Raw genomic sequence first — 57,671 nt, 5'->3', positions numbered from 1 at the left:
TGTCCAAGCTAACGTTACACTATTTGCTGTTTTACCAGAAACAGTCACATTTTTCACAGCGGCTGGGGCTTCTGTATCGCCTGGATTCGGGGTAGTACCAAGCAATTCTGTTGCCAGTTTATCCAGTAGTTTCGCGCCTGTACATGTATATTTCGAGCTCGTGCGGCAGTCGGAGCTCAATTCCCAAAACATAGCACCGCCCATACCCTTTGCTTTAATATAGTTTGTTTTATGCCCAAAAGATTCAATGTCATCATAGCTGATGAACACTCCTGTAGTCGGATTGTATAAAAATGGAACTTTCGCTGTATCATTCCAGTAACGAGTAAAGCCGTTCTTATTTACATAGTTGGCGACCAAATCACCATAATCAAATACACCGCTTGCACCGGATGACCAATCATCCCATGTTCCCATCGGTACAATTGAGCCATCATACCCAGGTGTAGCTGTTTGATACTCACCATTATTGCCGTTCGCAACTCCCTTCCAGCCGCGCCCGTAAAACGGCATACCCAGTACAAGCTTACTCATCGGTACACCGGCTTGTTGGTAACGGGTCACAGATTCATCAACTGTAAAACCCTTATCTTTTTGCGGATCATTCACGGTGGCATACAAAGGCGCATTATGATTAGTTTGCGTTTCCCATCCCCCATGGAAATCGTATGTCATAATGTTAATCCAATCAACAATAGCAGCTATTTGAGACAGCTCTGTATTTTTCACATATTGTGCGCTCGCACCGGAAGCAATTGTCAGCAAATAGGTTTTACCATCTTCCACCCCAGCCTTGTTCAATTCATTACGAATATCTTGTAGCAACAGCGTATAGTTTTGCTTATCTGCAGGTCGATACGAATTGCCGGACAAACCGCCTTCTACTGGATACTCCCAGTCAAGGTCGACGCCGTCAAATCCGTATGTACGAATGAATTCGACAGCGGATTTGGCAAAAACTTGCCGCGTCTGCGGGTCAGCTGCGACATCTGAAAAACGGTTGCTCCACGTCCAACCACCTACAGAAATCAACGTTTTTAAGTGAGGATACTTTTTCTTTAAATCTAGCAATTTACCAAAATTCCCGCATTTAGCTTGCTCACACTCGGCCCAAGTTTTCCCCGCATACGATTTGCTGACATCGGCCCACGGCTCTCCCAGCACAATAGTGCCATTTGGTACTTGCTTGTTTTGCAGAGGCACTGCTGCATCTGTACAAGACCACGTGTTGCGGTTTGGACTGTCGGGTGATGGATTACCGTGTCTGCCATCCCAGCAAATATCAGCGAATGCATAATTGATGTGAGTCAGCTTTGTACCGTCAATATCTTCTACTTGAAAGTTACGCCCATAAATGCCCCATGATGTGAAATAGCCAACAATCTTATGATTTTGCGCTGCCTCCACCTGCACAGCTGGTGGTGCCGTCCAACCACCTATAAACACGGCCAGCAAGCATACTGCAGTCAGCAAAAGCGAAAAATAAGATGATTGTTTTTTTCGTTTCATATCCCTTTCCCCTTTCTAGCGTTTTTATAAATGGGCTCTGTTAAAACCTGAGTACTTGTTAATGAGAATGAAGGATAAGGCTCCTGCGGAAAGCGAGCCCCCGTAACGGAAATCAGCAGTGAGCTTTAACAGAGCCATAGATTAATAGCTATATAGCTATTAATTTCTACCATTTGTAATAACATATAAAATTTGTTATTACAAAAAATTCTACTTGTTATAACATTTTGTGTAAACCCTTTCTTATCGACAAATTCAACGAAAAAGCTGCCTCCTTTTTGGAGACAGCTTTTGTGTTTACAGTGTTGTACTGCTGTAGCTTACATATAGTACAAAAAAGGAAATTCCTGTTACCAGGATAACATAAGGCATATCAATCGTTTTCTCCGCACTACCAGATTTGCCAAGTAGGTATTTACAAACAGTCCAGGCAAGCAGATAAATAGCAATCCAAAGCAGCGTTGTCACGAAAAAAGATAACGAGTACGTATACCGCATATAATTCGAGGTTGCGATACTTAATAGCATGAGCACACCTTGCAAAAGCTTCAAGATCGACATATTGAGTCTCCTTTTTTATTCGTCTCATAATGTAATTCCAACTAACCACATAAAATCCTGCTCCAAAAGATAGAAAAAAGCCCATCAAAGTGATGGACTTCCCATTTTATATATTGGACTTTTTTCGAAAGCACATAACAATTGTAACGATTCCGCTGCTCAAAAACATATGCCTAAATAAATGCCGTTCATGACTTGTTCAAATGCTAGTCCTAATGCACGGCTTAGCAACTGAGGCGCAAAAAAGAATACGATACCGATAATACCAACTAAGAGTCCCGGCAAAAAGCGATTTTGAAATCGCTTTTTCCATGATATAAATACTAATACAATCGTAAAAACAACGGGAATTCCCCAAAACAAAACGATGTCTCCCAGGCTAGCACCTCCTTCTAATCAGTTCTTTATGATGCTTGCCAACCTTCTATCATTTTATCCGTACACCTTTGTACGGTCGCCAGACAACTCTTCTATTTGTATGAAGGATACATGTGCTTCATATCCTTCTTCTTGCGGACTGCAGGCATAAACACCGGCCAGAATTGGCTTGTCTGCGTCTGCAAACAAATACGCCATACGTAGCTGCTTCCACACCTCACCGTCCTCCGAGTAATCCACGTAAAAATCGTTTTCAATACGTGAAATACGAAAATATAGCTCAGCTGTATCGTCCTGCATTTCTTGCGTGGACCAATCAGAATACCCATGGTTCGTTACGACAGCACCAAGCTTGTTCGGTGCGGCCGGAATATATTCAACCGATGCTTTAATCCATGTATCTGTTGAAAAACGAACCATTACACCCACTTGGTCATACCGGTGGAGAGGCTTAGGACGAACCTTCGTTGTTAACCTGAAATTCCCTCGGAGCTCACAGTGTAAGAAGTGTCCGTTATCCGCCTCAAAACCGTAATGTGTCTTTTGCCAAAAATCGCTTCCCTTCTCTGTTTCTATTATTAATGTATTGCTTTCAATACGATAGGCTTTTGGCGGTGAGAACCAACGTAATCTCACATCCATGTGGCTTTTGAAGTCTTCAAAAAGAATCATACCTTTGCCTCCTTTATAAACAAACGATAACATATATGTGCCATCACTTGCGACGCAGACGCATAAAAACTAGAGAAGCGAGTAAGAGTAGCCCCAAGCAAATCAGATAGCTATTACTGAATAAAAAGGCTGCTTTATCTTGTACAAGTAGGTTCACACTAATGCGATGGGACGGAGCATCTAGGATTTTCCCCATGATAGCGCCGATTAATGCACTTGCTATAAAATTCAGCATGGAGAAAACACCCATACCCGCTCCAGCTTGTTCACGCGCAAGCGCGCCAGATACCAAACTTGCCATCGCTGTTTGTCCGAAGGTAAAGCCAATGTTAGCCAAAATAAGAAATGCAAGAATGAACCATTTGCTTTGTCCAGAAGCCGTCGACAATCCCATATACGCAAGCATCAGCATACCAAAGGCTGTTACAACTGTTACAGTGCTTCCCTTTCTATCTGTTAATGTGCCGCCAACTCTACCGAGAAGAGCTGCCGCTAAAGCACCAGGAAACATCATAAAACCGATTTCAGCAGGCGGTAAGTTATTTAAACGTGCAAGCATGATGGGAGTAATAAATGTTACGCCAAATACAGCACCAGAGAACAAAAAGCTAACTAGCAACGCCTTACCGTACTGTTTATTCATGAATAGTCCCATATTTAAAAACGGATATGCGGTTCGTTTAGAACGCCATACAAATACAATTCCCGCAAGCAAGGCGATAATAAGCATCACGGTGTTGCTATTTGTAATGGCAAGCATTACAGCTGCTATGGCAGCAGCCAAAAGCCCCGCACCTAGTACATCCACACGTCCTCGCTGCGGTTGATCCTTGGGCAAGTTCTTCCAAAAACCAGGTAACGTTAGTAACGCTAACAAAGAAATCAAAAACAAATAACGCCAGCCCACACTGCCTGTAAATAAGCCAGAAATAATAGGACCGATGGCAGTACCGAATGCCAGCGAGGAGGAAATAATCCCCAGCATCTTACCTCTATTTTCTGGCTCTACATATTTAACAGGCACACTCATCGCCACAGCTGGAATAACAGATGCACCAAGTGATTGCAGTAAGCGCGCACCAATGAGCATACTGTAGTTTTGTGCCAATAAGCCAAAGAGCGAACCAAGTGCAAAAACGCTAAGTCCTGCTGTTAATAAATGCTTGAGCTGATATTGGTCAGTAAGTTTACCATATACGACTGAACCAATTGCATATACAATAATGTATCCTGTTACAACCCAACTCACTTGTGACGGAGACAAAGTGAAGTCACTAGCAATTGTCGGTAACGCAACGTTAAACATCGTTGCATTCATAACAGAAATAATCAGTAAAAAACTAAGCAGGCGAATTGCTTGTTTGGATAGAATCATGATGAACACCTCTTTTATCTCAAATTAAAATACTTGTTTAAACAAGTATTGTAGTGGAAAAATCACTGTAAATTGGCAGCAATTTTTCGAAGCACCTCTTTGCATAACTCCACAGACGCCGGACTAATCCCTTCACTTGCCTCTTCGATGGTACGCTGCGCCTCAGCAACGGCAGCGTTCTTCAGCACCTTTCCTTCTTCAGTCAAATAGATAAGCTTAACCCGGCGGTCCTTTGCATCTACTTTTCTGCAAACAAGCCCTCTTTTAATTAAGTTATCTACAATACGGGATGTACTAGGCTGGTCTCGATCAGTCATGCAGGCTAAATCGGTTTGTGGTCTCCCATCTCGTTCCCACAATACATTCAACACAGTCCATTGCTCAAAGGTCAAATCAACTCCCGCTTGCTTTATGTTATGCGCCAAGCGATTTGACATAGCTCTTCCCGCACTATTGATGATAAAACCAAGCGATTCTCGAAGCTCGTAGTTCATGTGAGAACCTCCTTTTTTGTTTACGGATGTAGTATATAAAAATATAGTTGTTTATGCAAGTATTTTTGTATACTAGTAATTATCCAATGGTACAGAAATATGTTTATACTACATGCAATATGTACTCCAATAGCGGGGACTCCCGGTTTTTCCCAAAGTAGTCTCCACCTTTAATCAACAAGTGAATTCACAACATTAGGCTTTAACACAGCCATAAAATAAAAGCAGCACAGCGCTGCTTTTATTCCTTACTATATACCCCATGCTTCATAATATAGTCATACACTTCATCTCGCATCAAGTACCGTGGATAGCGTCCCATCCCAATTTCATCGCGAATATATTTGGAGCTAACCTCCATTGCGATTCCTTTATCAACCAGGTGAAAGCGTGTACCGTCATGATATTTCCGCAGCAGCAGGCTTTTCGAGATTACCTTTGGCATGTCGATGCCGCCATGTGACATGATGACAAACTTATTTTCACGAATAAGTTCTTCACGATACTTCCAGCGCCTATGAATCGGTGTTTCCGGATTATCAATATTCGCCAGTAAATCTGCACCCATAATAAAGTACACTTCATCATCTGGGTATTTTTGTTTAAAATACTCCATGGTAAAATATGTATACTGTTTACCGATACCCGCACGCTCCTTCATTTCATAGTCATCGGCACGAAAGAGCGGATTGTTGCGAATTGCCAGCTGAATCATATTCCAGCGATGCTCGTCACTCGTTTTTGTTACCTTTCCATCACCGCGATACTGACAGCACGGTACAAATTCTACAAATCGAAAGCCGCACAGATCCGCAAGTGTTTTTGCCATAAACAAATGTGCATCCGTAATTGGATCAAAAGAAGAGCCAAATATACCTATTTTTCCCATTTTTATCGCCTCGCCACTTTTTCTTGTACTTCTTTAATGCGTAACATTTTATTGTCCCAACATGCCTGCGACAAGTCGACAGGGTACTCCTCTGGCATGAGAGAGCGCTTGTATTCATCCCAAAGTACATTCAAATTTTCTTTTAAAAAGGCTTGTATCTCTTGTAAGGATGGTGATTCATAAACCAGCTTGCCATTTTCAAAAATAACATGATGCAAATCGCGCGCTTCAAAGTTTGTGACAAACTTGCTGACGAAGGTATGAACAGGATGGAACATTTTTAAATGATGCTCCGCCTGCGGATTTTCATGCGCAAGCGCAATATAATCACCTTCTGATTTGCCATTTGTTTTATTGATGATGCGGTACACACGTTTAAGGCCGGGCGTAGTCACTTTTTCTGGATTAGCGCTAATTTTAATGGTATCAACCATTTCACCATTTTCCTCAATAGATACAATTTTGTATACCGCACCGAGCGCAGGCTGATCGTAAGCCGTAATTACTTTCGTACCAATACCCCACATATCGATGCGTGCACCTTGCGAACGCAGGTTAATAATGGTTTCCTCATTGAGGTCATTGGAAGCAATAATTTTAGTTTCTGTAAATCCTGCTGCATCTAGCATTTTGCGTGCTTCTTTAGATAAATATGCCAAATCACCACTATCAAGGCGAATGCCTTTAAATACAATACGATCGCCCATTTCTTGTGCAACCCGAATCGCGTTCGGTACACCCGATTTTAAAGTATCGTACGTATCAACTAAAAACACACAATCGCGGTGACTTTCCGCATATTTGCGAAATGCTGTATATTCATCGCGATACGCCTGAACAAGCGCATGCGCGTGCGTACCGGCGACCGGTATACCAAACAGCTTACCAGCGCGTACATTCGACGTTGCTGAAAAACCGCCGATGAATGCGGCACGCGTACCCCAGACAGCAGCATCCATTTCGTGGGCGCGTCTGGTACCGAACTCCAACGCTTGTTGTTCGCCGATGACAGTCTTAATACGTGCTGCTTTTGTCGCAATCAGTGTTTGATAGTTGATGATGTTAAGAATCGCTGTTTCGATGAGCTGCGCTTCTACAAGGGGCGCTTCAATGCGTAAAATCGGTTCATTGGCGAATACCAATTCTCCTTCGCGCATAGAGCGTACCGTGCCAGTAAAACGAATTCCTTTTAAGTATGTGAGAAAATCCTCCTCATAATGAAGCTCCTCGCGTAAATACGCAAGATCACTTTCTGTGAGATGAAAATCCTGTAAATACTGAATTAGGCGCTCCAGACCTGCGAACACAGCAAAACCGTTGCCAAACGGCAATCTGCGAAAGAACACCTCAAATACAGATCTCTTTTCATGAATGCCGTCTTGCCAATAGGTTTTTGCCATATTAATTTGATATAAATCGGTATGCAAAGAAAAACTGTCGTCTCGATACGTCGCGCTCATCTTTGTTTCCTCCCTATTTTACTTCGGCTCCCAATGTCATCTTAAAATGTCCCAGCGCCCACTCGTGACCAACCTGGTTGAAGCTTGCGACCGCTTTTTCATGAATGACAATAGAAAAGCCTTTATTGTATGCATCCACAGCTGTATGCAAGCAGCAAATATCGGTACAGCAGCCCACGATATGTACTTCCGTAATACCGCGCTCGCGCAGTTTCGTCTCCAAATCCGTACCCGCAAATGCGCTGTAGCGCGTTTTATCCATCCAATATACATTGGACTTATCTTTGTATTCTTGATATAAAGGCTCAAGTGTGCCGTACAGCTTACGCCCTTTTGTATTTCTAATATTGTGCGGCGGGAACAATTTCGTTTCTGGATGATACGTATCGCCTTCTTCATGCAAATCGATTGCGAACACGACATAGTCACCGCTTTCTATGAATTCCTTTGTTAGGCGAACAAGCTCTCCTTCAATTGCTTGCCCTGGCTCGCCGCATGTAAGTGCGCCGTCCGCCGCGATAAAATCGTTTGTGTAATCAATGTTCAGTAGTGCTTTCATAATAGTATATCCCCCTATTCTTTTAATAACGCGCCGTATAAATTGATTTTACGACATTCATATCTATAAACTCAAACAGCTGCGCCGGTGTTTTTGATGTACGTTGTGTTTTTCTGCCTGGTACAGGACGAATAAATGGCAAAGTTTTGATTTTTCGTGAGAAGCTTGCTTCACTGGTAATGGCCGGATCGTCCGTAACGGTTTTTAACACTGCCTGCAGCTCTGAATATGTAAAATGAGTCGGTAAAAAAGCTTTGGCAATCGTCGTCTGCAGTAAATCTTCTCGTATAATGCGAATCGCGTCGCTGATAATATCATGATGGTCAAATGCAAGATTAAGCTTCAGCGCCTCCTCCAGCCCAAATAGAGCTACCTCCGCTGCGTCATCTGCCGCGCGGCGCCGCGCCACATAGCTTTCAGGTACAATTGCATAATGCGCGTTTGAAAGAATCCAGCCGCGCGGGTCACGTCCCGGTTTGTCATACATGCCAAAATGCTTCATATGGATATCCGTGATGCCTGTTTCCTCTGCAAGTTCGCGCTTTGCAGCCTGCAGCGCTGTTTCATCCGGCTGCACAAAACCGCCCGGCAACGCCCATTTGCCGCCTTCTATATTGTCGTGTCCTTCTGCATTACGGACAGCTCGCTTAATCAGCATAATTTGCAGGGTCATCACCGGCGGCTTATGCTTGTCACTGTAATCAGACACAATCGTGAAGACTGCGATGTCCGATGTATATCCGTCTGGTGTACGGTACTTGCGGACATCGTATTGCTTCAGTGCCTTGTCGTTGCTCATAGAATATGCACCTCTTTTAATTAACAATTTGTTAATTATATTATATGCGATTAATCTGAAAAGTCTACAAAAAAGTTTTTATAACTCGCCAGTTCCTCGCCTTGCTGATATAGTCGGGATTGCTTTCTCGCTGATGAACAATTCGCAGGCGATTTCCTTCGTCGTCAAGCAGCTCGAACACGTGTGACTAATTGTGCATGAATCATTGCAGTTTTTCTTGCGGGGCACCTAACCTCAGATTTTCACTCTCTCGTGATCCGCGAGACGCTCTTGCGGGACACCTAACCTCAGGTTTATCCTCTCTCGTGGTCCGCGAGACGCTCTTGCGGGACACCTAACCTCAGGTTTATCCTCTCTCGTGGTCCGCGAGACGCTCTTGCGGGACACCTAACCTCAGGTTTATCCTCTCTCGTGGTCCGCGAGACGCTCTTGCGGGGCACCTAACCTCAGGTTTATCCTCTCTCGTGATCCGCGAGACGCTCTTGCGGGACACCTAACCTCAGGTTTATCCTCTCTCGTGGTCCGTGAGACGCTCTTGCGGGACACCTACTCTTAGATAAGTTACGCTTAGCTGGACAAAGTTCATATGAATTCAATTTATGAATCGATAAAGAAAAGGCCTATCACTAATATCGTGATAAACCCCTACTTTTATTTTAAATTTGTTAGGTTTGCTTTGCTCCGCAGCAGGGATCCTCATCCCATCAAAAAATGCCGATTTGCAGCAGCAAGCCTTATTTTAGTTTAACCATTTCATATTTGCCGCCGGACCAGCCAAGACCAGAGGATACTTCTAAATCATAGCTTGCTACATCGGCTGGCAGTTCGAAAACGACTTTACCTGTTTTAGAGATGCCAGGGTTAATTTCCTTTAAGAAGAAGCCGATGTCACCTTCATTTACGTACATATCGTACTCCAGATTAGCCTCGTATTCGTTGCCGCCCGCTTTGATACGGAACATCTCTCCGTCTACCAAACGCGCTTTTTTATCACCATTTTTCACATCCACTTCCACAATGACAAATTTGCCGGACGTGGTCTTGTCACCAAGAACGTTGGACAGTTTATTCGCTTCATTCACGCTTTTTACCGTATACGTGAACTTATCGACTCTAACAGGTTCGTTCAGACCGAATACTTTTTTTGCTGCTTTCTCTGTTTTGGCCGGTTGCGCTGCTTTTTCTACCTTCGCTGGTTGCGCAGCAGTCTCTTTACTTTCCTCTCCCCCATTTGCTGCTACTGCGATTACAATCACTGCCAATACCCAAAACCAAATTTTCTTATAAAACGGTTTTTTTTACTTTTTCTTTTGCCATGGTTTCATTCCTCCTAGGTTATAGATAATAGCTGCTGTTTACAACCTTATAGTAAGATGTAATGCGGCACTATTTATGTCACATAAATAATATCTTTTTAAAAATTTGCAAGTCACGCGTACCTTTTCTCTGCCACCTGAAACGATTTCAGATAGTGCGACATCTCCTCCGCAAATACACCCGCACTTGACAGAGGCTGTATATGATCTTCCTCGAGTAAAGCGGGACATACCTTTACTTCGTCTGCTTCCTGCCAAAGCAAATATCCAATCGTGCCGGCACCAGACAGAAATGCACCCGGTACGCGCTGCGCCTCCATCACGTATGATGAACCCATAATCGTTTGCGCTTTTCCATGTGTAACACTGCTTGTGAAGTTGACATATACGTATTTCCCTTCCCGAAGTACACAGCACAACTCCTCTACCGTATAGGATTTGACTAAAATACTTGGTAAATCAAAGTTTTCTAGATTTTCCACGGGCAATACCGTTCGTACAAATACCTCTTCGCCTCGTTTCATGACATCTGTTAAAAATGCTTTGACGTTCATTGCTTCTCCTCCATTCGTTTTCATAGCTTTATTGTAAAAAAGAATGCGGCAACATATATGGCACGTTACAAAAATTTGGTACGATACATCTGTCAGCAATAAGCAGAAATGAACAGGTGCGAAACAAACACACGCGTTATACTGAAGAAGCGAGGTGATCATATGGGATGGACGGAAGAATTACAGGCGGCGATTGATTATTTGGAAGATGGTTTGACGGAGGGATATTCTGTAGAGGAAGCTGCGAAGCAGGCCCATGTATCGGTGTTTCACTTTCAGCGTTTGTTCTCTGTGTTAACCGGAATGAGCGTGGGTGATTATGTCAGGAAAAGACGTTTGACACTAGCAGGACAAGAATTGGCATTTCATAACGCCCGTGTGCTAGATACGGCACTAAAGTACGGCTATGAAACACCAGAAGCGTTCGCGAAAGCATTCAAACGTCAGCACGGGCTCTCACCGTCTGAAGTAAAAGGTGCACCCGCCGGCTTAACTGTATACAATCGTTTGGTCATCTCAGTTCTATTAAAAGGAGCGGATCCAATGAAAGTGAGAATGGAAGAAAAAGAGGCCTTTTCAATTGTGGGTGTGAAGCGCACCTTTTCGTGCGAAAACAATGAACAACAGCGAGCAATCCCGAAGATGTGGGCAGAAGTGCATCAAAACGGTGTGAATGATGAATTAGTATCTTTAAACAACGGTGTAGTTAAAGGTGTACTCGGTGTTTGCCGCGCGCTAGACGCACAGGCGAAAACCATCGAGTACTGGATTGCCGTAGCACATGATACTGCCTATACACCGAAGCACCTCGAGCGTCTTACGTTGGCATCGGCAACCTATGCGATTTTTGAAGTACACGGTCCGATGCCGCATGCGATGCAGGATATGTGGAACCGCATCTACTCTGAATGGTTTCCATCCAATCCATACCGACCAGCCGGCGCGGCGGAGCTCGAGGTATATCCATTAGAAGACGCGACGAAGGAAGATTACTATTCTGAAATTTGGATTCCCATTGTTCCCAAAGCATGATGTGGCAGCGAATGGAATGCGTTGCGATTTACAGCGCACATATCGAGAACTCAATTGCTTTTTATAAGGCAATGGGCTTAGAAAAGGCGTGGAAAGTTTATCAAGATGACGAAGAGCGATGAAAATTGGTTGGGATGCGCTTTCCTCATGGAAACACGGAGTTCGTTTTGAAAAACAATCCGCACGTGGTGGAGAATGTCTGGGCGGTATATGAAGCATTGCAGCCGCGCTCGTATGTACGGTGAATTCGAACGCCTTTTCCCAACCCGCTTGGCTGTCAGGTTGCCATGCTACAAGCACCAGATAAGCATGTATTTGTACTAGTGGGTGCATAGAAAAGCGCTTAGGAATATTCCTAAGCGTTTTTCTTATCATACACCTGACTGCCTGTGATAATTTCGCAGCAGCATACCGTTGGATCGCATCATGCCAAATTCTTCGTAATAAGGCAGTAAGTCGTCGTCACAGCACAAATCAATCATATATATGTGTTCCAGTTCTTTCAGCATGCGGGTCATTAGCTCCTTGCCAATTCCTTTTTGCTGATAGGTAGGCAGTACTTCCAGCAGTGGAATATAAGCGGAAAGAACACCGTCGCTAATGGCAGTGATAAATCCCACTACTTGATTCGTTTGCTCGTCGATTGCCAAGATGACCTTGTTGCTGTTTTGTAGCAATTGCAAGTGTGCTTGCGGCTTTGGCGGATTGGGCCATCCAACGAAAAAACCTGTTAACATGTCTGCTGTAATACCTTCTGATGAATGCTTATATATCATACTCAATCAACTCCCTATTTTTTAGTCAGGTTGTTGATTGGATTAAAAATACAATAGTACCATATGAACCTCCAGCGTTTTTTACAGATAGTATACTATACTTTCATACCTATAGTGCATGTTTCTGCTTACGGCTGCACGACTACGTCCACATCAGACGCTTTTACAAATGCAAAGCGATGATTCAGGTGAATGCGGTAGTATTCGTCTTGGCCGTAAATCATTTTGTGCGTGCTGTACGGATCTTGTGTATAAACCGTCGCATTATAAAAATCGCTTTTCACTTTTTCTGCCGCAACGTACAGCTGACCTTGCGAAATGGTGTACTGAAGCGGTGTCATGGCGCGTGGCGTGATATCTGCTGGATAAGCGGAGGCTTCCGGATAGGCGGCACCGTAAACTGGAATTTCAGTTTTACCTGCCTTTGGTGTAATAACAGTACCGCTTGTTTTCACTGTGTAAGCATCATTCGGATTATAGAACCATGCTTTTCGTCCTGCATACCAAATAGCATCCCAGTCTCCTTCACTTCCTGCTAAATGGAAGGTTTGACCCGCTTTCGCTTTATTCCCCCAGTCTAAGCCTTCTTTATTGCTTGGGTCACGAAGTGCCGGTTCATTGAAAAGCGGTGCATCAAAGCTTGGCGCTTCATACAAATAAACAAAATTTGCCGGTTGTATCTTCGGCGCGGCATCGCTAACCTCCTGCAGATTTTTATGGAAATGCGGTCTAAACGTCACAATCTCTCCTTTGCCGGTGCTTGGGGTTATGGACGCCCCCATCAATGCCATATAATGCTCCCAATCCCAAAATGGGCCTGGGTCGGAATGCATCGCAGATTGTTTTGCTGGACTTAAACCCGGCACTTCATCATGCCCAATAATATGTGCGCGGTCGAGCGGAATGTCGTATTGCTTTGCCAAATGGCGAACAAGCTTTGCCGAGGAGCGATACATCTCTTCGCTGTACCATGCTGCGCCCTTCATCGCATAGCCTTCATGCTCGATTCCAATCGAATGCATATTAAAATACCAATTGCCGCCGTGCCATGCTACATCTTTATTATCGACCATCTGCAGCACTTTGCCATCAGAGGAACGAATTACATATTGAGAGGAAGCAGCATATGGATTGGCAAACAAACGAATCGTACCGTCATAGCTTACCTCTGTATCATGCACGACGATATAGCGAATGTCAGGTCCAAAGTTAGGGCGGTCAGCAACATCATAATTGCTGTAGTTCCAAGGATTTGGGCCTGTTTGCTTATAAAAAGCAGGGATATAATCACAAGCAAGGCTTGGCGGGCAATCTGTTCCCTTCATCGACTTTTTCTGTAATTTCAGCGGCTGCATTGTCTGACGATTTGGCTGTACCGCTTTTGCCTCAAGGCGAATATGCTCACCATCGGACGTGATGCGTTCTGTTCCTTCATTTAGGGTTTGATAAACTTGGTCGGCAAAATCTGCTGCTACCTCTTCTAGCTGCGAGCCGCTGTATGCTGCAATGGCTCCGTACCAATCTGCTTCATTCATTGAAACTTCTCCTGCTGTTTCCTTAGCATATTTTGCTAATAAAGCTGACGCTCCTCTAATATTCTGTACTGGATTTTGTTTGATTTCTTCAGACGAGATACCAAGCAGCTCAGCTGCTGTATTTGCTGTATGACTGCTGTAGCTAGCTGCAAGCTGCGTAAGAGGATTATTCTCTCCTTTGCCATCATACGGGATATCAAGATCAGTCAGGTGCATAGGGCCATAGCCGCCAGCTGTACTAGGCTTGCCAGAGTGTACCTCCCATCTCGACATATGATAAGAAACCGCCAGCAACACGCGTTCCGGTACGCCGAACTCTTGTGCTGCAAGTGTAAATGCTTCCTGCAATGACCGTACCTCCGCTTCAGCAGCATGAACAGCAAAAATAGGAGAACCAATGGAAAGCGGCGTCATCAGCAGCAATCCTCCCGTTAACACAGAGACACCAATTTGTAGTGCTTTTCTTTTTTTCATACAAGCCTCCTTAAAATTTAATTTCAATAAAAATAGATATTTAATGAAATTAAATTTCTTTAAAAGCCTTAAAAAACCTTCTATTTTTATACTTATTTGTAAAATAATATAAAAAATTTCGTTCGCATATATTCATAGAGGGAGCAAAAAATGAAAAGGAGACAACATATGTATATATATGAGCCTATTTGCACAGAAAAACCCAATAATGAGCTAGGAGGTTCAGAGGAACGATTTACTGGAAGCTATGGAAAGTTGGCTTACACTGTAAAAGGAAGCGGCCCCCCGCTGCTGCTTATTCACAGTATAAGTCTCGGTGCTTCCCCCTTTTGTTGGCGGAAAAACATCGACGCGTTGGCGTCACGTTATACGGTTTACGCGCTGGAATTGCCGGGCTTTGGTAGCTCAGAAAAACGCCCGATGATTTATACAGCCAACATTTTTATTCCTGCCATCACAGAATTTATTGAAAAGGTCGTGCAGGCGCGTGTCAGTATTATTACGAGAGATTTACCCGCTGCCTACTGCAGTTATATCGCTTATATTAGACCAGAGCTCGTAGCAAAACTGTTGCTCATCACGCCTTCTGGTTTGGCAGGGAATGACACGTCTCCGTGTGAATCCAGCTCTACCACGTTTACGATTTTCACACAGCCATTTGTTGGAAACGGTTTATATAATACCTTTTCGTCCAAAGAGAGCTTGGATCAGCAATTAAAAACCATTTTCTACTCTGACCCTGCCTACGTTACGCCTGATGTTATTGAAAACTTTTACGCAAACGCACATCAATGTCCGAATGCAAATTATGCACCAGCTTCCTTTGTGGCAGGCTACTGCAATTTCAGCGTGCGTTCTTTTTTCGGGATGATCACGCAGCCTATTCTCATTCTATGGGGGGCAAAAGCAATCGTTAGTCCTGTGCAAAATCTCTCCCAATTTTTAGGACTGAGACCGCAGACACAATATCAAATTTTCACAAATTGCGGGCTTATTTTACAGGAAGAGGACCCAAAACGCTTTAATGACACTGCACTCCAATTTTTACAAGCATAAGAGCCTATGATAGGCTCTTTTCTTTTACTTTATCAAGCAGGATATTTGCTCCATCGTAACTTATGCCAATCGGCTCTTCGGAAAGCCACAGCGGTGCGTCAAGATCGATGTAATGAATGTTTGGGTGTGCCTCTGCTACATGTGCTATCGCTGCAACCGACAAGGAGGATTCCATCATGCTGCCGACCATGCATTTCACTCCCGCTGTTTGAGCGATGTCAGCGATACGCCATGCCTCACGAATTCCACCACATTTCATGAGTTTAATATTTAGTAAATCTACGTAACGTCCTTGTACAAGCTTCATAGCATCAGCTGCGGAAAAGATGCTTTCATCAGCCATAATTGGTGTATTCACGCGCTCTGTCACGTATTTCAAGCCCTCCCAGTCCTTGGCATGCACTGGCTGTTCTACAAGTTCGATCCCAAGCTCGCGCGCTTCCATTTCTCGAATGAGCGCTACCGCTTCCCGCGGTGTCCAGCCCTGATTGGCGTCCAGCCTAAGCTGGATATGAGATGGTACCTGCTCCTTAATCGCGGTGATACGCTCTAAATCCAGTGCGGCATCCATACCTACCTTCACTTTCAGTTTGTCAAAGCCATTTTGCACATGAGTGGCCGCCTCTTGTGCCATAACCGATGGAGTATCCACACCAACAGTCATGTCGGTGCGTATTTTTTTTCTGCCCCCGAGCCACATTGAAAGTGAAACACCAAGACTGCGGCAATATAAATCGTGCAGCGCCATGTCGGCTGCTGCTTTAGCGCTGGTGTTACCGATACACGAGGACTGAATGCTGGTTAAAAGCATTTGGAAGTCAGCTACATCTTTTCCAAGCAGCACAGCGCGAATCGGACCTTGCAGCGCTTCTTCAATGCCGCTGGCAAAATCTCCTGTAATGACCGGTGTCGGTGCAGCGCTTCCTTTTCCGATGATGCCCGCATCCGTATGAATCGCAACCTCTACATTTTCAATTTCCGTTGCGGTGCGCAGCGCGGTTTTAAATGGCTTTCGTAACGGGATAAGACGCCTCGTTACTTTTATATCTGTAATTTTCATAGTAATCTCTCCTTATATAAAGTTATAAAAAAATCCGGCCGCAAGATGTATGCTTGCGGCCGGATTTTATCTCTGCTTACGTAGATAAAGCGGCGAGTTGTTCATATTTTTTCTTTGCGTCCTTGAGTGCGACGAGTAGTGCCTTTTGAGAAGAGCCGAAGTAGCGCTTTTCGATTTCGCCTGGTAAACTCGGGTCAAGAATATGCTTGTATAGAAATAAAGATTGTACAAAACGCGCAGTCAAGGCAACTGTTGCGGAACATTCGGCATCCATAATCACACCTGTATCCCGGTCAATGACTAGCGCTAAAAAGTAACTTTTGAACTGCTCAGTAATTGGATTGTTTTGCGGCGCCTTTGCATCGCCAACAATATAGATAGTCCGCACAGAATACATCAGCTTCCTCCGTTCCTTCAACGGGCCAACAAGGGAACACTTGTGGACGTTTGAAAGATGGTATCATGCTGTAATTATACTGAAAACCTATTTAATTTTCAATATTTTCTGAAATATATATTCTTATAAAATAGCTCTAGGTATATTTCACTCTGTTTTTTTCTTTCCTGCCAGCACAGCTGCTAACAGAAGAAACAGAACTGCCATTCCTACGCCCATTATCATCGAATATGGGACAATATCCTGTAGACCAATTCCGGCAGAAATAGAAGCAGCAAATAAGCATACACATGCTGTTACGTAGTTTTTCATCTGTCACCCCTCCTTAGCATAAGTATAGCATTTCTCCCCAAAACCTTCCATAATATGCTAAAATATATACATCCGGCTCATTTTTCAGAAAGGGAAAGAATGAACCAAGGTGACTGGTGCATTTTGAGTCTCCGGCCCCCACGCATTACTCGTTCTTCTTTCCCACAAAAAAGGATATCGGTTTTTCTAATTGTACTTATTATATATAGGGAGAGATACTATGTTTAAAGCTAAAATTCATCCTCTAATTCTCTTAAACTGCTTTGTGAACGCAATTATTATGGGTATGTTTGCGTTTGATATGTACGAGGAAGGCAAAATGATGTATACCGCTGTGTTCGCTATGCTGTTTGTATTATTTGCTTGTATTTCCGGGTATGGTTTGTATCGCAATCAACGTTTCAATTCCTGAACAGCCAAATAATATGCGCCTTTTGCAGCAGACTCTTCTCCTACGACAAACGTCGCCTGCGGAAGGTGGGAATGAATATGGGCTTGCAGCGCAGTGCGAACAGACTCGATATGCATCAAAATACTTCCCTTTAACCCGATGTGCACATCAGCAGGCAGCTGCAGCTTTCGGTGCAATCGCATTGCTGTGGCGCCGAGTTCCGTGCCGGCACGGCATAATATATCCTGCGCTTCAATAGATCCTTTCTCAGCCTGCGCGGTGATAACTGGCACAAGCGCTGCAATTTCCCCTTTTGGTGCCCCGTAGATGAATGCTTTTATATCATTGGCTCTTTGTGCACCGATCTCCTGTAGCAGTGCTTTACTAAGGGAGCTGTGTATACCTGATGTTTCATCTTCCTCAATGAGTTGCTTAAAAGCATCTATGACGATGCGGTAGCCACTTCCTTCATCACCCAGCAAATGTCCCCAGCCGCCTGTAAAGGCTTCCTTTGTACCGTTTACCCCAAAGCAAATTGAACCCGTGCCAGAAATGATTAAAATACCGTCACTTCCCTTTAATGCACCGGCATGTGCAATCTTTGCGTCATTTACAATGGAAAAAGGTGTGTGAAATACGTGCAGTGCCTGCTCCAGCTCAGCGCGGTGCGACCCGCTTTCAATACCGGCGAGTCCTAAATAGATGTATGCGCATTTCTCGGTAAGCGTTTGCTGACAAAGCGTAATAGCCTCCACAATATTTGCGATGGCCTGCTTCGCATCGACAAGTACATTCCCAAAGCCACTGCTACCTCTACCTATCTCTTCTCCTTGCAAATTGTACGCAACAGCCTCCGTCTTCGTACCGCCGCCGTCTACACCAATAATGTACATATAAAATCCTCCTTTTTATACGATAAAGAGGAAGATGCAAAGCATCTTCCTTTAGTTATTGTTTGACACGAAACTTAAATTTCCCCCAAGGCTCGAGGTGATCTAATAAAATTAATTCATCTTCGTCAATACGGCCGACCACATTTGTTTTGCCGGAATTTTTCATTTCGCGCAGCGCGATTTGCAGTTCGCCCTTGTATTGACCGTACAATTCATTTTCAATCATAATGTCCCCGCGTCTCATGTCGGGTGTATATGTTGGCTTGAACTCTTCCGCCTTATATTTCACGCGCGATTGTGTCGAGCGAATTAAATAGTCGGATACATCACCGCGGTAGAAATGGAATTCGTCCAGTACTATTGTTTTCTCAAGGTCTGTGATGCTGTCGTGCAGCGTCACGTCAAATGTTAGCATTTCCGGATCTACCTCGCTCATCGCCCGCAATTCTTCCTCAGAAGCATAAGCATTCGCAATAATCACATCATCAATGAGACCTGTCGCGAACAAATGCTTCACCTGCACCTTCAGTGGCAGATCGCGATGCATTTCCAATGTACACAAGCCTTCTGTCACCGGCCAAGGTCCGAACGTAGCGCTTTGCGCATTTACAAACGCCGCCGTACGTAAGCCAAGCTCTTTAAATTGACGGCTTGATTTGATAAAGTGCTCGTACGAAAGTCCCGCGTAGCGATGCGGATAAAAGTTATGAGAACCAAGTAAGTTTTTTGTATTCGGCTTGTACGCCATAATATTTTCAATATAACGCGTCGCGTTGCTCATCGTTACTTCAATTTTCAAACCATACGGATTGTAAGTCATAATAGATTCTTCATTGCCGGTAAAGCCCATGTCAAGGCGGATGCCGTATGCGCCCAGTTCATGGAAAAACGATAGATCTTGATAGGAGATGCCAAGGCTGCCGAACACGCGCGGCGCAATGTCGAGAAGTACCTGCATATCCAGCTCATTTGCGTAATCGATGGTTTCCTTTAAGTTGGCAATAATCGTTTCTTTATCACCCGTCAACGATAATAAGCATGTAAAAATTCGTTTAAAGCCATATTTATGAGCAAGTGCGATATACGCTTTATCACGTTCGACAGTGGAATGTTCTGGATAAATCGAGATACCTAGCTGATTCATGGGTACTCCTCCTTAACGTTCTTCCTTCAATTTTTTAATAATACGTACCATATGTTCAATTAATTTTTGCTCACTGATTGCAGTCATCAAATGGTCTTGGGCATGAATCATTAATAATGATTTTTCTGTTGGATTTCCATTCAATTCTGCTTGAATCAATCGTGTTTGTGTTTTGTGCGCATGGCCCAGCTCCGCACTTGCTTCCTTTAGCAAACTTTCTGCTTTTTCAAAGTCATACTCCTCCGCAGCTGTTAGTGCTTCATATGCCAAGGAACGTGCATTGCCTCCGTGTGAGATAATTTCAAAAATATCCTGTTCTTGGTTTGTCATGATGATCTCTCCTATCTTTTTATGGTTGTGATATTTCCTAAAATAACCGCTGACTTTGCGCCTGTCGCGCTTGGCACATTGCTCGGGCGGTCGTTCATTGTTTCATAGGCAAGCAGCGCAAATGCCACTGCTTCCTTCGCTTCCGAGGAAAAACCGGCATCTTCTTGCGTGAGAACGCGGTAACCCGGCAATAAATCACGCAGCATGTTCATCAGCGTATCATTGTAGCTGCCGCCTCCGCCCACAATAATTTCATCCACTTTATGATGCGGAAACACGAAGCGCTGATAGCTATCTGCAATCGATTTTGCCGTAAACATCGTAATGGTCGCAAGTTGATCATACGGAGACAAATGCGCGTATTCTGCCAGCATTTGCGCCGCGAATGCTTCTCCAAATAATTCACGCCCCGTTGACTTTGGCGGCTCTGCAGCAATATATGGAACACTCATACAGCGTGCAAGCATAGCTTCGTTTACCGTTCCTCGCGCTGCAAATGCCCCGTTTTTATCGTACGGTACACCAAACAGCTTAGAGCACATTTCATCAATAATCATATTGCCTGGCCCCGTATCAAACGCGTACACTTCTTCCAGCTTCGCTCGCTTGGGCATGATCGTCACATTGCCGATGCCGCCGATATTTTGCAGAAGGCGTGACGTCGCTTCACTTCTATATAAGCGCCACTCAGTGTACGGCACTAAAGGAGCACCTTGTCCACCAGCTGCCATGTCCATCGTACGGAAATTAGATACGACCGGCACATTCGTTTCATATGCAATCACCGCTGGCTCGCCAATTTGGAGTGTAGATGGTACAAATGCACCTTCTCGCTCCGGTTGATGCCAAATGGTTTGGCCATGTGAGCCGATAACACAGATGTCGCTAAGGGGTACATTCGCCTTGTCGCACACCGCTTTAGCAGCTGCCGCAAACAGGTGGCCCAGCTTAAAGTTTAAGCTGCAAATGCCTTGCACGGTCGAACGTTCGACCGATAGACTGTCCACAATTTCATCGCGAACGTCCGGTGGGATTGGCGCAGAAATAAAATCGACCAGCGTCACTTGTATATCCGCGCCGTTTTCTTCAATACTGACTAGTGCAGCGTCTACACCATCAAGCGATGTACCAGACATTAATCCTACTGCATACACCATCCGTTTTCCCCCTTATATCATTTGTGTTTGGAAAAATTGCGGCAAGTAGTCACGATGCGCTTCCAATAGTTCATCTAAGACGACCTTTGCTAGCTCATCTGTCGGTACAAGCGGATTAATTGTTAATGCAAGCAAAGCCGTTTCATATGAACCTGTGACAGCCGCTTCCGCTCCTAGGCGTTCAAATGATTTAATCTCTTGCACGAGACCATTTACTGCCACCGGTAGCTCTCCTATTGCGAGCGGCCTTGGACCATCTTTTGTGACGATACAGCTCACTTCTACTGCTGATTCATTTGGCAGACCAGCAATCGCGCCGTTATTTTGTACATTTAAGGTTTGAATATCTTTTTTATCATTATATATAGAAGAAATTAAACTGCAGGCAGCATCGCTGTAATAAGCGCCTCCGCGTTTTTCTAGCTGCGGCGGCTTCACGCGAAGCGTTTCATCCTTGTACAGTGCAAACAGCTCGTCTTCAAGACGCTTCACAACTTCTGCACGTGTTGTACCGCTTTTAAACGCTTCCAGCTCTTCCTCTAAAATGTCCTTTGTTTTGTAGTAATAGCGGTGATATGGACAAGGAATAACACCAAGGGCTTGCAGGAACTCTGGTTGCCATGGCAGCGGCGCAATGTTGCGCATGGACATTTGTACGTCCGGATCACAAAGCAGCTTGATGACGCGTTCTGTGACATCGTTTCCATCTACATATACATGTAGACCGAAGACCATATGATTCAGTCCTGCAAAATCGATATGAACGCGGCTTACCTCCACATCAAGCAGCTTCGCGATCGTAATCTGCGTATGAATTGGCACGTTGCACACGCCGACAACGCGTTTATGGTTACTGTAGCGCAGCAAGGCTTCTGTTACCATACCTGCCGGATTTGTAAAATTGATCAGCCACGCGTCCGGACACAGCAGCTGCATTTCCTCGGCAATTTCAAGCAATACTGGAATGGTGCGCAGCCCTTTAAACAAACCACCCGCTCCGTTCGTTTCTTGCCCGATCATGCCATGCTTCAGCGGAATACGCTCATCTTTTATGCGTGCGTCTAATAGACCTACACGCATTTGCGTTGTAACGAAATCCGCACCGCGCAGCGCTTCCTTGCGATCTAGCGTCAGCTTAATTTCCATTGGTACACCTGCTTCTTGTACCATACGCTTTGCTAAATTGCCGACAATCTCCAGCTTTTCTTTTCCTGCCTCAATATCCACAAGCCATAATTCTCGTACCGGCAATTCATGGTATCGCTTAATAAATCCTTCCACAAGCTCTGGCGTATAGCTGGATCCGCCGCCGATTGTTACAATTTTTACCCCTTCTTGCGTCATGTGTTTGCACTCCCTTTAATAGATAAAAATCAAATAGTAGCTCGCTGCCGTACATACTACGAGCGAAATACCAAACCATTTGGAAGCCTGCTGTATGTTTTCACATTTGCGCTCTATCAGCCACGCCACGCATGTCAGCGCTGCACTAGAAGCAATGCTGTTCACGACAAACAAGCTGAGTTGGCTGCTCATGCCTGTCATCTTCAAAAGCGGTGTGAACAATAGATTCGCACCTACAACGAGCGTAAAAAAAAGAAACGCACTTTTATATCCGAAGCGGATCAACATCGTCTCTTCCTCCTTTTATAATCGTTCGAAGCGGGACTTACATCCCGCTTCGACACGATGTATTAAGCTACGTTATTTTCGTTTGTTCCCTCTTGCTCTAGTAATCTCTTATCATACATTTTGAAGAATGGTAAGTAGATAAAGAACGAAATCGCGATATTCACAAGAACGAGAATAATTGCTCTCCAGTCACCACCTGTGGCCAAGTAAGCTCCAATTGGTGCCGGTAATGTCCAAGGTACCATAATATATGTTGGATTAACAAAGCCAAGCACTGTCGCAAAATAAGAAAGAGTTGCTGTAATGATTGGAATGATAACAAATGGAATAATTAGAATCGGATTTAATACAATTGGTGCACCGAAAATAACCGGTTCATTAATATTGAAAATACTTGGTACAAGAGTTGTACGTCCTAACGCTTTACCATACTGTGATTTAGAGAAGAACAGCATCGCTAATACCAAACCAAGTGTCGCACCGGAACCGCCAATCCAGATGAACCATTGAAAGAATGTTTCAGGCGCTGTATAAGGAATTGTTTGACCTGCGGCAACCGCCTCAGCGTTTTTCGCCAAATATACTTCCCATACCGGACGTGCAACTGTACCAACGATAGATACACCATGAATACCAAAAGCCCAGAAGAATGTAATTAAAAAGACCGGAATCAAAATACCAGGTAAGCTGTCGCCCGCTTTTACTAAAGGTGCAACTGCTTTATCAACAAGCGTGTGTAAATCAATCGCAAATACGACTGTAATAAGTGTCATGACACCGATTACAATTGCAACCGGAATTAAAGATTCAAATGAGCGCGCAACCGAAGTCGGTACTTGCTCAGGCATTTTAATTGTAATGTTCTTTTGCTTACAGAAACGCAATACTTCTACCGCAAAAATGGAAACTAGCATCGCCACAAACAAGCCGTGGCCACCAAGGTTTGTCATCGGCAACACAAAGCCGACTTTATCCATCACCTTTGGCGCAATCGTCATTAAGAACGCACCTACCGCAAGCTGTGCACCGGAAAGCGGGTCGAGCTTGTAGCTCTTCGCGAGATTATACCCGATTCCGAAGGCTATGTAGAGCGACATGATAAACATCGTCAGGCGATACGGAATTAAGATTTCAAAAATATGTTTTTGTGCCCAAATCGCAAGCGCAGAGTCCTTCGCTACCGGCGGGAACGCGATAATTAAAAACAAACTTCCGATAATGATAAACGGTAATGCAGAAATAACACCGTCACGAATGGCGCGCAAATGCTTTTGCTCAGACAAGCGTGCCATAGGACCGGAAAGGTTTTTCTCTAAAAAGTTAACAAATGAATTCATATATATTCCCCCCACCCCTTTTTATGAAACGCTTACAAATTGCACAGCTCTTGTGCCTTTTTAAATAGTGCCGGACCACCAAGCGGGCTATATGCTTGCGGCGGGATTACATCACAAGGAACAGATGCTTCATCTGCTTCTGCTTTTAATTCTGTAAAGCGGTGTCTAACTTGTGGTGCCACCATCGCAACATCCCAACCATTCTTCACTTCTTCTCCAAATTCCTGTGTACCAACTGCAAGCACTTTCATTTCAACGCCTTGTTTGTCAGCTTCCTTTTTTAAAGCGTTTACAACTATTGCACTCGACATGCCCCCAGAGCAAACAAATAGTACCTTCATTAAAATTCCCCCTGTAATATTGTTTCAAAATGATAGCATCATTTGTACAATAATATAGCACAACGTGTCGTGATGGTCTATACATTTTGAAATAAAATTTCTATATTTTATATGCAATGTAGAGAAATATTATTACACAGAATAAACAAATTTCCTGAAATGATAAAAAATAATAAGAAACACATCGCTTATTTGTTCTATCGGCCGTTTTACTCCTTCTATCGGCCGTTTTACTCCTTCTATCGGCCGTTTTACTCCTTCTATCGGCCGTTTTACTCCTTCTATCGGCCGTTTTACTCCTTCTATCGGCCGTTTTACTCCTTCTATCGGCCGTTTTACTCCTTCTATCGGCCGTTTTACTCCTTCTATCGGCCAAAAGAAAGGCCCTACCTGCTTACGCGGTAGGGCCTTTCTTTATAAACTTTTCAATCGTCAGCCAGTCATCTTTATATGTAAGAAGAGACGATTGGTTGTATTTAAGATAATTCATGTACGGTATGTGAAATTACAAAAAGTGATCTCAAAATAAAATGCTTAAAAGTAACTTTTTTATTTGATTGCTAACTATGAGGCGTTCCTATGAAAAATCCAGTACCTCTTTCTCGCGTATTAGCTCTTCTATAATAGAACTCGAGATCCCCCTTTGTATCTACCTTCCTACTTTATCGAAAAAACTCTTCATATCCACACTTCGTTTTTATATGATTATATTATTAACAATTTCTTCCTCATAAAAGGAGGCATTTCTATGATAAAAGCCGTTCTCTTTGACCTCGATGGCACCTTGCTGGACCGAGATGCCTCGCTGCGTTTGTTTATTAAAGATCAATATAGGCGTTATGCACATGCGCTCCACCATATACCAGAGAAGGCATTTAAAGAACGCTTTATCCATCTGGACCAAAGGGGCTACGTTTGGAAAGACAAGGTATATAAGGAACTCATACGAGAATATAAAATAGAAGGGGTTACTTGGGAGGAGCTGCTGGCTGATTATGTATCTAAATTTCAGCATAGCTGCACACCGTTTCCTAATCTTGCACTACTGCTGCGGCTATTGCAGGAAAAAAGGATGCAGCTTGGCATCATCACCAACGGCTTTACCAATTTTCAGACCGCCAATTTACGGGCACTTGGGTTGCACCAATATATAGATGCTATTTTCATCTCAGAGCAAGAAGGCCTTAAAAAACCGAACCCAGCACTTTTTCAAAGAGCACTATGCTACCTGAACGTGAAACCAGAGGAGAGCTTGTATGTCGGCGACCATCCTGATAACGATGTGCGAGGGGCGCGCCAAGCCGGGATGCATGCCGTATGGAAACGTGATCCCTTTTGGGGCGAGGCGTTTATCGGGGACGATGTAGTTGATGATTTACTTGAAATCATTGCAGTTATTGAGAGGTACAAATCAGGAACCTGTCGAAATAAGTAAGAAAAGGAGGTCCATTTCATGCATGCAAAAGAATTAATTTTGCTGAACTTTGAAGAAGTACGCCGCCGCAGTATTAAGGTTTGGTCAGCTCTCCCTGCCGAAAGCCTGCACTGGAGGCCTGATGATAACGCATTTACATGCGCAGATCTCATTCGGCATGTACTTGAAGGTGAATATCTCTATCATCAAATTCTTCTCAATAAAGGCAGTATCGCGAAAACTAATCCATTTGAAGCACGAGCCTTTCTATCTGTTGAGGACGAACTTGCCTTTGCAAGGCCCTATCGGGAAGGCTTCTTGCATTACATCACAACTCTTCACCCCGATGACCTGCATACCGTAGAAATCGATCGCTCCAATGTCGGTTACATTCGAACACTCGGCGACATGCTGCTGCGGGTTGCGTATCATGAATCCATTCATACCGGCCAGCTGCTCGGTTATATGCGCACAATTGGCGTAGAACGGCCAAATATATGGGATTAAAGGAAGTGCCATGATGAGTATATTCACTATTTTACTCGGTATCGGTATAATAAGCTTGCTCATATCCGGTGTATTTCTCGGTGCTTGGGTTAACAGTGATCGACAGCGTGCAAACTTTCATTCAGAAACAAAGGAGCATCGCTCATTTCGAGAGAGAATTGCATTTTGGAGCGGCGGCATTGGAGTTGTGTGTTTAGGAGTAGCGGGGCTTGTGTATATGCTATGAGCAACTATTTTGCAAAAAAGGCGACCGCAACCTTCGTCACCGTTTCCCTTTCCTCATGCCTGTTCGGTGCATTTAGTATAGAAGACACCGTCTATGAAAAAGGAGCAGCGTTCATTGGTTGGTTTTTCTTATTTACGCTGTATATCGGTGCGATTGTAATCGTGTATGGCAACCTTGTTTCCATTGCGGTCGATTTTCTTCAATCACGGTAGCTACCGAATGATAACCGCTTATATATATTCATACTTGGCATATGCGGACTTGCAAACGGCATCTGGTTTCAAACCACAATGCTCGCGCTGGCTGGTATGGCCGCAGCCATCTTATATGCCTTCGTTGACAAATCTCAGCATTATAAGCGCTGGTTGCTTGCTTCAATAACCATTGTCACTGTAACTTTGAGCTATTTTCAGCTCACATCTCCTCTGCCCCCGCCCTTCACAAAAGAAGATGCCGTTGCACTTGCGACGTCTGAGCAGGGCACTGTGATTGATAACTTTCCTAAGACAATTGGCATGTGGGAAGGCAAGGTGGATGGATACGAAGTGAGACGCGAGACAAGCGTAGCAACAATTGATCATGAAATATACATCGTCACATTTACAGAAACATGGAGCGAAGCGGCGACATGGAAGTTATCCTATAAGGTCGAACGCGGCAGTTCCTCCGCTTACAGCGAGAGCGGCGTGATGCCGCCCTATTATAAAAGCCGGACACCATGAGTGCCCGGCTTTGCGGTACAAATGATTCGTGATTGGTAACATCTTTATTCACGGGTGAAAGTTCTTCTTCTACCACCCATTTGTGATTCTTCACTTTTTCTCCGCCCGTTGTTGGCATATAATCCACCATATGGTCAGTACTACTGATAAAGCATTCATGTAAACTCATATATTTGCTTACATAAAAAAACACTCCGCTACCGAAGTGTTTTTATGCATGCTGTTCAAAGGGAATGCCGTATTCGGCTTTGCTTCTGTAGACAACCACGCCGACTCGTTCTTCTCCTTTGACCGGTGCTACTGCTTTTGTAACAACAGCCTCGCTTTTTTGCTTTGTATCTTTTTCAGCCAGCAGTTTTTTCATCGCAGCCGGGTCTAAATATGTAGTCATGAAGCACCTCCGAACAAATAGTTTATGGTTCCCATAAGCTCTTGATTGGCAACTATCACATAACGTGTTTCTTCTTCCGATAACTCTCGCCGACCATCCATCGTAATCGTAATAACCAAATCTTTGCCTATAGGATAGCATATGAGATAGGTGTGGAACAAGTGCGCATGCGTTAAATGAACGAGCACTTCTCCTTTGAGAAAGCTCTCTACCACAAGCACTCGTTTTTGCTCATCTTTTGCGTGAAACGGATAAAAGTTAACACTGCCCACTTTGCCCGCAACGTGCTTTAACCCATCGCTTCCTTCCTTTTTCCAAACGCCCACTCCTGAATTATTGAAGCCCGGAAAGATCGCATACGCAGCCTGAAGCGACTCCTTTAAAAAGTCATACAATCTTGATTTGTCCGAACGAATGAGCTCTTTTGCTAGATTGAGAATGAACAACGCTGCTGCATCTCTTACCTTCTGTTCTCTCTCCACTTCCTGTAAACGTGTTTCCGGGTCTTTATAACATTGCAACGCTTTGATTTGTTTGATGATGTGCTGACAAGACACGCTCACTGCAGCATCATAATTTTTGACATCTGTTTGATAGGTTAATGGATTTACGCCTACTAAATCTGATAAAAAGTGATAGCCTTCCAAATCAATGTCATCTCTTGGCTTTGGCGTTGTTTTAGGCAGCAAATAAAACACGCGTTCTTTTCTTAATTTGCCCCAAAACAACCCCATTTCAAACAACGTGTTATCTCTTGTGATTAGGAAGGTTTTACCACGAATATGGATGATATCGTCCGGGGAACATATGAACACCGCAAAGTCGTTTTGCTGCAATTGTTCCTCCAAATCCTGCATCGTATAATTGCCAGACTGAAACACACCCGCATACCAGGGATTCACTTCCGCATGATACTCCAGCGCCTTTTGTACGGCGTTGACATACTCCATCGCTTCTCGAGAAGATCCAATAAAGACACTAGGTTTCGTTTGCTCCATACTACCTCCCATGGTTCTTTATTAGTATATTTGTAGTAAATTTATAAAATCACCAACATATTCCATACTATCATATCATATTTATGTGGGATTTTTGGGAGTGAATTTTAAGAGAGAAGTAGAAAAAGTTTTTCACATAATATGCCCCCTGAAAACAGCACTAAGTTTCTTACTGTTACAGAAACAGCATTCGAACAAGACCATGTTTAGGTGGAGGATTAGAAAGATTTATTGTAAAATCTATTCATAGCGAACAGGCTTTACTTAATCACAGGCTATATAATTTTAGTACCTTAATAAGATTGGATAAATACACACTTAAAGTTGGTGCTGCATTCAGTAATCATACATATGAAATGCGCATAAAAAGGATCGTCATACATTTACAACAACCCCATACGCGCCTAATACCTTCATATGCTCCTCGATAATCTCCTCTTTTAATTCCACCGGCTCTATTACACTAACGCTTGCTCCCATACCTAAAATCCACTTTTTTACTGAACGTCTCCCCTTCATGACAGCTTCAAATAAAACGCTGCCATCGTCGTTATACTGTACGCTTTGATTTTCACCCCAAATCGATTCAGGAACGGATTGAGAAAATGGGGGAGAAATATGCAGTTTGACATGCAGCGCTTCATTTCGCATGATGCCTAGACTTGACCACTCCTTACGAATATCAAAGGTAGCTGAGATTGTGTAGCGCTCCTGCAATACGTCTACTTGTTCTATCCTAACAACCTTAAATGTTCGCAGTTCTTGTTCAGATTCACAAAAAGCTGCGCAATAAAAGAAATCATTGTAGTAGACAAATCCATAGGGACAAATGATTCGTTTCTTATAGGAAGAAGAATTACTATAAACAATTTGGACCTTACGCCTGCTTGCGAGCGCTTCCTGCAGCTGCATATACTTTTTATTCTCACCTGACTCTAGACGATTTGGTTTTGAGCGCTGCACAAAATGAATATAGCGATTCTGCTCCTGCTCCTTACGCTGCGCGGCACGTAGTTTATCTAGCGCAACCTGTGCCGTTTCTGCCTGTGCAACTTCTTTTGCAAGCAGCTGCTGCACCGCGAAAATCAAAGCGCTTAGTTCAGACTCCTGCAGCTTTCTTGTCGGAAAAAAAGAAGCCTGTGATAAGGAATAGCCACCATTCCTCCCTTTTTCGCCTTCTACATAAATACCCGCCTTTTCTAGATCTTCCTTATAATTACGCACCATTCGTTCTTTCACATCTAACTCCTGCGCCAATTCGCTAATTTTCATCTTACCGCGCGCATGAAGGAGCTCAATCATGCGCAGGCAATTGCTTATTTTGCTCATGGAAGCACCTCTCTTTATCCTTTGTTCCTTTTATTATAAAAGGGAATGAGGCAGTATTAGTGTCACTAAAAAATTAGAGGGTTCATATAAAAAGAAGAGAAGGACACATATCCTTCTCTTCTCAATAATTAACTCTCAGGAAGATTCACCCAGATGACCGCCCCTTGCGGATGTTTGTACGGGACTGGGTCTGCAAATAACTGAGGATTCGCGAAGATCCAGGCATGCGTGTTTTTGTAGGGTGCTTCTACGCAATCGGTAATACGATGAAATGCTTCTGCTTGTTGATATTCTTCTAAACTTAGTTTCTTGCTGTCTACTAACTCGGCGGTTCCAAAGACCATGCCTGTTCCGCTTTTAATCAGGGCAATTTTGCCGCGGATTTTTGTGTTGGATCCTCTGATTTCCCATATTTTGTTTCCTTGTAAGATGAGATCAATCCATGGTGATTTGATGACTAAGCCTTTCATGTTATGCCTCCGTTTTACATTGATAAAAAGAATCGTCTACTTATCCGTTTAATTCAAGATTATCAGCACATTGCCATTTTTTAAACCACTCCACCAAATCATGTTGCTCCGCACCAGGGGTCAACCGTATTGCACCCATTCCATAGGTTTTGTGAAAGGGAAACTGATAGTAGCGCAGATTTTCTGTGTCCTCATCCGGTGTTACAATATATACTTCCCGAACTGCCTTCATATTGTCTTTCCTTACTAGAATACCATTGCAATATTTATGCATTTCACCGAGAGCCTTGCTGATATTGGCTGCGACTCTGTATTTTGGATCAAAGATAATAAATTCATGTTGCCCTTCAAATACAGTATTGAGGATGCCTACGAACTTTTTGAGCAATGATTATCATACCTTTGTGTGCAATAACCTTCCTTAATAAACTTATAGTACCAAATATGCGCTCTTTGTATAGAAATTTTTTGAATATATACTTATCAATTGCCTATACTATTCATTCATTACGAATTAATAAGCCGTGCTCCTATGGAGAAGCAAAACTCATTCATTAGTACTGTCTAAAACAAACACGACTTGTTTATCTATCTCAACAATTAGATCATCTTCTAAATCATCATCCAAAGTATATGTATCATCTGTACCAATGTATTTTTTAATCGTTCTTGTCATATGCATAGAAAAGGGCAGTTGTACATGCCAATCATAAGTTACAACCATTCTCCGCAAATAATCAACCATACGCGCTATCTCATCACGTTCTTCCTCATTAGCCCCCAGTACAATAATTTCTAAAGCTCGCTGTTGCGCCAACTGTTTTGTTGGGGAATTGAATTTTGTCGCACCATTAGGAACGCTCTTCATTGTATCTGGACGTGTTCCGACACTATAATAAATGCCTGTCTGATCAAGGTATAAACCTGCTTCTTTATTAATCAAATTTCCATTGCTGTTTGTAAAATATTGCGGCACATCATCCTTTTGATTAATCCGAATTACTCTTAAGTTCGGGAATGACTGCAGCACATCATCAATATCGGGTATGAACGATAGTGAAATCTTACCATTTCCTATACTATGCATCCATCGATTACGTAAACTTGCATTTAGAATTACATACACTTTTTCTGATTCTTCACTTAACACTTTCAGAAGTTCGTCTACAAAGAACTGCTTTAAATGTATACTTGCTTCATTTTCCCTTGTCGGATTAGGTAGATATGCTTGTTCATTTCTCCATATGTTGAGAATCGTCTCCTCTAGCGGTTTCCATTCGTCATTTCCAAAAGTTTTATACTTTATATCCATTCCTTTTATTTTTGTGAAAACAGGGAGATTATGAATCTTGCCTGCTTTATTTATCCTGTGCAATGACAAGCTAATAATAGTTCCTTCGCTTGTAAACTTGCTCCAGTTTTCTCTCAAGAATCCTCTGTCAGCCAATAAATCAAGAACTCCTTTATAAATACGCTCTTTTCCATTCTCCTGTTCCAGCGGATGAATAAACTGTGATAGCCTTCTTGTTCGTGCCAAGCCTTCACGTATAGCTTGCTTTGGATCAAATTCCTCCTGTCCTCTTTTTTCATAATCATGAATTTCAACCAAAGATAAAATCGGTTGAGATAGTGACGGTGTTCTCAGCTTCTGCACGATAGATTGTACATGTTTTTCTGTAGCCCGTTCATTATAACTCTCCACATCTAAATCTTTCACAATTCCCTCAGGAGTTCGAGCAATTACCTTTAATGTGACTTTAGGAAAGGAATTTAAGATAAAGCAATGCTCATCTATTTTCTCTGTCACAATATTTTTATTAAGCAACACTTCTTCTACGGCCTCAATCATGCTATCAGAAATTATTTCTAGGCAAAGTTCTTTTACCCCTGAGGGGGCATGCAAGGGAAACAAGTTCTTATTAAATCTTGTCTTTACTTCTTTACACGCAGGAAGTAACTTTAAACCAGAGAACAAGCTCTGAAAACTTTTTAATAATGCTTCTCTCTCCGGCAATCCCATTCCCCGTTCTACTGTAGTTGTTTTTCCAGAAAAGGTATTCTCATTATGTATGATGAGAACCTGTTTTTCTTTATTTTCAATGTAATGTCTAGGATTTTTTATAATATCAAACAGATTAATTGAATCCCTTATCATTAAATCATCAAGCAATTTCTCATAACCTTTTGCCCATTGTACTTCCATTCCTTTTGCTTCAATTTGGAACCTAGCAAAAGATTGCTTACTCTCATGCGTAAAAGGATTAGGAATAGACACAAAAACAGATGCTTTGCGCTTTTGGCGTAGCAACCTCTTGCTTTCTTTTGGCATACGTTGATAGAAACGGCGGATACCAAAAGATACATTCAATAACGGTTTGTTCTCGATCCCTCTGGTAATTAATTTAAATCGATATACGTATGAAAAATAGTCTCGACGGTCTGCACGCTTAATTGGCTGTGACATCGCCTCAAATGTTCTTCCGAAACAAATGGGATAAAAAGGTAATTCTCCTTGATAGCCCCCCTCTATGCCCATCTGCAACGGTGTGTCACAAAGTTTATGCGAAATAAGAGCTGGTACCCACGTATATCGGGAATTTTCATCTATTTCCGGTAGCAGTGCCTCAACTGTACCAGTCTTCCAATCTATCAGTCGATTCTCATTATGTATTGTAACGGTTGAATCAATTTGCGAAAACCACATTTCACAAACAGTTTGCAGATGCTCTAGTGGCAGCCGTTTGCGAGCTACAATCCACGCTCGTTCTCCAGCAAGTGCTTTAGGATCGTTTTGAATATATAAAATATCTGGAAAGATACTGTATATCTTTGTGTTTAGTGTTTCTAACTTCTTTTTTAATTTGTATCGCTCTTTCTCAACTCTCAATGCCGATACCCATTCCTTAGGCCAGCATATGTAAGAGATTGTTTCTGGCAATAGCATCTCAACTGCGTTTTGAAATAAAAATAACTGTAGCTCTTTAATTTTCATCTTCTCGCTCCTCTTCTAATATAGTATCTATACTCTTTACAAATGGACCGTACATTGCCATAAATATCTCATCCTTGCGATGTTTCTTCATCTTCTTTTTCCAATACTCCAGCAGGGATGGCACATTGGCGGCAGGCTGATGAAAGCTGCCATCACAATAGAAAATACGGGCATTTCTTCCACCGCGCAGCAATCGGCCGATCATCTGCCAAACTGGAATAAAAATAAACCAAGAAAGTGCCTCTCGCTCTTTTGCGCGCAAAGAAGCCCAAAAATCTGCTTTTTTATACATCATTTCAAATTGAATCATACTTTGACGGCGTAACTCCTTGATTGCTTTGGCATATCTTAAATTTTTCCTTTCAATCCGTTCAAGAATGCTTGGCAACGCAGCATGGAGCGTTTGAATCATATAACTAAAATCATTTGGAACCGGGTAAGGCCTTACAAGGAAAAAGACAGAACCAAATAGAGCGCCCCCGTTCTCATCTAGGATGTTGAAACCTCTTCCTACTGACATAAGCGGAACGATTAGAATTTGCTCAGTCTCTCTCCGAAACAGCTCTATCTGGCTGCGGGAGAATTCTTTACGCATTCCACTTCCTTCTCTTTTCAATACCCTATAGTTCTCTCTCATGCTAGACATTCCTTCTAGAGTGTCAGCTACTGCTTGCGCGTCAACGTAGGAATTTACTACAAGCAGTATACGGCGTCCTTCTTTTTTAAGCATATTCAACTCTGATAACAGCCTGTTCTCTAGATATCTTGTAATCTTTCGCAAGTTTTCCTGCCGCTTTTGCTCACCCTGTCCTGAAATGCAAATTTTCTGATGTGTTTCTCTATCAAACATTGGAATATAAGATTGCATAATTTCAGATTGAGGAAGCTGCGAACGAATCAGCCACTGCGGCTGCATTTCAACATTATAGTGGTCCGAACCGGGAGCCAGACTTGTCCCAGACAGCAAAACCACCGACGGACCCTTTCTTCCAAATGCAGACTCATATATGCTATGCCAGTCATATAAAAGTCTTCTTCCAATTCCAGAGTATTCAATAAGTTTAAAAACACCCAAACCGCCGTCTTCTGCCTGTTCATACCGATAACCTAGTAAAGGTCCGGTCATTGCTTCTAACAGAAACGGCCGATATTCTTTTGCTCTCGTCAACAATTGGAGAGAATCATATCCGGTCCCCAGTCTACTTTGCACTGCCGGATAGTAAGAAAGCAAAAATTTAAAATTGTAGTCCATGTACGCAAAATATAAGAAAAACTCCAACATGTCTTTCGTTTCACTTGAAACCTTATCCGCATCTTCTACTAATAGAAGCAGAACCGCCCGGATAGATGCATCGTTTCTTAATTCACTGCTTAACATTTGCTGTAGATGATGTGTTAGTTGCTTATCACCGCTCGGATTACCGGCAAACTTTCTTAGCCGTTTCTCAATTTTCTCTCTTGTAGTTTCATCTGCCGCCAGCTTTTTAGCAATTTTATATGCAAATCTATTCGGAAACAGCAACTCCTGATCTAATGATTTCCTCAGCATTGGTGTGTGCTGGACCTTAGCGAACAGCTGCCAAACTGTCTTATCCAGTTCTCCTAGATTCAGCCTCCATTTCTGAACAAGCTTATCATTTGCAAATTCACTGTACTTGCCTATTGTAGTTTGCCTTTCCTTCAACAACAGCTGTTCTAAAAATGACTGCATATTTCCAAAAGCCTCAACCTCTACAATAAATCTCTCATCTAACTGTTTTTGAACCGCGTCAGCCTCATCAACAAAAACAATATCCAGCCAGTCATACATTGCTTGAAATACGGTTCTTTCTAACGGATCTACAACAGCAGGGAGCTTAGATTCAATTAAACTCGCTGTTGTAGCTATCCAAACATCTGCTTGTGCAAGATTCGTCCACTCCTGATAAATACCGCACGTATGAGCTAGTGGACATAAAACCTTTTGATCGTTTTGAATAATAGATTGACACGGATAGTAGTTGTCTCTTGTAAAATCGTTTGCTAACGCTTTTAACGTACAAGAATCCGATAACCATTGTAAACCTTGAAACTCTTCTTCTAGAAACTGTGAGATATCACGGCTAGAATCTGCATGGCTTGCAAGAAATTGTTCTGTATGCTTCTGGCGCCCCCCTTTTCCGATTATTGGAACAGCATGAATTCCTAAAGCGCGCAATTCTCTGACGCGCTCTCGCACTTGCGAAACACTATTTTCAATAAAACCAACCTTTGCTCCATTTTTTGTTACTTGATGATATGTCTCCATAACCATCCATGTAGACTTGCCTGCCGACAGCCCTCCAGCGATGTGCTGCGTTTCTTCATAAATAAATGTAGATTTTGTACTCGGATGCAAGCTTTGAAACTCGATTCGTTCAGCTCTTTTGACATAATCAAATCCCTTTGATTTACTTTCCATCTCATTTGCCAGTTCATCCCAGCCATCTTGTAAAGAAAATGAGCAATTTACTTTCTTGCGATTCGTATGCTTCTTTAATTCAGGATAAACCTTCCCAGTCTCTGGAATCGTGCCTGTATATGTATGAGGAATTGTGTCAATGAATCGCTGATAACTAAATTCTCCCGATTGTCCAAATTCTTTTTTCCTCGCCTGTTTTTCTATCGGTTCCGAGAAACATTGACTATAAACCTTAGACCTGTTTATGGCTAATTGTGGAGATATTTGACGAACTTTACCTTCTTCTTCTATAAATAAGCGATATTTACCATCTAATTGAAAATACGAAGCAAGACTTTCTAGCCAAAAGCCTCCATGGCGAAATTCAGGAAAAAATAATCTTAAGCGCATTAAAAGCTTCTTATCTGTATACTTTCTTATTACAGGCTCATCGTAACCAATAAGTAAAGACCACATTTCCTCTAGAGGAACAGAGGGATCCAGATTATTTATACCCAACAGCAATAATTCAACCTTGATAAGTTGCTCTGCTTCATTTTTCTTTAATCCAAATTTCTCAAGTTGTTGGCGTAATTCTTTGGTTAATTTGTACGGAAAATATGACATTATTCTTCCTCCTTTAATTTACGGAGAAGTTGGCGCTCTGTCATCAATTTTATATACTTGTGCTTAACTTGTTGCAAATGAGCGTAGAATTGTTCTACATATCTAGAATTCAACTGTTTCCGATAATCTGGAATAACAATATAAACATCATAACTATATTTCTCTAAATCATGATTAGATTTATTGTTAAATACATTGGCAAGCGTCTTTGGTGATTTATAATCCTTCATATCTATATTAATTGCTTTTTCTCCTGCTTGGACTTGAATATCAAACTGGTCAATATCGGGATATAAAATAGCATCATATTGCCTTAAGCGCTGGTACAAATTTTCTTCAAATATGCCTGTTAACAAAACATATCTTTGAATTCCCGCCCGAAGCCTATATACTTTTTCGCTTTCCATGAAAGAGAACTCTTTAAGATTAGCATTTGATTGAAAATATTCACATAAATACTCCTTATTACATTTCCATTGACCTTTTATAAGAGATAATGTCCATCCGCAATGCGGGCATTGTCTGTAATTTCCCAGTGAATTAGCAAGAATCTCATAGCAGCTAAACACATGTTCCTTAACCTTTAAGTTTTCAAACACATTTAGCTTCTTAACCAAATTATAGTAGGTTAAAACTGCATTTTCAGGCTGTGACAGGAAGGAACGAGCTTTTCTATATTCCTCATCTAACCCCTGCTCCCTGCAATACAGCAGAATCTCCTTCATAACAGATTGATCAAATTCCTGCGGATTTTCGTACTCTTCTAAAAAATCATCTGCCTCTATAGAAAATCCAAATCCCTCACTCAGAAAAGAAGCATCATTGGGAAATACCTCAGCCAAAGCTGGAATGCCCCATTCTGCTGATGGCCGATGAAGCAAATGGATGAAATCATATAAATTATTAGGATGTCTGTTATTTGATAGAAAGCAATGCTTAATAAATAGCGAGTGCCCCTTATAAAATGAGTCGGGTACATGCATCCAGTTCTTCTTCCAGTCCTGTATGCCTCTAGCAATTAAATAGAGCATTTCTTTTAGCTCGATACCTGCTTGCACAGCTGTTGTTCCCCCTTGTTCTGTTTGTCATGTATATTATAGTGAGATTTTTCATTACACAAAATTTGGAATCTTGTCTCTCTTGATTCACAAAAAATGTATAAATATGGATTTCAATAAAATTATTGAAAGTTATTAAAAAAAATAAAAATTACTCCATGTAAATCTTACAATTTCGGTTTCAAATATATTTTTGAAATCCCTTATTATTTAAGGGGATATCTCCCCTAAAATAAACTATGGTATACAAACTGTCTGCCGCCATCAAGAAGTTGCTCTTCGCATCTATTAATTAAACGTAAAGAAAACAACTTGTTAAGGTGAGTACTTACTAAAGATAATTTTTTTCCAGTTTTATCAGCAATTCCCCGTGCTGTTACATGCTGTTCTTGATAAATCATTTCCAGCATTTCACGGTGAGATTCGGATATTTTCCCAAGGAAGTTTGCTTTTCCACCTGGCATTTTTTCGACTATTCCCACGTCCAATCGACTTAATGAATAGTCGATATTAAAGCGATGTTCGTACATCTCTTCCATTAAATTAGTCAAGATAAGAAATTTCTCTTCATCGTTTGAAATCAGATATTTCATTACCTTCGCAATTATTTCATCTACACCAGAAGTATTAATTCCTTTAACGGTTGAAAAATCGTAAAAGAAAATAGTTCCTTTTGGATATTGATTAATACAATTAATAATACCCTCTCTAACAGGAACTAAAACAGTCCTCACTAACAAATGGGCGCTTTCAGTCGTATGAAATTCTAGCTCTATCACAACAGTATCCTCTCTCGTATTCAATTTCACAATTGAAATCTACCGCAAGTATATATTCTTACTCTTATAGATGTCAATCCCTAAAAGCATATTTCTAAAGAAATGTATGTACCCGGAAAATAGCTGTCTTCACAAATTGTATGAATATTGTTATTTGAAATTTGGTATGTACCTTTATGCGTTTTCACATAAAAATTTGTTTGCTTTGTTTTGTAAAATGATTTTTCCCTAGAGATAGATAAGCCCATTCCTCTATCCGCATCTACTTTAGAAGATGTTCTCTCTTTAAAAGCAAGTTTTATAACGTCTAGATCAGAAAACTCATTATGGTGCAACTGTTTAACAAGAGAAGGCTTCAGCGCATTAACAATACCAATCCCATTATCCCCTATTCCTATATTCACTTGATTTCGCTGAGGATAGCACTGGATTGCTGCGAAACCGAGACCTTGACTATGATCAAGGATATTAGTTCCTAACTCGCTTGCAATAACCGCAATTCTGTTTGCCTCTCTGCTCCCCATACCATTATTACATAAAATGTGAAGAATAGATTCAAAAATGTTGTTGATATCCTCTTCAGCTTTAATAGGAGTTATTTCTAACAAAACATTACTAGCATCATTTCTTCTACGTTTCGAGTAATATTCTAAATCATAATATTCCTTAAAACATAATTTTGCTGGTGCAGGACAATTTTTAAAGAAATTCATTCGATCCATGTAGGAAATAACTTGTTCTTTTGGAGGTATTATCTTTAGTTTACTGTGATTCAACTTATCTAATAGTAGTAATAGGGAGACTGCACCCAGAGGAGAAATAAACTCCACTTGGGATAAATTTAGTTCAATTTCTACTAAACGGATATCCTGATTTACAATAAAAGATAAAGGTTCAAATAAAGAGTTAATATCCTCTATCCTCTTTAAATTGGCACAAGAAGAATATTTTTTCATACGTTTCTGTCTCCAATAAATATTAGTTCTACTCATAAATGATTTTAATAAAAATGCTAGATTAGATAAGCATCTATTAAAATCCAAACAGTAATGTATAGCTAAAAAAATGAATTTTGAAAAATTTAATATGAATTAAAGGGAGTGGCAAAAAACCAATCCCTCTTATAATAAATATTCCCTCACAATCACCCCATCTTCCACCACATACATATACACATCCATCCCCAACTCTTCCAAGTCCCGTTCATGCTTTGTCTGCAGTGCAAGATTTTCAGGGTTTGCGACAATAATGCCGCGCGGCTTACCGTTTTCATCTTCACTCATGAAATCCACAAGAGCAAGGTTCGGATACATTTTCACATGCTTTCGTTGATGTTCTTCTTCGTAAGCCGTGATGATAGCCTCATAGTCTGATGCAAGTAAGCGTTTCGTATTTGTATACGCAGGCATCAATACTAGGGAAGCAATTCTTCTTGGAGGCACAATATTCACATTGCGCTCACGTTCTAGTTCGTCAAGGCGCCGTTTGCGACGTTCTTCAATGTCAATAAGTTGTGCCTTTGTTTGATTAATTAATGCGGAATTGCGGTTATCTAAGTCTTCATTTCGGTATTTCTCCAATTTATTTGCTGTAGTTTCGTATTGTGTATCAAAGGCTCTACGCAAAAATTGGAGCTTTTTACTGAGTTGATTTTCATTTAGTAACACAAACTCTTCACGTTTTTTCATCACATGTTGCATCGCGTTTATTAACAGCACATCTTTATCAAGCTGCGCTGAGACAGCGTTTTCCATAACCGCACTGTATAACCAGTAGGAGTCCAACTCTACAACTTCTCCGTTTTCTCGCTTTGCCAAGTACACAATATCCTTGTGTAACTCTCGACACGTACCATCCGTCAAACTGATTTCATATCCTTCTACCTCAAGTCGTTCGGACACCGCATAAGGAATTTCATAAGCTGGTAATATCGTACCTTCACTCTCTTCCTTCATCGCTTGCAGCGACAGTAAAAACAACGAATAATCATTACCAACAATTTCTATTTCATCACTTCCGTATCCTTGGTGACCCGTAAAACGATACGAATCTTCCTTCCCTTTTAGTGTGATATGATGTTTTCTCGCAAACTCGCGAAGTGACTTTGGAAGGCGTTCAATGCGATATACCTGTTCCTCATGAGACGGATATACCCGTACACGATGCTCACTGAGCGTGTGAGCTGTAAACTCTGCATACACGCGTCCCGGAACACGTTGCACCGCAATATCATACTGCTCGCGCTTCATGCCAGACACATCTAGCGTATCCATCGCCAAGCTTTCCTCTTGCGCCATTCGAAGCAATTCTTGATACTCCTCGGAAATTACCTGTTCAATATCACGCTTAATATCCTCCAAGCGCTCACGGTGTAGCACCGCATGCTGCATAAGCGTCGGCAAATCCGTCATTCGTTCCTCTAATCGGTCCCCAACAAAATCATATACCAAGTCATGACCTAAATCATGACGCATCTTTTCCATTTTTACCAGCAGCGTATGAAGCACATCTCCCTCACGTGTATTACCGGCAACCAAGTTACATACGAATACCTCGTTCTTTTGCCCGATACGGTGAATACGTCCCATCCGTTGCTCCAGCTTGTTTGGATTCCAAGGAATATCATAGTTAACCATCTGATTACAAAACTGCAGGTTAATCGATTCTCCCCCGGCATCCGTCGCAAGCATAATCGGATACTCATTGCGGAACAACTCCACCTGCCGTCTTCTTTCGTCCATAGAGTACTTCCCTACAATCTTCGCAATACCAAGCCCGTGCGCAGACAAACGCTGCTCCAAATAATGAAGCGTATCGGTGGACTCTGTAAAAATCAAAATCTTCTCTCCCTTGCGAAGCAAGCCGTTCTCCCCAAACAACGTATTCTCAAGCTCAACATACTTACGTTCTACATAATTTTGCCGAATATAACCGGAGTACTCAATCAAGCGCATAAGCTCAGCAATCTCTACCTCCAGTTCATTTGGATCTACCGCATCAAAACTGTGCTCACTGCTTTGCTCTAGTATCTCCTGCTCCTCAAGCGTCGAATCTTCATATTCGTCCACATCCAAATCGATGAACTGCGGCGACTCTTGATTGTGCAATTCCTCGAGCAAGCGCACAAGCCTCTCATGACGACGCACCAAGGACAAATGAATGGCCTCAATCGAAGAACTTAATCTTCTTTGAAGCAACATCATCGCGAATGCGGTACTGTTATGTCCGCGGTTCATCGCACGGTTAAAGTGCTGCTTCACGTACTCTGTCACCGTTTCATACAACTCCAGCTCTTTGTCTGATAACGTATATTTAATTGTCTTTGTTGTTCGCTTTGGGAACAGTGGGGATCCGTCAAAATACTTCAAGTTTTCTTTTAGCCGGCGGATGATGAACGGATTGCTTTTATCACGAAGTGTTTCCTTGATGCCGATAGAAGAGAAGATGTCCTCATCAATTAAACGCATCAAATGACGAAAGTTTTCCACATCCCCCTTATGTGGCGTTGCCGTTAACAGAAGAGCGTGCTCACTGTGACGTAAAATTCGTTCTCCAAGTTGATAAATCTTTGTACGCTTTGTCTTCTTGTTTTTTGTACCAGTCGTATACGCAGCCATCTTATGGGCTTCATCCACAATGACAAGATCAAAATCCGCTTCCATAAGCAGCGCCTTCACATCATCGCGCGACGCCCAATATAACGATGTAAGCACACAGCTTTGCTCAATGAACGGATTTTTCCCATTGTACTCCTTCAACGTATGACGTGTAATGATAGTAAAATCCTCACCAAATTTTTCATTGAGCTCCTGTTGCCATTGCTTTAACACAAGTGGCGGCACCAAAATCAAAATACGATCTGCACTGCGCCTTGCCTTCAGCTCACGAATCAACATCCCAGCCATAATTGTCTTACCAGCTCCAGGATCATCCGCAAGCAAGAAGCGAACGGACGGCACCTGTAGCATCCGTCCATATACCGCCTCGATTTGGTGTGGAAGCGGCATTACATTTTGACTACCAAGCGCACGTGCTTTTGAATATTTGCGGTCAATTAACAGCTCGCGGTACAGCATATACCGCTGCATCTCAGTTGCGTCAATTATCGTATGCGATGCACCGTTTAGCTTCTCAATGCTCTCTAACTGCTGGGGGAGGACGATGACTTGATAATATGTATTGCTATCTCTGCCATAGGCTTCTACGCGATAAAAGCTGCCTTGCATATCTTCACACTTCTTCACTTCCACTGCTTCCGGCCACAGCGGTCCTCTTACTATATCGCCAACCTCTAACATGTGGTATTCCTCCTGCCTTGAACATTTCTATATGTTATTATAGCAAAGAAAGAATGAAAAAAAATCCTGTAAGGATTTTTTACAGGAAGTTTTTGAAGCCTTGAAGCAGTATCATCTCCTAAAACTGGAGATTGTACTACTAGTAACTCTTATGGATTTATGAATACATTGTAAAAAGATATCTTTAAGTAAGTTATCTAACAACATTTTTATATTATAAAGATTGTTCCAAACAAGTTTTGTGTTCACAATCAAATATTCTCTATTCTTACTAAAACCTGTTCTTTCTGTTAAATTTCATCCTGCTTTTGTTTCATTATACTGTTAAGAAGTTTTGTGAAGCGCTAATAACTTTCTCATAATCTTGCTGTGTAATTCTTTTCGTTGCTTGCCGAAAAAATAATCCATAGTTCTTTTTATCTGAAATAAATTCTAAATCATTTTTAATTTCTGCTATAGTAACTGGCTTCTGAAATATATTTATATTTTCTATCTTTACCATATGACTAAACATATTAAATAGTATACTTTCTTCTTTTGTTAATAGATCTAATTGTTTCTCAACAATATCACTTGCAATATTAAAGGAAGCTACGAAATTCCTTCTTCCAACTCCAGCCATATAAACCAAAACTTTATCCCCTCGGTTAATTCTCTTAAAGTTAGGGGTGGTACTATTGTACACCCAACATTTTCTGCCTACTAAACTATCCAATATCTGTTCAGCATTTAATATGTTGTTACCAATTTCGAAATCATTCAATATATAAATATAATACATAAGATGTCTCCTCCATTCATTTAAGTATAGGTAGGGGCATGTATAAATAACTAAGTTAACAAAATCTAGCATTAGTTTGACAACTAATCTTTACATAAATTATACTTTTAATTTCGAAAATTAAGCAAGTAGAGACAACAACTTCTTATAACATTACAAAGAGAGCTTTTTGAATATATCTATATAATTTAATAAGAATAAACGGACTTTTTTGCTAACCTGAACAAAAAAGTCCGTTTATTTAAATACTATACAACTTCAACTCAAACTCTTCCTCACCATACAACTCCGTCGCACGACCAGACACATCTTCTAGACGCAGAACACATACATCTCCTGTCTTATACCGATCCTCCAACAGATGGAACACCACATCCTTTTGACGCTCCGCCACCTCTCCTTTTGAATCAAACGTTACCGTCAACTCATTGGAAATACGCTCGTTATTTCGATAAAACGCTGCACGAAGTGTTCTTGCGTACAATTCGCCTGATACCTTTTCTTCTTGGAAGAACGGCACGATAAATTGATAGCTTGTGATAACTTTTTGAATGGATGCAACGCGTACGTTAACTCGTTCTTCTTCTGCTTTACGTGCTTTTCCTCTCACTTGACGGTATTCAATCAGTGGTACGATGCTTTCTTGCGGCATTGCTCCGCCGTGAACGAAGCGCATACCCCCGCCTGCAGTGAAACGGTTTAACCCTTTGGCGATGACTGCTTCGTGTGATAATCCCAAATATTGCATGGACACCTTTGTTGTACCTTCCGGTGTACTTAAGCTGTGCCCAATCGCAAAACGACGATTACGGTCATATATGTCACCTTGAATACTTTCCGTCTTTTGATATTTCTCTACTTGTGAAGATTGATATAAAAAGCCGTGATCACTTGTAATATAAATACGCACTGCTTCATAAGTCCCAGTCAGCTTGCGTACAGCCGCTTTAATACGTTCCACCGTTTGCACTACCGCTTCATACGTATAGCCTTCTGTTTTGCCAGAATCACCAGTCGCATCAATATTGTCATGATATAAATACACGACACGCTTACCTTTGATTTGACTGAACCCTTCTTCCTTACTGCAAGAAATAAATGAATCCAGCTTTAACGCCACCGCATCGGGCTCATATGTTTGTAATATTTTGTTGCGGTTAACCAGCCCCTTTGTAGAAAGACCATCTACATAGACTGTTCCATCACTCGCAACATCTGTGATACTCCCAGGAAGCAATGCCGCCATGCCCAGCTGTGTGTATGTAGGAGCCGCAGCTTGCATCGGAATCAGCCGCACTTCTGCGTTCAAGCGCTGATTAAAACTGCTCTTTAGTTCTTCTCCAATCTCAAAACGCAGAGCATCAGAGATAATCACAAAAATACGCTCGCGTGATCCTTCTACTAATGGACGAATGAAATAATTGTAGAAGTTCTTTTGCTGAAGCACATCCGTAATCGGCCATTTCTCTCTCAGCTTCATATCTACCATTTCATCTGTATAACGACTAAGCTCTGTTAAATACGTATTCTCATACCAAAACGTCATGCGCTCCATTAACGCTTCATACGCATCTAAACCATGACCATTTGCATAATGTAGCTGTAGATGTCGATATGCTTGATCAATATGAAAATATTTCTCCGTATACAGCGCAAACCACTCACGCTCATTTCTTGGTGCATCATTCTTCTCAAACACACCGCGCCACTCATACACACGAAGCGCTTTTTCTAATAACTCATACTCCGCATGAAAACGTGTTTTATACCAATAGCTTTTGCTTCGCTCAGCTAAGATACTTTTCCATTCTGACACTACAATTGTTTCATTTAACAATAGTTCATGCAGAACATCCAATATTTTACGCTCCACCGCTGCAAACGTATCACAACGTAAAAATGCTTGGTATGTATAACGCTCAATTGCTTGTGACACGTTCCACTTTTGTTCTAGCGTATCCAAGATTTGCTCCAGTACCTTACGCTCCTCAGATTTTAACCAATCCTCGACAAACACCTTGCATATATTTGGAACAGCGGATACATATGTAACCTGCATCATTTTCTCATCTAGGTGGGCAGCGTAATGCTGGAAGACGATACTTTCTACAATATGAGCGAAGCGCTGTTCTTCCCGTTTAGCAATACCGAAGTATTCCTCCACAAATGAATGAAACACCTCAGCATCCATATACTTCGCAATTTGCGTCAAGCTCTCATTTGTATCAGACAACCCGTGCGCAGCCACACTTTTTAAAATATCCTGCGGCGTGCTGCTTTTGGCATTGCATAATACCGCAAGCATCGTTTGCTTCACCTGTTCTACAGTAGGATTATTCGCAAGTAGTTTTTGGAACCGTGCCACACGCTGCTTGTTTTCAAAGAACCTTGTATGTTCTTCCATAAACGGACGAATTGCCAAATGATCCAAACGCAATTCCTTCATCCGAATTGCAATTTCATCCGCTTGGAACTCGCCATGCTTGCCACTATAAAGTAAAATATCAAGCAAAAAATTATCACGATCCGCTGGCTTCGCAAATGGTGCATACAATAAATAAGAGTTTTCCGTATCCTCAAGCTCCAGCAGCACCTTCGTCCGAAACACATTATTTTCCTCTACATGATGAATGCGAATGCCTCGCTCAGACAACGCTTCTTCTATCTCAGTTAAATCGCGGCTTTCTCCTTGTGCATCATACCAAAACACAAGCGACCGCACCGCTCCTCGATTTTCATCTTGTTGCTGCTGAAACAACCGCAGTAATTCCTCTTTGATGTTCATTGACTATCCTTCCTCACTCCACATATTTCTACCTCTAGCATAAGCAAGAACAGTGGGATTGTAAACAAACGGCACGAAAAAAGGATAGAGAACAAGCCTCTATCCACTTTTTCATCACTTGATTTTCGCAAGTACATTTTGCAGCTTTGCATAGTTTACAACCACACCATCATCCAAATCAAGCGCAATTCGCTGATTCGCAAGCTCAGCAAGTTTTTTATCGAAGTCGATGAGTTCAACTTGCTGTGCCTTAATTGTTGTTAGTTGCTTGTCATAACGCTTCTTCGTTGCCGCTGTTAACTCTGGGTTAACAAGATCTTGCTCCAGACGTTTTTGCTCATGACGTAGCTTCTCTTGTAAATCCTGCACATAAGAGAAGCGCATCATCGCTAATGTTTCCGGTGTATAGCGATGTAAATAGAACAACGCACGGAAGCCCTTCTTCGTACCGGACTCCGCCATCCAGTAAATCGGACGCTTTTGATAAATCTTACAGTGATCCGCATAAAACTCATCAAAAAAATAACGACGCAAACGCTCAACTGGTGTTTCATTTGCTTTCATCGTCAGAGATTCAGCTAACCAGCGCAGGTTTTCCACCAATGTGTCTTGTCCAAACATAAGAACCAATAAATCTTGCAAGCGGCTAACTACATCGTCCTCGAAGTACTCTGTGTCTGTCAGAGGAATAATGCCATCACTGTCAGGCTTGAAAGTCGTGTACTTGCTGTCATCCCACTCTCCACCTGCGTATGCTAGTCCTTCTACATCTAATGAATAGCGTCCCATCATAAGGCCGATGCAGTAGGATAGAAATGACTTTGCATCACGAACACGGTCGGCGCGGCGGATGGTTACCTCTTCATCCGGTACTTCAGGTGTAAGTTCGTCTTGTAGGCCGTATAGTTCGATAAAGATTTTGTTTAGTTCTTCTTCGTTTTGTTGGAGTTGGCGGAATTGGGATTCGGTGTGGGATTGCCAATTTAAATAAATAACTTCCAATTTTTTAAATTCAACAGAATATTCCACAAAAGGATGACTCATAAACTCCCACGATGTCTCGTAAAAATTCCAATCAAGCTTAGAAATACGTTCATTTTCCTTGCTTATCTTAATCTGATTAGGGTCTGTTAAAAGACTTATTGGGATATTGTTAATAACTCCACTGGTATAATGTAATCCTGTCAAAACAAAGTTGGTTAAATACTGAAACGGTTTGCTATTAACACATGCTAACAAACTATATTTATCTCTTTCATCATATAAAAACATACTTGGACCAGTAGAATCAAAAATGAACCCATCAGGTACATATCTAGCACTAAACAAATTAGTAGATAAATCAGACCAAGTAATACAATTTTTAAAGAAAAAGTCTGGATTCCGTATGCCAGCTTTTATAGACTGAGAGAGCTCTTCCCCATCGTTATACCAGTTCACAATATAATCAAGGTTCCCATACCACCTTCTAAACCCTCCACCTTTATTGTATGGAAACCATTTTTTCTCAGATGCCTTTGCTTCCTGTCGACTTTTAAAACCTATCCCAATATTTTGTATGTTAACTTCATGCCATAATCTTAAAAATTTATCATTATCACCTGTAAAAGTACCTTTTTTAGCGGAAGCATAACTAGATACTTTTTCCTTGTTCAAAAACAACGAATATATTTGCGAAGAAGCCCAATATGATATGGGAGCTCCTAAAATAGAATTGAATTTATTTTGCTTTACTATATACTCCTGATTCCTCAACAAGAAGGCTTTCTCTTTTAAACCAGGTTGATTGTATTCAACCAAACGGTAATACTTTCCGATAAGATTACTAATATTGCTTTTTCGTAATACAAAGGCTGTACTTTGAACAACCTCACCGCCGATTTCCTCAAAAGTCCTTGGACCTAGGTGTAGCATAGATTCAATAAACATAGTTGATAATATTTTTTTACGAATATGTTCATAACTACCTAGAAACATCCATGACTGCTGATTAATCTGACAATGGTACCCTAACTCTTTTGCAAACACATTCCCCCTTTCCATAAACACTGCAAACAAGTCTGATTTAGCATCGTTATAGTTTACTTTTATATACTGAGATAATTGAGATAACATCCCTTTAGCACCCATATAAGGTGGATTTGTCACAACCACATCATACTGACTAGCCAACAATCTAGCCTGCTCAATCAATTCTGTAATCATATCTAACTGCTCATACACCTCAAAAGTATCAAACGTAGCCTGTCCCTCTTCTCTCAACGCTCGCACTTTTGAAAGATACTTCTCAAAATCCACCTTCTCTGGCTGCAAGATTGATCCAAAATTCTTGGCATCAATAAAAGTTGTAAGGAGTTCTTTTACCTCTTCCTTTCCACTTGCACTTTCACCAATTAAATCAGCCGCTTGTTCAATGAAAATACCATTCGACTCTTGAATTGAAATCACATTCAACTTCGGCACATTACGGAAAATACGTTTGGTTTTCTCACGCGCCTTCATCATTAATGCAAATGAAGCTAACTGTGCTGCCCGATCATCAATGTCAATTCCGTATAAGTTCTTCTCTAAGATAAGAGATGGAATCTCCTTCGTCGGATACCCACGTTCTTCATAGATTTTATATAGTAAGTCAAACGCATACACCAAAATATGGCCGGATCCACATGCTGGGTCTAAGATTGTAATCTCTTCCGGAGAAAGATTTGGATTACGCAGTTCTGCCAGCTTCGCTTGTACTTCTGGTTCTTGCTCTGCCGGTTCTACATAATATTTCATTTCTTCTTTCAGGTCTGATTCTGGATGTGATTCCAGCCACATATGACCAAGTGAGTTTTCTACCATATAACGTACAATCCAGTGCGGTGTAAACAACTGTGTCGCAGCCGGGATGTTTTCTTTTGTAATTTTTTTGTTTTTCTTCAGCCCTGCGAATACTTCATCTTTCTTTTCTGAGATGTAGTATTGATACAGCCATCCGATAACTTCTACATGTTCGAAGTTTCCATCTTCAAGCTCTTTACCAAGCTTATTGACTAAAGAATCCGCATGAAGTAAAGACTCCGGCAACAACAGCTCCGTATAATCAGCCAGCTTCTCAAACAAGAAAGGCATAATTTCATTCAACTCATTACACTGTGCAATCAACAGCTTACGAAATGCTTCTTCACGGTTTCCTTGCGCCAATGCCGTTGCGATATCTTCCTTGTTTACAGGTAAATCTGCATATTGATACTCCGTTAAAATATCGGGATCCACTTTTCCTTTTGTCTCACTAGATAACACACGAACACGAGACGGAAGATAATTATGTACTTCCATGTAACGAATCGCAATGAGTCGGTTAAACCAAGTGTAAGCGACTTCCTCAATGACGTTATCAAAGCCTTTTGTTTCAATTTCTTTCAACAGCTTTGTGATGCTGTTTTTATACGCAAGTGGATATTTTTTACCATTCATCTCCACATAGTCCGCACCTGTTACAAGCATAGGAGAGCCTTCGGGTGTAATCCCAAAGGCTTGTGCTCGTAATGCGATTTGGTTGCGAAGTTCGTTGCGGGCATAGACCGCAAATTCTTTAAGTGCTTTCTTGTTCATCGCATTCTATCTCCTTTTATTTCTTAATGATAACGGAATTGCCACGATTCAGTTCTTGTCTTACTTGATTTGCCAACTTTTCCATCCACTGTGTTAAGTCTTGTTCTGTTTTGATTTCAAATTGACCTGTCGGTAAGGCAACGTTCAAGAGCTGTGAAAGGTTCATTTCCACAACTTGTTCATCGTCTCCACCATTATCAGTAACATATGCATCATACAACTCGCGTACTTGGTCCTCCAAACGGCGGTAGTCATTGTTTGCCATTTGTGTATACGTGTATACACGGGAAATACTTTCTAAGTCCTGCATTTGCGCGATGCGTTTTTGCAATTCCTCTAGCTTTTGCGCTACAACTGTTTTGATTGTATCGATGTTTTGATAACGTTCTTGCAGTGCTTGCATGTCGCGCTGAATCTCTTCCATTTGCTCTAACTGTACCCCTATTTCTCTTTTCACAAAGTTGGATAAACCTGTTTTAAGCTGTTCATTCAACAGTGGTAAGTTTGGAATTTGCTTGAATGGATTATCGTTTGTGAGAATCGCTATGATACTTTGTTTCACCTTTTGTACGTCGGCATCATGCTTTGCCACATCTAGATCATCACGACGCTCTGCCAACACTTTCACACTTTCATCAAAATGACGAAGCGCATGACCATTATAGAAAGAGTTCAAGTGCTGTACGTCTTCCAACCATTCTTCTAGGTCTTTATCAAGCTCGATAAATTCCTCTACGAAGTTCTCTTGTTTGCTGATACCCATTAGCTCCAAGATACTGTTTTTAATTTTAGAAAGCTTGATGCCGCCCGGGTATGGATATTGCGTATTTTCACGCTGCTTCACACGCTGCATGTCTTCAATCGGCTCAATGAAGTGCTTTTGGATTTGTTCACGAATGGATTTGGCTACTTCATCGTACGTTTCACCAATATCATAGAAGTTGAACAACTCTCGCATTGCTTCTACTACATCTTTACGCACACGCGCAGGAATACCAATTTGCGCTTCTAGCACAACCTTTTCTCTCTCGGACGTTTTTGTAATACGACCGATAAATTGCGGATGTTCTACATCAAACGCTTCGCTTAAATAAGAGAGCTTAATTTTTTTATAATACACCGCAGCCGCTACCATACCCGCAATGTCGTTTTCACTCCACCCGTACGGTACGTCTTTAAACTTTTCAACTAGCGTCTTTAGAGTGACAACTTGTCGACCGCGACTCTCTTCCAAAAAGCGTACGATTGTTTCATATGCCAGATGATTGGCAAACGTGCCATCTAATCTACCTGATAAACCGTTTGTAGCCCATTCTTTTATCGTATTTTCCGCATTCTTCACCAGCACAGGCTCATCAATATAGCTTAAATAGCTGTACGTATTTCGCACCAATACCTCAAATGCACCTTGTAGTTGGTTTTCTAGTGCACCTTTAAACTCATAGTCTTGTCCTTGAATAAAGTACTTCGCATTTGCAGCCGCTTCTTCTAGCGCTTCCTTCGCTTTCTTCTCAAACTCACTGATTTGCTGGCGCTTTTCGTCCACAATTCTCTTTTGCTTATCTGTTAAGCTTGTGGAGATTTTTTTGTTGGCGAAGGACTGAATTTTTTGGGCATACTGCATCGGTTCAAAAAATTTACCTGCATACTGCTCCGGAATGTACATAATCATCGTGCCGGAGTTCGCATCGGCACGCGCTTGTTCTTCTGATACGTCACCTGTGTACACCTGTAGCGTCAAGGCGTTTGTTTTTCCGCCACGATTATAAGTGTCAAACGCTTTATTAAATTCAAAGTCATGTGTTTTTTGGTAACGGTAAGAGCGCATTTGGATAATGTCTTCATAAAAGAAACGACCTAGTGCATCAGTAACATTTGCATCGTTGACATTTTCACTTTGAATTTCACGGTTGATTTCTTGCTCGTCGTCACTTAAAAATACAAACGTACGATCCGCGTTTTCTGCGATTAACATTTTTTGGCGCAAACGAATCAACGATTGAACTACTCTTTTTTCCAAGTCATTTTTGATACAGTCTACGCTATCTACTAATAATGTTGTAATGTTCTCTAAGGTTGCTTTAATTTCGTCAATGCTCTTAATCATGAAAAGTACTTTTAGCACTTCCACGTCAAATCCTGTGATACCCTCACGTTTAGCCGCTTCACTGATTGTTGATGAAACAGATGTGCTAAGGAAGCGTTTCACTGTTTCATAGAACTGGGAGAATCGTGCTAATTGATTTGTATCTTCATCCTTTAATTGAATCGCAACTTCCTGGAAGGCATTCAATAGTGAGCGCTCACCTTGCGATAAGTGCGCACCGGCTTCTCCTTGACGACGTACCTTGTTGAATACACGCTGCAATAATTCAACTTGATACGGTACGAACGGATAAATAGCCGCATATTCATTCGCATCTTTAAAGCCGTTTTGCAGAACACTTTTATCTTTTTCAAACGTTAATGTGTTGTTTAAGCTTTGACCAATTTGATCGAAATCAATTTGCAGGCGATCTGTAGTGGCAGCCGTTTTTTCCAATAGGCGTCGCTTAATAACTTCATCCGTGTTGGAACTTGTCAAGTGAATCTTTGTCGCAAAGCGTCCTTGAATTTTGGAGAAGTTTTCTGTTCCCTTTACCTTTGTTACGGCATCAATTTGCTCCTGCGATGTAACGATGACCCATACTTTTCCCTGACAATGGTTTCCTAGGTCTTCGGTGATAGTTTGCAGGTTCAACATCAAATCTGTATCATCACCGATATACTGACCAATTTCATCGACCAAGAATGTTAAACGATAGTTGTCTCCTTGTGCTGCAACGTATTGAGCAACCAATTTCGCAAAATCATCCGAGCTCATTTCATAGTTTTTATTAGACGCCGCCAAAACAGCTTCTGCAGTATCCTTCGTATAGCCAAGTTGCACCAAAGCTTCTATAAATGATTTCTTTTTAAACAATACGCGAGCACGACTGTCAACCCATTTCGTATTGTCTATCTCTTCAAAACGCTCCACAAACTGTGTATATACGCCTTCTTCTGTTAACTGTCTTTCTAAGTTAGCAATCCATGGTGTAGAAGAATAGCCCAAGTACTCATTGAATACCTTTAGGAACACTTCTACAATAGTTGCTTTCTCTTTTTTGCCGCCAGCCGACTTAGAGTCGACGTTGAACAAGATAGCCTGGCTGTTATAACTTGCGGAGCGTTGCATAATTGTAAGGAGCTCTTGATCATCCGTTTTATCCTTGAAAAAGTCCACAGCACGCTTTCCGAAAACTGTTTCGTTGTTTAATAAGTAAGACAAGATTTTTAGGAAGTGAGATTTACCTGATCCGAAGAAACCAGAAATCCATACACCCATCTTAGTAGTTTGATTATCAAAGCTGTACGCATAGTTTTTAAAGAAATACGCCATGTTTTCGCTAATTTCTTTTGTCATAACGTACTCTTCAAGCTCATCTAAAATGACTTTCTCATCGCGTTGCCCCGCTTGTACCACGCCGTTGATTTCGCGATCAATTTTCTTTTTAAACAGCTCTTCGATTGTAAAAGCATCTTGTAACATCTTATTTTCTCCCCTTATATCTATATCGAAAACGCACGATAATAGCCATTTGATTCAAAGCGATTAAATAAACTCAATCCTTGCCCTGTATATTCTCCTGGGTAAAAAATGATAATCGGTGTGTTTGTCACTCGTGCATGCAATTGGTTCAACAATTCATGAGTGCTAACCAGTTGGAATACACTGCCCACGCCCGTAACAAACAAAACCTGCGCACCTTCTGCTTCTTCTCCAATACGAGCTACCAGTTGTTCTTCTTCCAGAGTTGGACGAATGGCATCAAACAATTCCTCCGTACCTTGGTCTGCTTCAAAGTCCTTAAGCCCCTCAATACCGCCAATATCTTCAAATAAATCAATCATCATATCGAACAAATTCAACACTTTTGCCTTTGCACTCATTCTTTCCGCAAAATACTGTACAGACCTCCTGACCATTAACTCGTCTTCCGGGTTGTAGTCGAACACGAAGTAAGGAACTTCATTCCCAAGTCCGCGCATATTTAAAAAATCTTCTTTCTGCACCTCTTCAAAGAAGCGATCCAATTTCTTTTGAATATCCAAGTTTACCACCATCAATCGTTTAATGTCAGCATCAGCAGGTCGCTGTATTGAGAATTGTTTTCCACATAATCACGCAGTTCCTTGCTAAGTGGAACAGGTTTAATTTCATATTCGTTACCCTTTTTCACCAGTAATTCCCCGTCCATAAGAATCTTCAATGTGACCTGCTTCAGCTTGTACTTCGTTTTTTCCGTCCAATTGCGCACTTCTTCATATTGCTGCGCTTTTTCTTCAAAAAATGTCAGCACATTTCCTTCCGTTACGGTATATTTAAAGCGCTTAAGATTGTAATGCACAACTTCGAACACAAAGTCCCGCGGGAACTTGAAGTGCTTTAAAAATGCATATAATAAAATGGCATTGTTATCAGAACGCGATCCAGCAACCAGCATGTCTCGTAACGTATCATCAAGCTTTTCTGCTCGGCGATATACGCGCGGAAAAATGTCTTTCATCGCCGCTTCACTACGGCAATGAAAGAGGTTTTCTTCAAAAATCCTTTCTTTTATTTCTTGTTTGGACAAGCCCTTCAACTGCATGTCTGCGACAATCTTCATTTCATTTCTGTATAAATGTTCGGCTGTAAACCCACCGGAATATACTTTCATTTACGACACAACCTTTTTCTATTCGTGTAGCTTCTTTTTCAATTCTGCCCAACGATGCCACACTTTCAACCATGCATAGAAATCGTAATATCGCTCACGGTCTTCTTCAAATGCTTCCATGACTAATTCTTCTTCTTCGTCATCAAACAGTCGCAACGTTTCTTCCTTCGCGACCACTTTCATTTTTTCCACTTGCGGTTCGATGTTTGGGTCGCTGATGTCGGTGGTAAGCCACTCTTCAAACGACTTACGTGGCTTCGGCGGCGCGTTCGGATCGCGGTCTTCCAATAGTGGTGACACGTTACCACGATAGAACATATGCAGGTCGTGATGCGCACGTGTAATGGACATATATAACATTTTAGCGTGTAATGTCTCATCTTTAAAGGTGCTGTCGCTAACATCGTGAATAATAACCGCATCAAACTCCAAGCCTTTTACCAAATAAGAAGGGATGATGACGATTTTTTCCTGCAATTCTTGTCTTCCTTCTGAAATCACCTGTATATCCTTAACGCGGCGACGACTGAGTTCGTCGAAAGTATCAATCGCTGTTTGTTTAGTATCTGTCAAAATAGCGATTGTTTGATGACCTTTGTCTTCAAACTTTCTTACCACCTGCGCAATCTCATCATACAGCTCACCGGCGCTTGTGACGTTTTGCACGGTCGGAAGTGCACCTGGACGGTTGACCGGAATAACAAGCGGGAAGTCGTAGTTGCTGTTGAGAAGGACTCGGTTTGCCATGTCCATAACCTGCCTTGTGGAACGATAGCTCGTTTGTAGGTGTAAGCGCTTATATTCTTTTTCTTTGAATACGTAAGATTCAATCTCTTCCCAACGGTCCAATCCATAGAAAGAGAAAATCCCTTGCCCGATGTCACCTAAAATTGTCATAGATTTGGCGTAGTCTTTCATGATTGCAAGCTGGAACGGGCTGTAGTCCTGCGCTTCGTCGATAAAGATATGTTCATACTCCAATTTCTTACCGTTGATTTTTGCGTCGAGATAAATAAGCGGTGCGATGTCTTCGTAAGTGAATTGTTCTTTCTTAATTTCTTTTCCGTTTCGCAATAGCAAGCTCAGCAATTCTTGATCCATATCGGCATGAAATTTATCAAACACTTTCTTTTGAAACACGGATTTATACATCAGCATCGCCGGAATATGCTGCATTTTTTTAACGTACAAGTCAATTTCTTGCTGCATTTTTTCACGGAACGCCTTCATCCGAAGTGCCTTTGCCTGCTCCAGCGCCTCGTACATCGCTTTTCGCTCCGCACCCTCCGATAACGTAACAACCCATTTTTGGTAGGCATCTTCGAATTCTTCTTCAATTTTGCGCTGCTTTTGCTTTACCTGTGCTGTGCTCCAGTTTGTAATGAAATCTTTGACTTCCTTCATACGCACGTTAAGCGGCAGGTGTTCTTTTCCTTTATAAAATGCATCCAGCTCTTCCTTCTGTAGCATCACACCGGTTTCAATGATGATGCTGCCATGCGGAATCATCGTACTGCCAATTTGCTCAACAAATTCGTCCAAGAGTCGCTTAAAGCGTAACGAGCCTTTGTACTTGGAGACCTTGATCAACTCTTCTTTATTGGAAGCTGCGTACACGTTCACGTAATGGTCATGCAACTCCGGGATGCTGTTGACATCTGTGAAATAAGTGGATGCCCAATCATAAAACGTACGCTGCTCAATGCCTTCCACTTCAATTTCCGGTACGATATCTTTAATATAAGAAAGGAAAATTTCGTTCGGTGCTAAAATTAAAATATCCTTTGCTTTAATTTGTTCATGGTATTGATACAATAAGTAGGAAATACGATGCAGTGCAATTGTGGACTTTCCACTCCCAGCTGCTCCCTGCACAATAATTGTGTCCTTTAGCGGTAAACGAATGATTTCATCCTGCTCAGCCTGAATGCTGGCAATAATATCGCGCAATTGGTGGGCGTCACTTGTATTTGATAAAATCTCACTCAAGTAATCATCCATATATTTCACCTGTTGACCATCTTCCTCTACAATGCCACTTTTACCGATTTCGTTCACACTGACGATGTTTCCGTATTGAATAATAATCCCGCGTTTGCCATGAATTTTTATTGGATTTTTACCAACATAAAAATCGGTTTGTACACCTTGATATGCATTGTACAGTTTTCCAAGATCTGTGCGCCAATCCACCACTACAAGCTCCCCATTATGATCGATACCACGTTTCCCTATGTAAATTGTTTCTTTATCATACTCATCTTCAAAGTCGAGACGACCAAAATAAGGACTTTTACGTGCATCCTCCAGCTTGTGCAAATTCTTTTGGATCACCTCTCGGACATTGGCTTCCACTTGAGATGTGACTTCCTTTTTAATTGTCTCCTTGGCTTGATTCACCAAGTTATCAATTACCCCTTTTGTTTTATCCAAATACCGCTGTTCCTCATTTATAAGAATTGTATTCATCTCTCATCACCTTACTTATTTATTACTTTCTATTATAATTTAAAAACAAAGGTTCTCACAGTCAGACTTACATAAGATGCTAAAAAGATAAACGAACATATGTTATAAACTCCTTATCACGTATATACCGCAAAATAAACAGCTTAATTTATCTTTATTCTATTAGACAAAGCGGCATTATTTATGTCACTTTAAATATTTTTCATAAAAGAAAGACGGACAATCATCCGCCCTTCTACTCCTTTACAAACATCGTTTCGCTTCCTTGTAAAGTAATACCGTGCTGATTGAGAAGCTCTAGTGCTATATAATGAGAAAACTCGTTTGGTTCGAGAAAGTTGTTGACTGTGACAGTTTTGTTGTCTAGCTCCTTCTGCAGCTGCAACAGCCATGGGCGTGCTGGTGCATATAGGGCTAGTATGGTTTTATTCAGCAACTGACGGACCCAGTATTCTGTGTATCCGTACATTTCTGCTAATTCATGAAGCGTAAGGATTTTACTATTTTTATAGCTTTTATATCGAAGCTGTAGCAATTCGTAAGCTTCCTTTGTAATACCGAGTTCTCCAAATAGCTTTTGTTCATCAGTAATGTATTCCACAAACCAGTTGTAATACGACAGCAAAGATGCATC

General features: G+C 41.7%; 52 protein-coding genes and 1 pseudogene (2 of these 53 running past the window's edge). 8 read left to right on the top strand and 45 right to left on the bottom strand.

The annotated features are described in order from the left end of the window. From MUG87_RS19400 to MUG87_RS19345, 12 genes are all read right to left on the bottom strand, one after another. A protein-coding gene (locus MUG87_RS19400; protein ID WP_247084361.1) for a glycosyl hydrolase family 18 protein crosses the window boundary here: on the bottom strand, positions 1–1,509 show its 5' portion. It extends 510 nt beyond the left edge of the window; the window shows 1,509 of its 2,019 coding nt (coding positions 1–1,509); its start codon is at positions 1,507–1,509; its stop codon lies off the left edge, out of view. A gap of 297 nt (positions 1,510–1,806) precedes the next feature. After that, positions 1,807–2,070: a hypothetical protein gene (locus MUG87_RS19395; protein ID WP_247084359.1), complete on the bottom strand. Its 264-nt coding sequence runs from the start codon at positions 2,068–2,070 to the stop codon at positions 1,807–1,809. A gap of 159 nt (positions 2,071–2,229) precedes the next feature. Next, entirely contained in the window at positions 2,230–2,433 is a 204-nt protein-coding gene (locus MUG87_RS19390; protein ID WP_247084357.1) for a hypothetical protein, read from the bottom strand. A gap of 69 nt (positions 2,434–2,502) precedes the next feature. Further along, complete coding sequence (locus MUG87_RS19385; RefSeq protein ID WP_247084355.1) at positions 2,503–3,120, bottom strand: DUF1349 domain-containing protein; 618 nt, start codon at positions 3,118–3,120, stop codon at positions 2,503–2,505. Between the two features lie 43 nt (positions 3,121–3,163). Further along, positions 3,164–4,495, bottom strand: coding sequence for an MFS transporter (locus tag MUG87_RS19380; RefSeq protein ID WP_247084353.1), 1,332 nt, complete (start codon positions 4,493–4,495; stop codon positions 3,164–3,166). A 62-nt stretch (positions 4,496–4,557) separates the two neighbouring features. Continuing rightward, positions 4,558–4,989, bottom strand: a complete 432-nt coding sequence (locus MUG87_RS19375) for a MarR family winged helix-turn-helix transcriptional regulator (protein WP_247084351.1) — start codon at positions 4,987–4,989, stop codon at positions 4,558–4,560. 241 nt (positions 4,990–5,230) lie between these two features. Further along, entirely contained in the window at positions 5,231–5,878 is a 648-nt protein-coding gene (nadD, locus tag MUG87_RS19370) for a nicotinate (nicotinamide) nucleotide adenylyltransferase (RefSeq protein ID WP_247084349.1), read from the bottom strand. A gap of 2 nt (positions 5,879–5,880) precedes the next feature. Continuing rightward, a complete protein-coding gene (locus tag MUG87_RS19365) occupies positions 5,881–7,338 on the bottom strand; it encodes a nicotinate phosphoribosyltransferase (RefSeq protein ID WP_247084347.1) in 1,458 nt (485 codons plus the stop codon). A gap of 13 nt (positions 7,339–7,351) precedes the next feature. Beyond that, positions 7,352–7,900, bottom strand: coding sequence for a cysteine hydrolase family protein (locus MUG87_RS19360; protein ID WP_247087807.1), 549 nt, complete (start codon positions 7,898–7,900; stop codon positions 7,352–7,354). 19 nt (positions 7,901–7,919) lie between these two features. Further along, complete coding sequence (locus MUG87_RS19355) at positions 7,920–8,696, bottom strand: NUDIX domain-containing protein (RefSeq protein ID WP_247084345.1); 777 nt, start codon at positions 8,694–8,696, stop codon at positions 7,920–7,922. Between the two features lie 734 nt (positions 8,697–9,430). Next, the gene (locus tag MUG87_RS19350) at positions 9,431–9,952 is read right to left on the bottom strand and encodes a DUF4352 domain-containing protein (RefSeq protein ID WP_247084342.1); all 522 of its coding nucleotides are present in this window, start codon (positions 9,950–9,952) and stop codon (positions 9,431–9,433) included. Between the two features lie 173 nt (positions 9,953–10,125). Continuing rightward, positions 10,126–10,566, bottom strand: coding sequence for a hypothetical protein (locus tag MUG87_RS19345; RefSeq protein ID WP_247084341.1), 441 nt, complete (start codon positions 10,564–10,566; stop codon positions 10,126–10,128). A 162-nt stretch (positions 10,567–10,728) separates the two neighbouring features. On the opposite strand from MUG87_RS19345, the gene MUG87_RS19340 reads away from it, so the two are divergent. Then, complete coding sequence (locus tag MUG87_RS19340; RefSeq protein WP_247084340.1) at positions 10,729–11,598, top strand: AraC family transcriptional regulator; 870 nt, start codon at positions 10,729–10,731, stop codon at positions 11,596–11,598. A 371-nt stretch (positions 11,599–11,969) separates the two neighbouring features. On the opposite strand, the gene MUG87_RS19335 is transcribed toward MUG87_RS19340, so the two are convergent. Next, entirely contained in the window at positions 11,970–12,374 is a 405-nt protein-coding gene (locus MUG87_RS19335; protein ID WP_247084339.1) for a GNAT family N-acetyltransferase, read from the bottom strand. Positions 12,375–12,502: 128 nt separating this feature from the next. Further along, positions 12,503–14,383, bottom strand: a complete 1,881-nt coding sequence (locus tag MUG87_RS19330) for an N-acetylmuramoyl-L-alanine amidase (RefSeq protein ID WP_247084338.1) — start codon at positions 14,381–14,383, stop codon at positions 12,503–12,505. Positions 14,384–14,551: 168 nt separating this feature from the next. Here MUG87_RS19330 and MUG87_RS19325 point away from each other — a divergent pair, with 168 nt between their 5' ends. Next, on the top strand, positions 14,552–15,439 hold the full coding sequence (locus tag MUG87_RS19325) for an alpha/beta fold hydrolase (protein ID WP_247084337.1): 888 nt from the start codon (positions 14,552–14,554) through the stop codon (positions 15,437–15,439). 4 nt (positions 15,440–15,443) lie between these two features. On the opposite strand, the gene MUG87_RS19320 is transcribed toward MUG87_RS19325, so the two are convergent. From MUG87_RS19320 to MUG87_RS19310, 3 genes are all read right to left on the bottom strand, one after another. Beyond that, positions 15,444–16,499 carry a dipeptide epimerase gene (locus MUG87_RS19320; RefSeq protein ID WP_247084336.1) on the bottom strand — a complete coding sequence of 352 codons (1,056 nt, stop codon included), beginning with the start codon at positions 16,497–16,499 and terminating at the stop codon, positions 15,444–15,446. Positions 16,500–16,575: 76 nt separating this feature from the next. Beyond that, on the bottom strand, positions 16,576–16,896 hold the full coding sequence (locus tag MUG87_RS19315; protein ID WP_247084335.1) for a DUF3870 domain-containing protein: 321 nt from the start codon (positions 16,894–16,896) through the stop codon (positions 16,576–16,578). A gap of 147 nt (positions 16,897–17,043) precedes the next feature. Then, positions 17,044–17,208: a hypothetical protein gene (locus MUG87_RS19310; protein WP_247084334.1), complete on the bottom strand. Its 165-nt coding sequence runs from the start codon at positions 17,206–17,208 to the stop codon at positions 17,044–17,046. 220 nt (positions 17,209–17,428) lie between these two features. On the opposite strand from MUG87_RS19310, the gene MUG87_RS19305 reads away from it, so the two are divergent. Then, on the top strand, positions 17,429–17,620 hold the full coding sequence (locus tag MUG87_RS19305) for a hypothetical protein (protein WP_247084333.1): 192 nt from the start codon (positions 17,429–17,431) through the stop codon (positions 17,618–17,620). Here MUG87_RS19305 and MUG87_RS19300 read toward each other — a convergent pair. From MUG87_RS19300 to MUG87_RS19265, 8 genes are all read right to left on the bottom strand, one after another. Then, positions 17,602–18,492 (bottom strand): N-acetylglucosamine kinase, encoded by an 891-nt coding sequence (locus tag MUG87_RS19300; RefSeq protein WP_247084332.1) that lies wholly within the window; start codon positions 18,490–18,492, stop codon positions 17,602–17,604. The genes MUG87_RS19305 and MUG87_RS19300 overlap by 19 nt on opposite strands. A 55-nt stretch (positions 18,493–18,547) precedes the next feature. Further along, complete coding sequence (locus MUG87_RS19295) at positions 18,548–19,636, bottom strand: DUF871 domain-containing protein (RefSeq protein WP_247084330.1); 1,089 nt, start codon at positions 19,634–19,636, stop codon at positions 18,548–18,550. Between the two features lie 12 nt (positions 19,637–19,648). Continuing rightward, the gene (locus MUG87_RS19290) at positions 19,649–19,966 is read right to left on the bottom strand and encodes a PTS lactose/cellobiose transporter subunit IIA (protein WP_247084329.1); all 318 of its coding nucleotides are present in this window, start codon (positions 19,964–19,966) and stop codon (positions 19,649–19,651) included. An 11-nt stretch (positions 19,967–19,977) separates the two neighbouring features. Continuing rightward, entirely contained in the window at positions 19,978–21,123 is a 1,146-nt protein-coding gene (anmK, locus tag MUG87_RS19285; protein ID WP_247084328.1) for an anhydro-N-acetylmuramic acid kinase AnmK, read from the bottom strand. A gap of 12 nt (positions 21,124–21,135) precedes the next feature. Continuing rightward, positions 21,136–22,467 (bottom strand): 6-phospho-beta-glucosidase, encoded by a 1,332-nt coding sequence (locus MUG87_RS19280; RefSeq protein ID WP_247084327.1) that lies wholly within the window; start codon positions 22,465–22,467, stop codon positions 21,136–21,138. A 15-nt stretch (positions 22,468–22,482) separates the two neighbouring features. Then, entirely contained in the window at positions 22,483–22,755 is a 273-nt protein-coding gene (locus MUG87_RS19275) for a hypothetical protein (RefSeq protein ID WP_247084326.1), read from the bottom strand. 62 nt (positions 22,756–22,817) lie between these two features. Next, positions 22,818–24,092 (bottom strand): PTS sugar transporter subunit IIC, encoded by a 1,275-nt coding sequence (locus MUG87_RS19270; RefSeq protein ID WP_247084325.1) that lies wholly within the window; start codon positions 24,090–24,092, stop codon positions 22,818–22,820. A gap of 32 nt (positions 24,093–24,124) precedes the next feature. Continuing rightward, positions 24,125–24,433, bottom strand: coding sequence for a PTS sugar transporter subunit IIB (locus MUG87_RS19265; RefSeq protein WP_247084324.1), 309 nt, complete (start codon positions 24,431–24,433; stop codon positions 24,125–24,127). Between the two features lie 748 nt (positions 24,434–25,181). Here MUG87_RS19265 and MUG87_RS19260 point away from each other — a divergent pair. The 5 genes from MUG87_RS19260 (at position 25,182) to MUG87_RS19240 (ending at position 27,302) form a co-directional block, all read left to right on the top strand. Next, positions 25,182–25,868 (top strand): HAD family hydrolase, encoded by a 687-nt coding sequence (locus MUG87_RS19260; RefSeq protein WP_247084323.1) that lies wholly within the window; start codon positions 25,182–25,184, stop codon positions 25,866–25,868. 18 nt (positions 25,869–25,886) lie between these two features. Beyond that, positions 25,887–26,354: a DinB family protein gene (locus MUG87_RS19255; protein WP_247084322.1), complete on the top strand. Its 468-nt coding sequence runs from the start codon at positions 25,887–25,889 to the stop codon at positions 26,352–26,354. A 10-nt stretch (positions 26,355–26,364) separates the two neighbouring features. Then, positions 26,365–26,580: a DUF5316 family protein gene (locus MUG87_RS19250; RefSeq protein ID WP_247084320.1), complete on the top strand. Its 216-nt coding sequence runs from the start codon at positions 26,365–26,367 to the stop codon at positions 26,578–26,580. Next, complete coding sequence (locus MUG87_RS19245) at positions 26,577–26,792, top strand: hypothetical protein (RefSeq protein ID WP_247084318.1); 216 nt, start codon at positions 26,577–26,579, stop codon at positions 26,790–26,792. Before MUG87_RS19250 ends, MUG87_RS19245 begins: the two co-directional genes overlap by 4 nt. A 78-nt stretch (positions 26,793–26,870) precedes the next feature. Further along, complete coding sequence (locus tag MUG87_RS19240; RefSeq protein ID WP_247087838.1) at positions 26,871–27,302, top strand: hypothetical protein; 432 nt, start codon at positions 26,871–26,873, stop codon at positions 27,300–27,302. Positions 27,303–27,357: 55 nt separating this feature from the next. Here the strand turns inward: MUG87_RS19240 and MUG87_RS19235 are convergent. The 20 genes and pseudogenes from MUG87_RS19235 to MUG87_RS19140 all read right to left on the bottom strand — a co-directional run. Continuing rightward, positions 27,358–27,441 (bottom strand): annotated as a pseudogene (locus MUG87_RS19235) (DUF1541 domain-containing protein); the annotation flags it as partial. 72 nt (positions 27,442–27,513) lie between these two features. Continuing rightward, positions 27,514–27,693: a hypothetical protein gene (locus MUG87_RS19230; protein ID WP_247084316.1), complete on the bottom strand. Its 180-nt coding sequence runs from the start codon at positions 27,691–27,693 to the stop codon at positions 27,514–27,516. Further along, entirely contained in the window at positions 27,690–28,691 is a 1,002-nt protein-coding gene (locus MUG87_RS19225) for a TIR domain-containing protein (RefSeq protein WP_247084314.1), read from the bottom strand. Before MUG87_RS19225 ends, MUG87_RS19230 begins: the two co-directional genes overlap by 4 nt. Before the next feature lie 375 nt (positions 28,692–29,066). Then, positions 29,067–30,020 carry a helix-turn-helix transcriptional regulator gene (locus MUG87_RS19220; protein ID WP_247084312.1) on the bottom strand — a complete coding sequence of 318 codons (954 nt, stop codon included), beginning with the start codon at positions 30,018–30,020 and terminating at the stop codon, positions 29,067–29,069. A 128-nt stretch (positions 30,021–30,148) separates the two neighbouring features. Continuing rightward, positions 30,149–30,490 carry an ASCH domain-containing protein gene (locus MUG87_RS19215; RefSeq protein ID WP_247084311.1) on the bottom strand — a complete coding sequence of 114 codons (342 nt, stop codon included), beginning with the start codon at positions 30,488–30,490 and terminating at the stop codon, positions 30,149–30,151. A gap of 40 nt (positions 30,491–30,530) precedes the next feature. After that, positions 30,531–30,722: a hypothetical protein gene (locus tag MUG87_RS19210; RefSeq protein ID WP_247084310.1), complete on the bottom strand. Its 192-nt coding sequence runs from the start codon at positions 30,720–30,722 to the stop codon at positions 30,531–30,533. Between the two features lie 315 nt (positions 30,723–31,037). Continuing rightward, positions 31,038–33,482 (bottom strand): pPIWI_RE module domain-containing protein, encoded by a 2,445-nt coding sequence (locus MUG87_RS19205; protein ID WP_247084309.1) that lies wholly within the window; start codon positions 33,480–33,482, stop codon positions 31,038–31,040. Continuing rightward, positions 33,472–36,528: a pPIWI_RE_Z domain-containing protein gene (locus MUG87_RS19200; RefSeq protein ID WP_247084308.1), complete on the bottom strand. Its 3,057-nt coding sequence runs from the start codon at positions 36,526–36,528 to the stop codon at positions 33,472–33,474. Before MUG87_RS19200 ends, MUG87_RS19205 begins: the two co-directional genes overlap by 11 nt. Continuing rightward, entirely contained in the window at positions 36,528–37,586 is a 1,059-nt protein-coding gene (locus tag MUG87_RS19195; protein ID WP_247084307.1) for a restriction endonuclease-related protein, read from the bottom strand. The genes MUG87_RS19200 and MUG87_RS19195 overlap by 1 nt, the downstream gene beginning before the upstream one ends. 227 nt (positions 37,587–37,813) lie before the next feature. Then, entirely contained in the window at positions 37,814–38,365 is a 552-nt protein-coding gene (locus MUG87_RS19190; RefSeq protein WP_247084304.1) for a hypothetical protein, read from the bottom strand. A gap of 80 nt (positions 38,366–38,445) precedes the next feature. Beyond that, a complete protein-coding gene (locus tag MUG87_RS19185; protein WP_247084302.1) occupies positions 38,446–39,321 on the bottom strand; it encodes a hypothetical protein in 876 nt (291 codons plus the stop codon). A 165-nt stretch (positions 39,322–39,486) separates the two neighbouring features. Then, a complete protein-coding gene (locus tag MUG87_RS19180; protein ID WP_247084300.1) occupies positions 39,487–42,663 on the bottom strand; it encodes a DEAD/DEAH box helicase in 3,177 nt (1,058 codons plus the stop codon). Between the two features lie 316 nt (positions 42,664–42,979). Beyond that, entirely contained in the window at positions 42,980–43,444 is a 465-nt protein-coding gene (locus MUG87_RS19175; protein ID WP_247084298.1) for an EVE domain-containing protein, read from the bottom strand. A 241-nt stretch (positions 43,445–43,685) separates the two neighbouring features. After that, a complete protein-coding gene (gene pglZ / locus MUG87_RS19170; RefSeq protein WP_247084296.1) occupies positions 43,686–46,229 on the bottom strand; it encodes a BREX-1 system phosphatase PglZ type A in 2,544 nt (847 codons plus the stop codon). Between the two features lie 114 nt (positions 46,230–46,343). Continuing rightward, the gene (gene pglX, locus MUG87_RS19165) at positions 46,344–49,826 is read right to left on the bottom strand and encodes a BREX-1 system adenine-specific DNA-methyltransferase PglX (protein WP_247084295.1); all 3,483 of its coding nucleotides are present in this window, start codon (positions 49,824–49,826) and stop codon (positions 46,344–46,346) included. A gap of 16 nt (positions 49,827–49,842) precedes the next feature. Further along, positions 49,843–53,397: a BREX system P-loop protein BrxC gene (gene brxC, locus MUG87_RS19160; protein ID WP_247084294.1), complete on the bottom strand. Its 3,555-nt coding sequence runs from the start codon at positions 53,395–53,397 to the stop codon at positions 49,843–49,845. Positions 53,398–53,417: 20 nt separating this feature from the next. Next, positions 53,418–53,969 (bottom strand): DUF1788 domain-containing protein, encoded by a 552-nt coding sequence (locus tag MUG87_RS19155; RefSeq protein ID WP_247087805.1) that lies wholly within the window; start codon positions 53,967–53,969, stop codon positions 53,418–53,420. 2 nt (positions 53,970–53,971) lie between these two features. After that, positions 53,972–54,568, bottom strand: a complete 597-nt coding sequence (locus tag MUG87_RS19150) for a DUF1819 family protein (RefSeq protein ID WP_247084293.1) — start codon at positions 54,566–54,568, stop codon at positions 53,972–53,974. A gap of 18 nt (positions 54,569–54,586) precedes the next feature. Beyond that, entirely contained in the window at positions 54,587–57,037 is a 2,451-nt protein-coding gene (helD, locus tag MUG87_RS19145; RefSeq protein WP_247084292.1) for an RNA polymerase recycling motor HelD, read from the bottom strand. A 235-nt stretch (positions 57,038–57,272) separates the two neighbouring features. Beyond that, positions 57,273–57,671, bottom strand: the final stretch of a protein-coding gene (locus tag MUG87_RS19140; RefSeq protein ID WP_247084291.1) for an AAA domain-containing protein. The gene runs 5,394 nt beyond the window's last position; 399 of the gene's 5,793 nt are visible here — the last part of the coding sequence; the start codon falls outside the window, past its right edge — the gene reads right to left on this strand; its stop codon occupies positions 57,273–57,275.

Source organism: Ectobacillus sp. JY-23 (genome assembly GCF_023022965.1).
GTDB lineage: Bacteria > Bacillota > Bacilli > Bacillales > Bacillaceae_G > Ectobacillus.
The sequence above is the reverse complement of the archived record's forward strand: the minus strand, read 5'-3'. Positions and strand labels throughout refer to the sequence as shown.

What these genes read in the sequence shown, in the direction of transcription:
- MUG87_RS19270 (WP_247084325.1), bottom strand. Translation starts at nt 24,092, where the DNA reads ATGAATTCATTTGTTAACTTTTTAGAGAAAAACCTTTCCGGTCCTATG.
- MUG87_RS19240 (WP_247087838.1), top strand. Translation starts at nt 26,871, where the DNA reads ATGCTCGCGCTGGCTGGTATGGCCGCAGCCATCTTATATGCCTTCGTT.
- MUG87_RS19375 (WP_247084351.1), bottom strand. Translation starts at nt 4,989, where the DNA reads ATGAACTACGAGCTTCGAGAATCGCTTGGTTTTATCATCAATAGTGCG.
- MUG87_RS19180 (WP_247084300.1), bottom strand. Translation starts at nt 42,663, where the DNA reads ATGTTAGAGGTTGGCGATATAGTAAGAGGACCGCTGTGGCCGGAAGCA.
- pglZ (WP_247084296.1), bottom strand. Translation starts at nt 46,229, where the DNA reads ATGAACATCAAAGAGGAATTACTGCGGTTGTTTCAGCAGCAACAAGAT.
- MUG87_RS19210 (WP_247084310.1), bottom strand. Translation starts at nt 30,722, where the DNA reads ATGAAGGCAGTTCGGGAAGTATATATTGTAACACCGGATGAGGACACA.
- MUG87_RS19225 (WP_247084314.1), bottom strand. Translation starts at nt 28,691, where the DNA reads ATGGAGCAAACGAAACCTAGTGTCTTTATTGGATCTTCTCGAGAAGCG.
- MUG87_RS19380 (WP_247084353.1), bottom strand. Translation starts at nt 4,495, where the DNA reads ATGATTCTATCCAAACAAGCAATTCGCCTGCTTAGTTTTTTACTGATT.
- MUG87_RS19300 (WP_247084332.1), bottom strand. Translation starts at nt 18,492, where the DNA reads ATGTACATTATTGGTGTAGACGGCGGCGGTACGAAGACGGAGGCTGTT.
- MUG87_RS19325 (WP_247084337.1), top strand. Translation starts at nt 14,552, where the DNA reads ATGTATATATATGAGCCTATTTGCACAGAAAAACCCAATAATGAGCTA.
- MUG87_RS19395 (WP_247084359.1), bottom strand. Translation starts at nt 2,070, where the DNA reads ATGTCGATCTTGAAGCTTTTGCAAGGTGTGCTCATGCTATTAAGTATC.
- nadD (WP_247084349.1), bottom strand. Translation starts at nt 5,878, where the DNA reads ATGGGAAAAATAGGTATATTTGGCTCTTCTTTTGATCCAATTACGGAT.
- MUG87_RS19330 (WP_247084338.1), bottom strand. Translation starts at nt 14,383, where the DNA reads ATGAAAAAAAGAAAAGCACTACAAATTGGTGTCTCTGTGTTAACGGGA.
- pglX (WP_247084295.1), bottom strand. Translation starts at nt 49,826, where the DNA reads ATGAACAAGAAAGCACTTAAAGAATTTGCGGTCTATGCCCGCAACGAA.
- MUG87_RS19345 (WP_247084341.1), bottom strand. Translation starts at nt 10,566, where the DNA reads ATGAACGTCAAAGCATTTTTAACAGATGTCATGAAACGAGGCGAAGAG.
- MUG87_RS19340 (WP_247084340.1), top strand. Translation starts at nt 10,729, where the DNA reads ATGGGATGGACGGAAGAATTACAGGCGGCGATTGATTATTTGGAAGAT.
- brxC (WP_247084294.1), bottom strand. Translation starts at nt 53,397, where the DNA reads ATGTTACAAGATGCTTTTACAATCGAAGAGCTGTTTAAAAAGAAAATT.
- MUG87_RS19355 (WP_247084345.1), bottom strand. Translation starts at nt 8,696, where the DNA reads ATGAGCAACGACAAGGCACTGAAGCAATACGATGTCCGCAAGTACCGT.
- anmK (WP_247084328.1), bottom strand. Translation starts at nt 21,123, where the DNA reads ATGGTGTATGCAGTAGGATTAATGTCTGGTACATCGCTTGATGGTGTA.
- MUG87_RS19230 (WP_247084316.1), bottom strand. Translation starts at nt 27,693, where the DNA reads ATGACTACATATTTAGACCCGGCTGCGATGAAAAAACTGCTGGCTGAA.
- MUG87_RS19255 (WP_247084322.1), top strand. Translation starts at nt 25,887, where the DNA reads ATGCATGCAAAAGAATTAATTTTGCTGAACTTTGAAGAAGTACGCCGC.
- MUG87_RS19250 (WP_247084320.1), top strand. Translation starts at nt 26,365, where the DNA reads ATGATGAGTATATTCACTATTTTACTCGGTATCGGTATAATAAGCTTG.
- MUG87_RS19205 (WP_247084309.1), bottom strand. Translation starts at nt 33,482, where the DNA reads ATGAAAATTAAAGAGCTACAGTTATTTTTATTTCAAAACGCAGTTGAG.
- MUG87_RS19315 (WP_247084335.1), bottom strand. Translation starts at nt 16,896, where the DNA reads ATGTATTCTGTGCGGACTATCTATATTGTTGGCGATGCAAAGGCGCCG.
- helD (WP_247084292.1), bottom strand. Translation starts at nt 57,037, where the DNA reads ATGAATACAATTCTTATAAATGAGGAACAGCGGTATTTGGATAAAACA.
- MUG87_RS19150 (WP_247084293.1), bottom strand. Translation starts at nt 54,568, where the DNA reads ATGAAAGTATATTCCGGTGGGTTTACAGCCGAACATTTATACAGAAAT.
- MUG87_RS19335 (WP_247084339.1), bottom strand. Translation starts at nt 12,374, where the DNA reads ATGATATATAAGCATTCATCAGAAGGTATTACAGCAGACATGTTAACA.
- MUG87_RS19310 (WP_247084334.1), bottom strand. Translation starts at nt 17,208, where the DNA reads ATGAAAAACTACGTAACAGCATGTGTATGCTTATTTGCTGCTTCTATT.
- MUG87_RS19175 (WP_247084298.1), bottom strand. Translation starts at nt 43,444, where the DNA reads ATGTATTATATTTATATATTGAATGATTTCGAAATTGGTAACAACATA.
- MUG87_RS19220 (WP_247084312.1), bottom strand. Translation starts at nt 30,020, where the DNA reads ATGAGCAAAATAAGCAATTGCCTGCGCATGATTGAGCTCCTTCATGCG.
- MUG87_RS19305 (WP_247084333.1), top strand. Translation starts at nt 17,429, where the DNA reads ATGTTTAAAGCTAAAATTCATCCTCTAATTCTCTTAAACTGCTTTGTG.
- MUG87_RS19295 (WP_247084330.1), bottom strand. Translation starts at nt 19,636, where the DNA reads ATGAATCAGCTAGGTATCTCGATTTATCCAGAACATTCCACTGTCGAA.
- MUG87_RS19385 (WP_247084355.1), bottom strand. Translation starts at nt 3,120, where the DNA reads ATGATTCTTTTTGAAGACTTCAAAAGCCACATGGATGTGAGATTACGT.
- MUG87_RS19185 (WP_247084302.1), bottom strand. Translation starts at nt 39,321, where the DNA reads ATGAAAAAATATTCTTCTTGTGCCAATTTAAAGAGGATAGAGGATATT.
- MUG87_RS19365 (WP_247084347.1), bottom strand. Translation starts at nt 7,338, where the DNA reads ATGAGCGCGACGTATCGAGACGACAGTTTTTCTTTGCATACCGATTTA.
- MUG87_RS19215 (WP_247084311.1), bottom strand. Translation starts at nt 30,490, where the DNA reads ATGAAAGGCTTAGTCATCAAATCACCATGGATTGATCTCATCTTACAA.
- MUG87_RS19280 (WP_247084327.1), bottom strand. Translation starts at nt 22,467, where the DNA reads ATGACGCAAGAAGGGGTAAAAATTGTAACAATCGGCGGCGGATCCAGC.
- MUG87_RS19200 (WP_247084308.1), bottom strand. Translation starts at nt 36,528, where the DNA reads ATGTCATATTTTCCGTACAAATTAACCAAAGAATTACGCCAACAACTT.
- MUG87_RS19320 (WP_247084336.1), bottom strand. Translation starts at nt 16,499, where the DNA reads ATGAAAATTACAGATATAAAAGTAACGAGGCGTCTTATCCCGTTACGA.
- MUG87_RS19275 (WP_247084326.1), bottom strand. Translation starts at nt 22,755, where the DNA reads ATGTTGATCCGCTTCGGATATAAAAGTGCGTTTCTTTTTTTTACGCTC.
- MUG87_RS19245 (WP_247084318.1), top strand. Translation starts at nt 26,577, where the DNA reads ATGAGCAACTATTTTGCAAAAAAGGCGACCGCAACCTTCGTCACCGTT.
- MUG87_RS19265 (WP_247084324.1), bottom strand. Translation starts at nt 24,433, where the DNA reads ATGAAGGTACTATTTGTTTGCTCTGGGGGCATGTCGAGTGCAATAGTT.
- MUG87_RS19290 (WP_247084329.1), bottom strand. Translation starts at nt 19,966, where the DNA reads ATGACAAACCAAGAACAGGATATTTTTGAAATTATCTCACACGGAGGC.
- MUG87_RS19260 (WP_247084323.1), top strand. Translation starts at nt 25,182, where the DNA reads ATGATAAAAGCCGTTCTCTTTGACCTCGATGGCACCTTGCTGGACCGA.